Source organism: Pseudobacteroides sp. (genome assembly GCF_036567765.1).
In the GTDB taxonomy this organism is placed as follows: Bacteria; Bacillota; Clostridia; order Acetivibrionales; family DSM-2933; genus Pseudobacteroides.
The window spans coordinates 115,343-173,013 of the sequence record NZ_DATCTU010000112.1 but is presented as its reverse complement, the minus strand read 5'-3'; the positions used below and the strand labels follow the sequence as shown (position 1 = coordinate 173,013).

Sequence of the window (57,671 nt, the reverse complement as noted above, 5' to 3'; positions counted from 1 at the left end):
TAATAAAAACCACAGCAAAATAAAGCAAATCACCATTGACTTTGCGTTGGTTTTTTAAGACATAAAGTTATCTCGGAAAATCAAAATTGCTTGCGATTTTGCTACCTTGATTCTGTCGTGAGAGATTGTGGCGTAGAATGCACCATAACTTCCCATACTTCAAGAAAACATACAAATACAAGATTCCTTATATTTAGGCTATGTAAGACGCATTTCCGAAAGTAACATCTACAAATCCACTGTTAATCATTAACAGTAGAATAAATTGTATTGCTTAAATATGTCAGTTATATTGTAACATAAACCAATAAATTATTACAATAAATTTGTCCATCCAGTAACACAATACTAGAACATTTTAATTTGAGAAAACCGTAATTGTAGCAACACCGGCCTGTCCACCAACAGCTATGTTCCGGTTGCCTACAGTAAACTCTCTTTTAGGTAAAATTGTAGCAGCATCGCTATACTGTTTAACATAATCCATCAGAGACTTTATGTCACTGCTTGAAAACTTGCTTAATAATATGCTTTCAGTTTCTTTAATCTGAGTGCTCAGATCTTTTTTTAGATCAATACTGATTATTATTTCAGCTATCTCAAAATCTGTTCTAACAATGACTTCAGACTTATCGGGTATCTTATATCCCTTTACCTCAGTATAAGAAGTACTTGTGCTTGGACTTGTGCTGGTACTATCAGCTCCATTGGCTTTTTTGAACTCTTCAGGATTTTCCCTGTACTCTAAAGCACGCATTACCATTTCGCTAACCTCTGCTCTTGTTGCGGTTTGCATAGGCTTGAAAGTTCTCGCACCTTCTTTACCATATCCTCTGATGAGATACTCGTTAAATGCTGCATCTATCCATTTGGAATCAATGTTCTTAGCGTCACTAAAGACTGAAGTACCAGATGTTGACGGCTTAACATCCAAAAGCTTGCATATCATTTTTGCCATATCTTTTCTTTTCATGCCGCTTTTATAGTTATAGTTGTCACTGTTCTCAATTACTCCTAATTCCTTAGCTTTTGCCACATAATTGGCATACCACTCTCCTAAAGCAATATCTTCCTGATAACCTGCTGCAGCCAGTAATAGTTTTGTAAATTCAGCTACAGTAATTTGGCCTTGAGGTCTGAATGTTCCATCTTTGTAGCCATCAATCCCCTTCATTCCCACCAATTTTGACAAACTTTTTACATACCAGTGTGTGGACTTGACATCTTTAAACTTTTTGGTCGTATAAGTAACCAGTCTGTCAAGCTTTGCTTTCACTACTTCAATTGTCGGTGCCTGTCCATTCAAAATCGTGTCTAAAGAATCACCGACAGCGAAGACATTTAGAACACTGCTCATAAGTATGCACAGTGAAATAAAAATTGGTAACACCTTTCTCATTTTTTTAACCACTCCCTTTTTAAAATTTAGTATAGTTTTTATAAAGCATTAAGATTGATGGCATAAATTAACCTTCAATAGGATACCATAATAAATAATAAATGTAAATTTTTTATTTATTTTAAATTTTTTAAATTATCCTTAGAATTAAAAAACAAGTTATTTATACTAGGCATAAAGGAACTTCCTTTATGCAAATTGATAAATAACTTTACAAAATGAATACCACAAACTTATCGTAATCACTATATATATTATACAATATTTTTTTACTTTTGGTCATTATTCGATGGATTGGGAGAAGAATTTTCCGTAGTTGGAGATGAAGTAGCTGCACCTGCCGATACAACAGACTTTGGTTCTTCCTTAGGTGCAATATCCTCTTTTTTCAGCTCATAGTCTTCATCTTTAGTAAAAGGTTTTCCCCCATCATAACTAATAACTCCATCCTTAAGCTTTCCATTTAAAACGGTTCCTAAATCATCTCCGTTCATTTTCTGATTATCGAAGACAATATCTTCTCCATTAAGCGTATATTTACCTGTAAAAACCAAATCTGTATTAGTACCTTCACTAATAGTTGTAACAAATGATCCATCCGCTTTTAAAAGTATGGATGAATTATAGTTCGTATACATGCCTACGTGGGAAGGAACACTACTATTACTATTGCTTTTACTTTTATTATTGCTTTTTTCACTGCAGGAAACAAAAAGAAACATAATACATAACAAAGAAATTACCGGTAACAAAATCTTTCTAGCCACAATACCCCACCTTTTCATCTAATTAAATTAATATCTTTCTCTTCTCTAGTTTACCAGTAATTAATCGTCATGTCCATAACGTTATTCCGCTCAAAAAATAGAATTAAAAATAAACAATTCTATCACAACTGATAAAGTTCCACCTAAAACAGCAAATGAAAACCTGAAAAGTCCATTTTTATTATTATTGTAATCCTGATATTTATCTATTTTCATTAACAAAAGTGTTGTCTTTAAATAGTCAAAGAGATGTTTAAACCTTTGTTTGGTATTTTTTCTATACAATAAAATGATGATTGAAATAAATCCTCCAAAAATAAATGAATAAGCAATACACAAGACACTAAATTTCCAACCCATGAGAGCACCTATAGCACAAAAAAGCTTTATATCTCCAGCTCCTAACATACGTAATGCAAAAAAAATAAAAAGAACAATTAAGGGTATTATAGCTCCCGAAATTGAATCTTTAAATCCTTCAGCACCCCTCAAACAGGTATTTACAACAAACCCCAATGATACTGCCGGATAAGTTATAAGGTTTTTTATTTTGAATGACTTTATATCATTGAAAACAGCTAGGAGTAATAGAATAAAAAGTGCTGTAAATTTTATTGCCATTTATTTTTTCATCCCCTTTTGCTATTTGCGATAGACAAATGTAATTGATTTAACTCTTCCAACATTAAAAGTATTATCTTCTCAAAAAAAACTTTAAAAGGCCGTACAACTTGGGATACACCAGTATTAGTGAAATGTTATCCCTTTCTCCTGCCATTTTTACAAATGAAATAAGGTCTTTGGCAATATCATCGCTGTATCCCGGCTTTTGTCTTAACACCATTGCACCTTTTAAAAAATGAAAGTCATTCAATTTATCATAAAAACCATCACTACCAATTATAAATACATCCCCATCCCTAAAAGCATCCTTACTTGTAAAAGTATTTAGCTCCCTAAAAATGCCTATGCACTGGGTCAAAACATTCCTTTTGGGATGATTCCTAGCCTCATCACATGTCAGATTTCCCGCCGAAACCTGGGATGAAACCCATGTATGGTCCAGCGTCAACTGCTGTACCCTTTTGTTTATCCTATAAATTCTGCTGTCACCGATGTGCTTTATCACAAACTCGGAGTTATATATAAATAGCACTGTTAGGGTAGTACCTACATTCTCTGCTACTTTGGAAGAATAGCATAGTATGTCATTATTGACCCTGCAAAAAAGTTTGTGTAAAGAACCATCCAAACTATCAGGGAGCTTTCTGCCGCACTTGTCAAGTATATGAGGCAACTCTTCTTCCCACCACAAATCAAGAGCATCACAAGCCATTTTGCTTGCTACTTCGCCATAGGCATGTCCCCCCATTCCATCTGCTACTGCAAACAAACCATATGAAGCATCCTTATTTTTTCCAGTTCTTATTATTATGCTGTCCTGATTTACCTCTTTAACAGTTCCCTTATCGGTGGCAGCCGAAAAAAACAACTCCGGTCTTGACATAAGTAGTACTCCTATATAATATTTTTTATTTATACACAACTATACAGCACAAAATTCAAATTCCATGTTTGCAATTCTTATAACATCGTGATTTTTAATCTCAAATTCAAAATTGCTCTTTATTCTTTCAGAATTTACATATGTACCATTGCTGGAATTTAAATCCTTAATGTAATAACGCCCCTCCTTTTTTATTATTTCAGTGTGAACCTTACTGATGCTTGAGTTGTTTATTTCACAATCCACTTGGGATTTGAGTCTTCCTATAAGAAAACTGTCTTTATTTATTATTATCTTAATATTTTTTCCTTCATTTTTACCAATGAGATAAGGTAAACTTGGGCTTTCTTTAAGTAAAACGGTATCATCCTTACAATTATCACATAGTATTTCGGTACCAGGTTCGTTTATAGGGCTCCTCACACCCCCTTCAGGCCCTTTCAGGACATCAGGCTTTGCATCTGCCACCTTTTCCTTGCACCTATCATCAACGGATCTGCTTTCATTTTTATGTACAGGTATCATTTTATCCTTATCCAACAATTTTCTCATGATCAGAAAGTCAATGGCACCCACTACTATTCCAACACCCAGCACAAGACTGAAATCCTGTTTCACGCTTTTTAAAACGCCAATGACAGAAATTATGAGAACTAGTATACCTGCAGCTTGAAGCCCTATTGCTGCATATATTGAGTTCTTTGAGTATGCAAGTATTGTACCTGAACTACCCGTGCTTGAATTGTCCCTCATCGGAACAAATGTATTGTTTGATTTTCGAGGTATATTTATTACTGATTTCTGCTCTCTTACCTCTGCCTTTGGGGTTTTTAACTCTATTAAATTGTCCCTGCCCTTGCCCAAATCATTTTTTCCTGTATCAATGACATTATTTTGATTGTTCCTAAGCATGGTTTCCTGTATATAGTTTTTATTGGGATCATCCTTCGCATCATTCTTGTATCTGAATCCGCTTAAAATACGTATAAATTCCTGCATACTAAAGATATCTTCCCTTAATTGAACCCTAATTTTTTGGATAAATCCCAGATCCTCATTTTCATCAATCCTCACAACATCATCAATCAATTTCTTCACAAAATCAATAAATACATCCTTGAAGCTTACCTGAAAGCTAACAGGTATATAAATAAGTGATGCATCAAGATTTGCCGGATTTACATAAATCAAATCTCCGTCAATTGCAAAATTTTTATCATAAGCATAGTAATTTTTGCATTCGGATATGGTTTTGGAAATTGATATGAGAAGATCTAAAAACTCATTCTTTTTAAGGCTTTGTCTTTTAAGTAATTGATTTAAAGTGATTTTTGATGTTATATTGTAAAAAATCATATACTCGTTGTTTTTGACCCTTATCGATAACGGTATAATGTCTGCATTAGGGTTTTGTTCTATCATTTCAACCTGAAGCTTTTGCAGCTTATCCTCTTCCACATTTCTAAGAACCAGATAGCTTGCTGAAGAATCACTCTCAAATTCAAACCTGAAAAGATCTTTTATATAACTCATATACGACCCACCTTTTTTTATAATTCCTCCGGCAGCAGCATGTATCCCTTAAAATAAAGAAACAAGAAAACCTGCCAGTATGAAAGGGCTGAAGGGTACCAACGTCTTTTTGCCCAAACGCCTTAAGATCATAAGTATTATGCCTGTTAGAAATGTAAACAGAAATGCAATTACTATGGTGGTAAATAAATCCCCAGGTTCCAAAAAAAGTGCAGAACATATTATAAGTTTTACATCCCCTGCACCAATTCCGCCTTTTGAGGTTTTATAGATAATTCCGAAAATGCCTGCAGCGGATAAAACTGTTATGAGTATTCCAATGCATGTGTTTGTGTCATGTATAAACAGGTTAATAATTACCCCTATTATTATAAACCCGACAATAAGTTTATTGGGTATCTGCTGGCTGTTAAAGTCCTCCATTGCGGCGGCAAGCATCAACGCTGAAAACAAAGAAAATTTTAGGATTTCGTTGAAATCCGATGCCTTAAAATAGATGAATAGGTACATGGATACCATGAAAAATTGAATGAGATAGAAGCTCGCATCCTTTACGAACATGCCTTTGTAATCTTCCGCAATGTTACCTGTGAGTATCTTTCTGTTAGTATATATATTTACAAGATTTCCTGCAATTAAACCTGAAAGTATCATCACTATGTAACTCATAAAGTCCTCCCTAGGATTCCTTCGCTCTCTTTTCAATATATTCTTCAATGGTTAGTTTGACCCCACTGTTCTCTGAATTGAGTTGTGCTTCCAAGCGTGTTATCTCAGCAGTTTTTGTTCCCTTTGGTATTATAATTCTAAGGTTCCTGCTCTTTATGTCAAAATCAGTTTCGCTGCCGTTATGGTTTATCCTTACCTTGCCGTTATAACCTTGAACCAGCTTTATTTCAGATTTGATCTCCTTTTTAAGATTATTAATATCTTTGTATGAAGATAGAGTTATATCAATGCTTCTTATATCGGTTGCAGTGCCTGTGAAAGCATCGAATACATCCACCGCCCCGCCGGTTCTGCTAAGCACATTTGCACCGAACCTTCTTAAGATCTCATTTCCCCTGTCAAATGGGCTTAAGTCCCAAATGTTATCTTCTTTATCTATATTTCCCTGACTGTTATTTTCTATTTGTTCCAGCCTTTTTGAGTGTTTGCCGTCTCCATCCAACCATCCCACAATGAGTGCTTTTTGTTCAATTCTTAGCTCCGGAATTATAGGAAGCGGGGTTATGGGCCTTATTGTGTAGCTTACGACTAGTTTTATTGTTTTTTTGTCACTAAAAATAGATGTCCCTGAAAAGTCCAGCCCTTCATAACCGCCCATTATGTTAAGCCTTTTTAACGCCTGGTCTTCATCATATTTGTCAGTTGCTATATGCTTTCTCATCATGATTCTCACTATCAGCTCCGACAATTCCTCCCTGCCGCTTTCCAAAAGGCCGTGGGCAACCAGTGAAGCTAGGCTTGCAACCTCCTTTTTCACTCCCCCCTTCCATCCTTTAGGATGCCCCTTGATCTCATTGTAAATGGATTTTAGTTTTTCTATATCAGCCTTTCCACTGCTGTACACCCCTTTTATTTCGTCAAGATTCATGTCTTCGCTGCCCTTTTGCATGCTTCCTAGCTTACCGATCTTGTCATTAACGGAATTTACAGTCTCTAAAACAGTATCAATACGAGATACGGCGGAAGCTTCATTTTTAGTAAGGAGATCATGTGTACCGTCATTTAATGCCTGGAGCTTACTCACAGAATAGAGATAGCTGTATGATGAAATTTCTTTTGCAGACTCATCCAAGGCATGTTGAACCAGCGAATGGACATATGCAATTCTAATAAAATACGCAATTGTAAGAATAACAACTATTACAACAGGCAGTGCAAAAGCAGCTTCAATTGTAAGAGATCCCTTTTTACATTTAAGCTTCATCACAAAATACCTCTCAATATCCTTTATAGACCACATGAGATATCTTATACCTGTCTTTATAAGTTCTTGGCATAAACGCTGAAGTCATAAACAGGTATTTAACTGAAAAGACCGCTTCAACCCTTAAAAATGTGTTATAATCCGATAATCTGAATTCTTTTCCTGTCTCCTTTTCCATGTTCAACTGAACAAGATCCTGAATTCTCTTCAATTTTTTATCGGGGCTTACAAATAGGAGAAATAACCTTAAATAGCCTGTGTATCCCATCTTTAGGAGGTTACCTCTGATATTGACCTTTGCTGTGTAATCCTCAATGGAAAATGTCTTTTCTTTAAGGGATGAGCCTTTGGACTTACCTCCTAGATTATCTATAAATGAACCTAATTTTTCCTTTATCTTGTCTTTTCCTGAATTTTTTATACTATTAATTTTTTTTGATACTATTTCATCTATCTTATCCGAGAGATTATCGCCAGCAGCTTTAAATTTCTCAAGAAGTGTATTATTGATTCCGTCTAAAACCCTCTTTTTTAGGTTCGTCTTTGCGTTGGCTATTGCAGTCTTTATTTTCCCTATGGTTTGCTCTTGAGCCTCATCCAGCTTTTCCTTTAATTCTTTTTCCTTCTTCCCTAAAAAGTCTATCCCAATACCTTTTAATTCCTCAAAATATCTCTTTTCCTGCACTCTAAGGCCATCGATAAGTTCTCTGTAACCACACTTATTCAGCTCCCTTTCAGCCTCCGGAAAATATTTTTTTACTGAATCGTATATGGACTTATTAACATGCTCCATCAAGCCGTCAACAGCATCTTCATATTTTTCTGAAGCCTTATTGTTTAACGCTTCTAAAGAATCCTTCAACTCATCAAACTTAGCTTCTGTCTTTCCTATTTCCGTGTATATTGCATTTTCAAATGGCCTGAAGGCCGAATCCAGAACCTCCTCCACCTTTTGCTCGATTGAATTGCTTATGGATTCCGTCATTCCCCTCGTGACCTTTGAGACCTGGTCTGTTATTCCCTTTTCTATGGACTCTGCCACCTTATCGGATGTATAGTCTATAGCTTCATTAGCTTTATTTTTCACAAACTTTTTTGTTTCTTCAACCACCTTGTTTTTAAAGGCTCCTGCCATTTTATTTGTCAGTGCCCTAGCCGCTTCTTTGGCTCCTCCCTCAATGCTTAAAACCCAATCGGTGTTCAGCTTGAATATTGGCATATCATGCCCCTGAAGTATCATACTTACATCAATCATTGACTCTGCAAAGGACCAGGCAAGAAGTATTAGTGTCTGCACCAGAGGTACTCCAAATACCGTCCATCCTGCGATGGCTGCGGCAATTTCCAGCGCCATTGTTACCTTTTTGGGATCTGTATAAATGGAAACGGTATTTAAGGCCCACCTTACCAAAAGTATCTGCCCCTTTATCCAAAGGAGGTTCTGCTCTTGGGATCTGCTGCCATTGAGTATGTATTCCAATTCTGCCCTCTCAAAGAAAGTATCTTTCCTGGTAGACATTTTATAACCTGTTAAATCATATTGTATATCGCCATTTAAATCCAACTTTTCTGTAACAGCATTTTTAAACATGCCAAGGGAATATTCACCTACATAAAGTTCATCTCTTAAGTTCTTTAGACCTGAAGAAATAATTCCTGTAAGTCCCTTCAAAACCGATAGAGCTTCCTTGGATTTATTTACATTATTGTCTTTAAAATCAAGGTTCTTTTCAAAGCTGCTTATACCTTTATAATCAGGATTGAACAGATTACTTCCTGAGTTGGACTTGCCTCGGTCCTGTACCTTCTTTATATCTGTGCTTATTAAATCTTTTAATTCCTTTAAACTGTCCTTTATTTCCCCTTGGGAAGGAAGACCCTTTTCAGGGAACATATCCTTGGTTTTTTCATCCCCTTTTTTAATCTCCTCAATAAGCTTGTTGCCGTCTTTCTCAACATCCTCCCTCATTGCCTTTATAGCTGTCCTTGGATCATCTGCACTGCCTTCAGATTCCTCCGTCTTCTTAACATAATAGTTAACCCTTGGTATATCTTTCAGAAGCTTCCCTACTTTTTCATAAGAAAGTCCGCTTCTAACCTTGGATTCCAGATCTTCTGGAAGGCTGCTTACTACATCAAAAACGATACTATCAGGATGAATATCGGCAACAATTCTTTTTATTTCGGTATATGTACTGCGGCATTTCTCTATCTCCAGATTCCTATCATCAAGAACCTTTGTATCTAAAACCTGTTTTTTACTCTTCAAATCAGTCCTAATTGCTTCCCCAAAAGAGCTGGAATCCTCCTTAATAGCTACGCTCAGCTCATTTGCCATATTGACAACCTCTTTTGACTTTTCTTTAATATCGTCTATTGCATTTAGGGCATCATTAAAGGCCTTATTTCCAATGAGTTCAGTGTCTATGTACCTTATTAAGTCGTCTTTTATTTTGGATGCATCCCTCTTTAGTTGGGGAATTGTGAGATTTTCAAACTTCTCTATTTCTTTTGACAGACTTTCCACCGATTTGGCGTAAGCCTTTAGATTTTCCTCATGTTTTTTTACCGCTTTGGGATCGTCTGAACTATTTACCGGAGGAGTCATGCTTTCCAACTGTTTTTTCTTCTCCCAGAGAAGCTTTTGGGCTTTAATTCTATCAGACACGCTTTGAGTAAGGCTGTCCAGCTTTTTATCAATACTGCTGCTCTTGGCAAGAGAATTTATTTCCAGTGCCTTATCAGACAGTGTTTCAGTTCCCTCTCCTGCTTTATATAATTTTTCATCGATGTCCAGCTTTTTCTCAAGCATCCTTGTTTGTTCTCCAAGGTCCTTAAATGCCAAAAGCTTATCTAAAAACTGGTCTGCAATCTCTTTAGGGGCTCTGTATTTCATAAACTCCAGAATCTGCCTTTTAAATACTTCTCCCTCCGAAAGGTTATACAAAGGATTTACTTTAATTTCTTCAGCCTTGAAATCAAAAAAGTTCAACGGCTTGCTTTTGTCTTTTTCAAACAAACCCTTAACCTCAGAATAATATTTTTCAAAACCCTCTTTTTTCTCATTCACAACAGTGTAAAGGAGCCTCTCATCAAGATTTTTGCTTATTGCCTCCCTTATAGTAGCAGGATCATTATCTGCCATTGCAAATAATCCATATAGCTCTTTTAAGACATTATTATAATAAGTGAGCTGCGACATAGCAGCACAATCAATTGCAGTCTTGGTTTCGGCTTCAGCAACCCTCATTCTGCTGCCATCCACCAGGCTGCCTGATAAAGCCACAAGTGCCAGAAGCACAAAACATAAAAATATGGATATTGCCCCTTGAGTCTTTTTTAAAAAGTCCATAGGCCCTCACCTTATTCCAAAAAGCTTTTTAATTTGCCGGAAAGCTTGTCAAAAGTACCTGTAACTTTTTCCATGGCACCTTCAAGCTTTCCTCCTGTTTTCTGATCAATCTCTCTAACACTATCCATGACAAAATCCGTATTCCTTACAAACTCAACAGGATCGTCAACTACCGACTCCGAGCTTGCAGATATTTTAAACTTCACATCAATTCCAAATGCCCTAAACATATTGGAAATCGGAAGGCTATATTCCTCTTCAATACTCACTTTAAGCTTTTTGTAAATCACATAGTCTTCCAAATCGCATTTGACACTCATTCTGCTGTCGGTATATTTTAGTGTCAAAGTTTCCTTGCCCTTATCAGACCTATCCTTGGTAAAGAATGAATTCTTGGATATACTTTTTAAAACAAATGCATTAACTTTATCATACTTCTTCTGTTTATCACCCTTTGTAAAAAATTCTCCCACTCTCCAGTAGAGTGATGTACCGGCCAAATTCCTTTTATCTATAAACTCCATATACATGTCCTTTGACGGATTTGCCCAGGTGGCTGCACCCCGCTCCGATGCTGTATTAGCCAATGCTTTTATGTAAGACTGCTCGTACAGCATAAAACATATATAAACAAGTACAATAAGGCTGACAATTACAGCAGGAATTATCAGCGACGCTTCCACCGTCATACTCCCTTTATTGGGTCTAAAAAGCAGCCTTCGAAATAAAAACAACTTTACATCAATCCTTTGATAATGTATTTGCTTGCAATTTTCAGCTTTGATTGCTGTGGCGAGTTCTCTGGACATTGAAAAAAATAACTTCCGCTATAAATTTTGCTTACGTGTTCACTTAACAGGTGAACACCCGCTCAAAAGCGGAAGCAATTTTCATCAATGCCTTAAGCGGAGCTATGGTGTGGCTTTAATATTATAACTTGGTATTTCCGACCCTGATGGCTTGTTCAACGGTTCTTCACTGCCCTCAAAGAGTTTTCCTAATATTTGTTTAAGGAAACTGAATATGACTTCTCTGAAAATTATGGCGAGCCCAACCAAAACCGCTATTATAATAACTATTTCAACTGTTCCTAATCCGTCTTCTTCCTTTAAAAAGCTCTTAATAAGGGATCTCATATTTGCTTCACCTCCCTTCAAAACTTTGTTTTTACACACTACCTATAAGTCCTGCTATTGCCGGCGTAACGACGACAAGAACAACAGCAAAGAACATAAGCATCATTGGAAACAATGCCTTTGACGATGCCTCTTCACCCAGTCTTTTGGCAGCATGCTTCCTAAGCTCCCAGCATTCCTTTGACTGGTACTTCAATATATCAACCAGCTCCGAGTTTCCCTTTTTCAAATTTTGTGTAATAACAGCTACAAACTTAGTTACCTCAGGCAACCTGCACCTTTTGGCAAATTCCTCGTAGGCACCGATTTCCGATTTACCGTTTGAGATTTCCAGCATAACATTTCTAAGCTCCGAATAAAGGGGTGTGCTCTTTTTTGTATCTGTCACAATCCTTGTCCATGCACCTGAAACCGTCATACCTGCATTGATTAATAGTGTAAGGGTATTTAAAAAATCCGGAAAATCAATTTGCATGGAAAGTCTTCTTTTACTTACCTTGTTTTCAAGATCCTTGTCTAAGGCATATGCAACAACAGCCATAACAAGCAGCGAAAAAATTATAAGCTCCATATCCGTTTTGCCCATCGCTCCATTAATAAAAAGTAGAAACATAAGAAGCATGAGCTCAAAAGTTATCTTGTTTGCCCAGTGCACCCTTAGATAGTAGTGGGCATAAACACCTCCGTTAAGCTCCGCTGTTTTGTTTAAAAGGTTCCTGTCATACTTTGATGCGTACCTGTAATTGATTTTATCCATAACCCAAAAGCCTATGGGCATAATTTTTTTAATCTTAAACTCCTTTTCGTCCAAAGGTTCTATAAATTCATCATACTTGTTTCTTGACACCATATAAAGAAAAGCAAATAGAATAAGAGATGCTATAAAAATAATAATCATCCTTATGCCCCCTATATTTTTATATCCATAATTTTTTTTGAAATGAGATATCCGGATATTATAAAAACTATGGCCACAGTCATTACAACTCTTCCTAGCAGGGTTGTGAAAACAGGCCTCATATAATCTTTCTGTGTAGCTGATAGAAACAGTATCAAACCAATAGGCATTACTGATAATATTTTTTGTTCAAACTTTTTCTGTGCTAGTATTGTTGCAATTTCCTGCTTTACTTCAATCTTGTCGTTTATAACATTTGAGGTATTCCTTATTATTTCAATAACATTACCTCCTCTTTTATTGCATGTCTGAAGTATTGAAGCAAAACTCCTCACATCCTCAAGCCCTGATCTGTCGGCAAAATCCATCAATACATTTTCAATCTGCTCATTCATGTCAATCTTTCTTTGCATATACCGAATTTCTTTAATTATCAGAGTGTCCTCATGTGGGTATATTATGGAGAGCTCCTTTACCGACTCCTTGAATGCAGTTTCAAGTGCCTTGCCTGAAGCAAGGGAAGATGAAATTGAATAAAGCATATCTTTAAACTGGAGATTCAATTCGTTCTGACGTTTATCAATAATCTCTCTATTCCTGATCCTCGGGTATAGCAGGGAAAATGGAGTTATCAACAATGAAACCAAAATATTATGATAAAATATAAAACCTAGTCCAAACAAGAAAACAGCAGCCAATAAAATATAGAAGAGCCTTTCTCTTTTTGACATGTTATAAACACTGTAATCTATTGGACCATCTGGTTTTTCATTTAAATTTTCAATATACATAATACCTCCGTTTTGGTATTAAAAGCGATTAGCCTGCAAACTTTGAAACTGCATAAATATCATAAAACCATATTAAACCTCATCGTTTATACCTGCCGCTTTGAACTTTTGCTTATGTATCATGCTGTTGGCTGTTCTTTTAAGATGTCCGCAAATCCTATTGTTTTTCATCTCTCCTTCTTCCTCAAAAACATAAATTGGGTTTAATATTATTTCACCATCCTTATAACCGGCTACTTCAGAGATTTCCATTGTTCTCCTTGTCTTATCCCTGAGCCTGGACAGGTGAACTATTATATCAATTGCTGACGCGATCTGTTTTCTTATTGCTTCAAGTGGTATCTCTGCTCCGGTCAGCACCATGGTTTCAAGCCTTGACAGCATATCAACCGCAGAGTTGGCATGTCCTGTTGAAAGGGAGCCGTCATGGCCCGTATTCATAGCCTGCAGCATGTCCAAAGCTTCAGCTCCCCTGACCTCTCCAACTATTATCCTTTCAGGCCGCATCCTTAAGGAAGTTTTAATAAGATCCCTGATGGTTATGGCACCTTTGCCTTCAGTATTGGCATTCCTGGTTTCCATCCGGACTATGTTTTCAACACCTTTTATTTGAAGCTCTGCAGAATCTTCTATTGTTATAATTCTTTCATCTTTGGGAATAAAATTGGATAATGCATTGAGAAATGTGGTTTTACCTGATCCTGTACCGCCGCTTATAAATATATTATATTTGGCCTTTACCATACGTTCTAGAAGCTCCGCAGTTTCATCAGTCAAGGAACCCAAGTCTATAAGCTGCCGGGCAGTGATAGGTTTTTCCGGAAATTTACGGATTGTAATAATGGGGCCATTGAGTGCAATGGGAGATAAAACAACATTTATACGAGACCCGTCGTGAAGTCTTGCATCGACGATAGGTACAGCCTCATTAACTGTTCTGTCAACTGCCGAAACAATATTTCTTATTATATTCTCCAGCTTTTCGCTGTTTTCAAACCTGGTTTCAAGTTTTGAAACCTTTCCGCTGCGTTCTATAAATATATTATCGGGACCATTAACCATTATCTCTGTGATTGACTTGTCATCTATGAGGGGTTGAAGTACGTCAAGCCTTCTTATTGAATTGAATATATTTTGTACTATTTCTCTTTTTTCCATGGGTGATATATATACATCAGTTTCCTTTTGCAGCACTATCTCTTCTATCTTTTCTTCAATCTCTTCATCGCTTAGTTCTGTGTTCAGCGAGTTAAGTTTTAACCTTGCCAACTCCTTCAGCTCTGCTGTAAGTGCGAGCTTTTCCTCAAGGATCAAGGCCTCTCACCTCCGTATAAAAGGATAACCATCAATACCACTTTAATCCAAATTATATACAACATTTTTCCAAAACTTCATCAAGAGCATATCCATATTTACCGGTTAAATCTAAAACCAATCTGCCGTTTTGAATTGTAAAGAGGTTGGAAGTCTTAGGTAAGACAAAGTTAATACTTTTATCAATCCCACACAATATGCCTCTAAAAATTTCCACACCGTCATCACCATCATAAGCTTTATTAAGAATAAACTCAGTCTTGAACAAAATACTTTCCTTCCAGGCTTTATCTAAAATATCCAGCCCTCTAATGAAGTTCTGGAGTTTAATCATTGATAAACGGTTGGGGTTTAATACATAAAGAATTTTATCTGCCGCTTCAAGAACAGACATCATTCTTTTTTCTAAAAAGCAGGGCATATCAATGTATATGACTTCATATTGATTCATTTCTTTCATATGGGAAATAAGATTAATATACTCTGAAGGTTCAATATCCAAAAGCTCCAGATTGTTTACAGGAGGATTGAAATAATGAACTCCTGTTTCCTGGTCAACAGCCCTTATACCTTCAATTTTAAGCGAGAGGCTTTTATTTTTTGACTTTAAATAATAAAAGACATGGGAGAGGTTATATTGGCCTTTAACATCAAAAAACAGCGGCGTGGATGGAGATTCCTCAAGATTCATATAGAAGACCTTTTTGCCATGCTGCACAGACTTCACCGAACAACCATATGAAACAGTTGTCTTGCCGCTGCCCCCATTTGGCGAATAGACAGCAAAAACTTTTGCTTCCCTTCGTGCATTTGGAATTATTATTTCACTGCTTCTGTCGGAATAAAGGTTTATTATGTTTTTCACCAAATTCTCTCCAAGCTGGTATTTGTAGACAATCTCAAATCCTTTATAGTCAGTTTGGAGTCTTCCTGAAGACAGTATTCCAACAAGGGTAATACCGGTTTTGACTATATCCTCAAAATAGAGCTCTGGAGAGACCAACAAAATATCCGGCTTGTCAGAACAGTTATTTATAAAGCTACTTAAGCTTTGTTTGTCGGAAAAACTTAATATCTTGAACCTTTCCAAGTATTTTTCGGTCAGATATCCAACTACTCCATTCAAGTACTCTTCATCACTATCTGCTATTACCAGGTTAAGCTTCGTCATATTAACCACCACACAAAATATTTATTTTTAAGCTTTACTTGACCCTTTCAGAAGTGCATTATATAAAATGAAATATTGAATAAGTTTGTATATACTATATTCTATAAAAACCTTTGTATTCCTTCTAAACCTAAACAAAAAATTTAATAAAGATTATTGTCTGTTCTTAATATTTTCTTATAGATATTTTTCCCATGGAAGTACTAAGCTTTATTTTGCTCGTACTGTCTTCCGCTTCAGCATCTTTAAATTCATTAATTTCAACATCACCCACCGTTTCAAATTCCACCAGAGAGTTCCTTTCAACCTGCAGTTCAATATTCCCCAAGCTTGTTTCCATCTGCCCGAAGCCTGCATCACTAAAGTCCGCTTTAATATTGATATGCCCCTGACCCAGTTTAATATTGGATTCCTTTAGTATGTTTCCGCTATTAAGCCTGATGTTACCCATCTGTGCCAAAGCTTGTATGTTTCCTTCCAGGCCCGCCACTTCAACATTGGCCATATTAACTTCTGTCTTTAAGTTACATTTAATGTTATCATTAATTTTTATTACTCCGGTATCCAATTTCAAATATATATCTCCCATTGTTCTAGGAACATATATGTTAGCATCAATACTATTATCCACCGCATCCTTATCCTTGCCTTCATATTTTGAGCTGAATGAAATGATATTGCTACTGCTGTCTGAATTTATTTTAAAATGGCTTAACTTCTTTTCTAGCTTAGCTTTATCGCCAATGCCTCTTATTTTCCTCTTCACATCGAATTTAATCTCATCACTATCCCAACAATAAACATAAATATTGCCAAAATCGCAGTCAACTTTCAAGGTGCTGTTTTTTTCTATTTTATAAACTTTGCTGCTGTAGGATGAAACTTCCTTTTTAGGCCCCAAATCTAGGCCTTCTTCATTAGTACATGCTGCTAGCAAAACAAACAACGAAATATAAATTATTAAAATAAATATTCTCTTCATAGCTTTTCCTCCAAAGATAGTCTTCTCCAGTATTATTCAGGCAAAATTCAGTAAATATATATTAACCCATTATTTGGATATTATCAATTATTTCCATGACATAAAAAAACATGCCCTGATGGACATGTTTTCATCATAACTCTCTATATAAGTTATTCAATAATCATTATGTATCTAATTTATAAAATTTCTTGCAAAGATTATTAGTGTAAGACATCTGGTTTTTGGGAGAAAGCAAAGATAATTTCTGCTTAATCTTTTCTAACTTTTCTGAAGATATGGATCTTTCTTCAGTTTTTATCATCAAATTAAAGTGCAATGCTCTGGTAGTATAAATATCAACTTTCCGGTGAAGCTCTTCCCCTAAGAGCAGTTTAAATTCATCTAAAGAAAATGCTGCTTTAAGAGAATTACGAAGATCTTCGCAAAAGAGAGGATGTTTACCGCCAACAAGATCCACAAAGAAATCTATTGATTTTTCAGAACGCAGCCTGCAAAAGTCATAAATAAAAACTGGTTTATCCTGCTTTACAAATCTATTAATCTGCCTGAAAAAGTTTCTTAAGGCTTGAAGATCATTCAGATGATGTAAAGCATATACACACATTATTCCATCTAATTGTTTATCCTCTAGGCCTTGAAGCTCAGTAAAATCTTGCTTTATGAATTCAATATTGGATAAATTCATACTTTTTGCCCTACTCTTAGCCTTTTTTAGCATTTCTTCCGAAAGGTCAACCCCTGTAAAACGGATTTCCGGGTTCATTTCAGCTATTTGGCATAAAAGCTGCCCTGATCCACAGCCAAGGTCTAGCACATGTTTACAGCCTGAAATTGTTCTTGAGACCTGTGATATAACGAATAAATGTGATGCAGCCATTGCACCGTCAGGATTACCTTCAGCGTCAAACTCATATACATTTTCGGCCTCTGACATAATGGCTTTAGGCTCTGGTACTCTCTCAAAACAATGTTTACAAAAAACCTCTTGAAAAATCGCAATAAAAGTTTTAATTGCCATAATGATTTTCTCCAGATTTGTATTTTTTATAAGAGTAAACTGTTTTGTTTTATAACCTTTCTCATTACTAGCAATGTAGTAAGTGACATTTTAGTCATTAACCTAAATAAGTCCCTTTATGTAATTTGCAAAATGTGAAAAAACTATTCCAGGCTCTTCTAAATCCGGACACCACCTTTTAACCCATTCCAATGAAACAAAACCATCATAATTGTTTTCTTTTAATAGCATTAAAGCCTTATTAACCGGTATATCCCCATGTCCCATCATCTTATATTTCGTTTCTCCGCTAATAATAACAGAATCTTTTAAGTGTACGAACATTATATATTTCTTAAGCTTTTCATATGTAACATCCACCGGTTCATTCATATATCTGAACGGATGATGGATATCCCATAAAATTCCTACATTATTGCTTGCAACCATTTCTACCGCTTTTTGAACAAGAGATGAATCTGCAAAAATACCATTTGTTTCAAGAATAACAGTTACTCCCTTACCCTCTGCGTACTCAACGAGTTTTTTAAGATTTTCTATCGTAAAATCAAAATCAATATCCGATCCCGGCTTTGGATCCTTATCTCCTAAAACCCTGACATACCTGACTCCTAGCTGTGCTGCAAGATCAATATAATCTTTTCCTTCTTTAACATAGAATCCATTATCATTCTTATCAAAAAGATAACAGGATGAAGTCAGGCATGGTATTTCCAGATTCAGAGATTTTAATCTGACTTTTGTGGCTTCAATATTAGCCTCTGAAAAAATCTTGGCTTTAGGGGCATAAAGTTCATTTTCTATTCCACGGACTTCAACTCCATCAAAACCTAAATCCTTTGCTGTGGAAACCATTTCATCCCATGACCACTCCGGACACCCTAACGTTGAAAAAGAAATTTTCAAATTAGTCCCCCCTCTGTTTTATCGATATTGTAAAAATAATCTCATTATTTATTTAAATAATACCATCTTTTTAAACCTGTGTCATTAAAGATATTTTATTGCTCCAATATTTCCAAAAATGAAAACTCCAATTCATTTTTCATTTCATCAAAACTTTTATCAATAATCCCGACAAAGGCTTTTACCACTTCTTCATCAAACTGCCTTCCAGCCCCGTCAATCAATTGCCTCCTGGCTTCTTGAATACCTAACTTGGTTCTGTATAGCCTGTCGGAAGTCATTGCATCAAATGCATCCGCTACCGATAGAATCCTTGCAAAAAAAGGAATTTCTTCTCCCTTTAACCCGAGGGGATAACCCTTACCGTCTATTCTTTCGTGATGATACTTTACCAACGGAACCACTTCCTTAAACATGGAAACTGCTGATAAAATATGGGCACCTTTTAACGGGTGCTTTTTTATCTCCGCATACTCCTTCTCGTCAAGCTTATCGGTTTTAAGCAGAATATCATCAGTTGTTCCTATTTTCCCTATATCATGGAACACTCCCGCAATATTCAATATTTCCAGGTCAGCTCTGTCAAGATTAAAACACTCTCCTATTTTCCTTGCATAATAGCCTACCCTTTCGGAATGCCCCCTTGTATAGACATCCTTGGCATCTACCGCAAGCCGGAGCACCTCGATTGTATCCATATACCTCTCTTTGAGTTCATCATATGTCCTTAAAAGCTCTTCATTTTTAATATTTATAAGGGAATGCAGTAATGCGTTGTTTAGTGCGGCAGAAGCTTGGCTGGCAAATATTTCTAAAAGTTTCGCTCTTTCGTGATAATTATTACTTTCTATGTAAATGACACCCATGATATTATGATACTCATTAAGCAAAGGAAGTATAATTCCGTTATCCAGGCTTATGACCATTTTGTCCATCCTAGCCTGACCAATACTTTCCATTAGCTCAGGACTTAACCTTGATGTGAATTCCTCCACACCCCCAAGATACCTTCCAAATCCCCTTATTAATGTCTTGTGATCATTATTGTCGTTTATTAAATCATCAATTAAAATGAATCCGTCGGTGCTACTTGTAAATGCCATTATCTCCCTTAATATATCTTCAAGAATATTTCCTATAGGCTTTAAGTTGTATATCCTCGGAACAGCATCCAAAATTTTGTTAAGTCCGTCTTTAAATCTGTAAATAGTTGCTCTTTGTGCAATGGATTTAACCGCCGACTCTACCAAAAGAATCAATTGATCAAATCTATCATTCTTTTCACAGTACCCTTGTATATCCAGGGCTTTCAATGTCTCTACCGGTGGTGCCAGGTCCTTATGCCCTGTAAGAATAATTATGTATATATCGGTATTAAATTCCCTTATTTGCCTTACAACCTCATCCCCATGTATTGTATTCATAAGGAAATCCAATATAAGAATATCATATGTATCTTTGGCCAGAGTCTCAATAGCTATATGTGGATCAGTAAAACCAACAGTTTCATATCCGGCCTTGGTCAGAACTATTGACAACGAATCCACTATACCGATTTCATCATCTATGAGCATTACCTTGTATCCATTAGAAATTACATCTGCTCTTTTTCTCATTTTTTATCCTCCATGAAATTGACACAATTAAGTGCACCTGAACAAAATCATGAAATGATTTTGTTCACCTTAATGTTGTCGTGAGAAATTGTTGTGTAGAATACACCATAATTTCCTAGACATTAAAAGAAGCTGCTAATCTAATATAAGGATAATCCTACTAATATAGATCGGTATACAATATTGTTTTCATAATACCTTTTCTTTAATATAACAATTAACTTTCATTTTTGAAGTCCTAAATATTTAGTGCTTCCAGTTCTTTTTTATTTAAATACCTCCAGTTACCCTCTTTTAGATCCCCAAGGGTCAAAGACCCAATTGCAATCCTTTTAAGCTTTATTACCGGGTGCCCGATTGCATCACACATTTTTCTTACCTGCCTGTTTTTGCCCTCGTGAATTGCAATCTCTACCCAGCACTTATCACCTTCAATATCAAGTATTTTTATACCTGCTTTTGAAGTAATATAATCCTCTATCCTTAATCCGTTTTTAACCGCCCTTAGCTCTTCCTGATTAGGAACACCATGTATCAGGGCATTATACACTTTTTTTATTTCATGCTTTGGATGAGTCATTTTATATGTAAATTCACCATCGTTGGAAAGTATAATAAGGCCTGAAGTGTCATAATCTAACCTTCCCACGGGATATATCCTCTCACTTATTCCTTTTATCAGCTCAACCACGCTAGGCCTTCCAAATTGGTCTTTTGCTGTAGATATATAGCCCACAGGCTTATTTAGCATAACATAAATCTTCTTTTGGCTGCCTGAAATAATTTTCCCGTTTACCTCAATTGCTTCCTCGCCGGTAACCCTATGACCCATTTCGGTAACGGTAATTCCGTTTACCTTAACAAAACCATCTCTAATCAACTCTTCCGATTTTCTTCTAGATGCTATACCTACTTCTGCCAAATACTTTTGTAGTCTTATCTGCTCCATACTTACCACCTGTTCTTTTATTTTAAAACAGTTTGCCAGTGTATCGATATGATATCTTAACAAAGAGTTTTATTTATGTTATTATATTAATAAATTAAAATCAATAATAATCTAATATTTGGCGAAACTTTAGATTATATTTGGCTATAATAGCGAGGTTTTTAAATTTATGGATGTTTTGAACTACTGCCTTTCAAAAAAAGGTGCTTATGAGGATTTTCCCTTCGGACCTGAACCTGCAACTGTTAAAGTTGGATCTAAAATGTTCGCACTTATATCAAACCGTTCGGACAAAGTTATTGTATCGTTAAAATGCGACCCTTTTGTGGCACAAAGTCTTAGACAACAATATCCGGGTATAACCCCGGGTTATCATCTTAACAAACAACATTGGAACACTATTGTGTTAGATGGTGCTATACCGGAACACGAAATTATTTGGATGATCGACCACTCCTATGATTTAGTTTTCAAGTCTTTGACAAAGGCCGAAAAGGAAAGTATAAACATGTAAATTTTATTTTAATTATAATAAACCAGCACTAAAAACAGCGATATTACGCTCTTTAAGTGCTGGCGATTTTAATTCTACATTCATAGTATTTAATCATTTTTCTTCAGTATCGGTAATAATAGTTACTGTTCTCTGGGAATTATTATTGCTATTATTGTTTTCATCATTTTTTGTATTGTTTTTTGCATTCTTTCTATCATCCATCTTTTTCTTGATGGCATCAGTTGTCTTATTGACAATCTCAGGTATCATATCCAAGACCTTATCAAGTGATGAATTGGTATCAACAGGCAAAAGCTTTACCTGGTCATTACCCACTACCATAAAACCTATAGGTACTATGCTTACTCCCGCACCACTACCTCCTGCAAAAGGAAATTTGCTGGCCTTTTTTCCTTCAGAATCATCATCGTCATCTTTATTTGAATCAACTTCACAACAGTTATTATATTCCCCACCGCCTGCTGCAAACCCGAAAGTAACCTTTGATATTGGTATAATAACTGTTCCATCCGGTGCCTGAACCGCATCACCTACAATGGTATTGACATCTACCATTTCCTTAATGTTGCTCATCGCAGTATTCATAAGACCTTGTATTGGATGTTCTGCCAAACAAACCACCGCCTTCCAACAATTTTAATATAAGTAAAAATACCACTCCAATAATATGCCCCATTCTTATATTAAATATGCATAAAATATTAGCATCAAAAACTATGCGAGAAAAATTACTGTTAATTTTTATATATTTATTATGTATTGGAAAAGCCATTGACAAATTTGAATAAATTACACCTGTGACCATCCATGCCACGCCTGTCATAATTCCTGTAATCGATGCATCTCCAGCTCCAATGGTCATTTCTACGTTAAATTTCCTTAATTTTATTTTGGATTTCAATTTCTTTATTACATAATTAATTAATAAATTTAACTTATCGTATTTGTTCTTGAAATAGTCTATCCTTTCAAATATTTCGTTAATTCCCTTACCTAATCTGTCGTCATGTTTTACATCCTTAGAAACCTTTCGTTGTTCAACATCCTCATCGTTTTGTCTTTTCTTTTTTTTCTTTATTCTTTTCATCTTAAATCCGTTGTTTCTTATTCCCATAAGTGAAACTTCATACTTAAATTTTATTCCCTTTAAAGGGGAAAAGGAAATAAGGACATGGTCGTCCCATCCATTCCTCACATATTCCACTATTACTTCGGTATTTAGGAAGTATATTATTATTGAAATTATTATAAATATACATAAAAAAATAGCTAAGTAAAGCATAAATCACCTCACTTAGCTATTTTTCCCACAATTTCGCTTATTTATTACACTTATTAACAAATGTTCTACATATTACTCTCATCTGCTTCATCAATGCTCTGGACCTCATTTAACTCAAGCCTTGGTAAATCGGTTATTGACTTGAAGCCAAAGCTTCTTAGAAACTCCTCGGTGGTCTCGTACAATACAGGCTTACCTGGTGCATCAAGCCTCCCGGCTTCCTTTATCAGATTTTTATCTAAAAGCTTTGATATCGCACTATCGGAATTTACACCCCTTACCTGCTCAACCTTAGACCTTGTAACAGGCTGATTATAAGCAATTATAGAAAGTGCTTCAAAGGCCGCCGTGGATAGCCCTTGCTTTTGCCTTGGTTCAAAGAGCTTTTTGATAAAGTCATGATGCTCAAACCTTGTGCAAAGCTGGTACTTGCCATTTATTTCACGAAGCATTATTCCTCGCTTTGAACTTTGGTAATTTATTACCATATTACCTAAAATTGCCTTAACAGTCTTCTTGTCTAATTCAAGAACTTCCGATATTCTGTCTAATGTTAAGGGGTCACCTGCCGCAAAAAGCATTCCCTCAATAATAGCTTCTATATCCTTCTCTTCCATAAAGTCCTCCAGTAAACAAACTCGCAAAGTGATTTTGCAATATTGGTTGTTGTTGCGAGGCATTTAAAGCTCAGTCGTCACTCTCATCGTTTTGAATCAGTTCTTCTCCGCCGCCGCAGTGATATATCTCGATATCTGCAAACTGCTTTTGCTGCTCCAGTTTGACCTTTTTCAGCTTTGAAAGCTCCAAAATTGCAAGAAATCCAGTAACAACTTCAGTCCTTGACCTTTTATCCAGCGTAAAAATATCTGAAAAAATAAGCTTTGTTTTCCGGAATAAAAGCAGTAATACCTCTCTCATCTTGGATTTCAAGGATACCTTTTCATGCTGCATTATTGTGGCCATTTTTGTAACTGTATTGTTCATCTTCTTCCTGTTTTTTTCAAGAAGCCTTATATATACCCTTCTTATTTCTTCAGGTGACAGCTCTAGGACTTCCTCTTCCCTCTCAAACTCCATGACCTCAGGAAGCTTATAGTAGATCTTTTCCCACTGAGACTCATTGAGCCTTAACTGCAGCGAAAAGTCCTTATACTTTTTATATTCGATAAGCTTTAATACAAGCTCTTCCCTAGGGTCAATCTCTTCAGGAGCATTTTTCTCCTTTTTATCAGGAAGCAACAGCTTTGACTTTATATGAAGCAGGGTAGCTGCCATCACCAAAAACTCGCTGGCAATTTCCAAATCAAGCTCCTTCATGGCAAAAAGATATTCCATATACTGGTCAGTAATTTCATTAATTGGTATATCATAAATATTTATCTGGTTTTTTTCGATAAGATGGAATAGAAGGTCGAAAGGACCTTCAAAATTTTGAACCTTTATTTTACATGCATTCGTTAACGCACTCTCCACGAAAATCCAACTCCATATCTTATTCCCAGTCTATTTTTAGTGCATTCCTTACATCTTCCATTGTACTCCTAGCAATCTTCCTGGCATTTTCATTTCCTTGCAATACAACTTCTTTGATATAGTCTGGCTTATTTAATATTTCCTGTCTTCTTTCATATATAGGAGTCATGTAAGCCAGCATTTTTTCTGCAAGATTACGCTTACACTGAACGCAGCCGATTTTACCGCCTTTACAATTTTCTTCTATTTCCGATACCTCCACCTCATTAAATACCTTGTGGAAAGCGTATACGGCACATACGTCCGGATGCCCCGGATCGTCCTTCTTAATCCTTTGCGGATCGGTTATCATTGTCATTACCTTTTTCTTTATGTCATCGGGACTATCAGAAAGAGCTATTGTATTGTTGTAGCTTTTGCTCATCTTTCTACCGTCGAGTCCCGGTAAAACCTTTGCTTTTGTCAATAAAGGCTGGGGTTCAGGGAATACCTCCCTAAAAAGGAAATTAAACCTTCTTGCTATTTCCCTTGTCAATTCGAGATGAGGAAGCTGATCTTCACCAACAGGAACATAGTTTGCTTTATAAATGAGTATATCTGCTGCCTGCAGGCATGGATAGCCTAAAAAGCCATAGGTGGTAATGTTCTTGTCCTTCATCTGTGCGAGCTGATCCTTGTATGTGGGACACCTTAAAAGCCATGATAATGGAGTAACCATGGAAAAGAGCAAATGAAGCTCGGCATGCTCTACAACGCTTGACTGTAAAAATATATTGCATTTTTCCGGATCAAGTCCTGCACTTAAGAAATCTATAACAAGGTTATTAATATTGCTTTTAATATCGTCTGTATTTTCATATCCTGTAGTCAATGCATGCCAATCGGCTACAAAAAAATAGCAGTCATAATCATTCTGAAGCTTAACCCAATTTTCCAGGGCTCCGAAGTAGTTCCCCAGATGAAGAGCCCCCGTAGGTCTCATTCCGCTTAATATCTTACCTTTCTTCATCAATCCACACTCCGTTCAAATATGCTCTTTATATATTAGCATATTGTATATGTCATTTACAATTAAAAGTTCACTCTTGTAGTTTAGTTTTCATATAATAGGGAAATTATTAATATTATAGTTATCGCATAAAACAATCATAGATTAAAAACGATTATCTATTATTAACGCTTTTAAAATAGATGGTGATTAGTTGTTGATTTAAATATAGACATTTTTTTATCCAGCTGATAGAATAATTAGTATTATTTATAATAGAATTTCAAATAAAATTTCAAGACAAGGAGATTTTTAATGTTTGACAGAACTGTTCAGCAAATGATAATGAGCATACCGGGGATTCTTATAGCTTTAGTAACCAGCGGCTTTGCTCAAGCGTATATGGCAGATAAACTTGGTGACAGAACCCCGAGGTATGAAGGAAGGCTAACTATAAACCCTAAAGCACATGTTGATCCCATAGGCTTTATAATTTTTGTATTAATAGGATTTGGATGGTCTAAGCCTGTTAATATAAATCCCCGGAATTTCAAAAACATGAGAATTGACGATTCACTGGTTTCTGCTGCAGGATTTATCGGCAACCTGCTTATGGCAGTTCTTTTTGCACTTATAATAAAAGTTTTTCTAATATTCAATGTATTCAATGCTTTAGGTAACAATGTCGGACTTAATTTGATACAAATCTTAGATTATGGGATACAATATAATGTAGTATTTTTCATTTTAGGAATACTTCCAATTCCTCCATTTCCCGGTTCAAGGATACTTGAAAATCTTACGGATATTGAAAGATTTGAGATCTATGCAAACATTAAGAGATACAGTTTTATTATCTTTATGCTTCTTGTTGTAACTAACATATTAGGTAAAATCATATCGCCTCCAATCGTTTATATTTACAGTACAATACTTCAGATATTCAATATAAAATAAGAGGCGGATATATCGCCTCTTATTTTTTCTATATTTGTTATTATCAATTATTATTTCATGTTGTTCTTTACATTACTTGCCTTTTTCCATTTAGCCAACAAATCTACTAAATAATCGTTTTTAGCCTTCTCATCCAAATCAGGTCTAATATCTTCCTTAATATCACTTAATAGCAGCTGCTTTTCAGGAGTCTTCTCAATGACCTTTATAATGTGATACCCCCATACAGTCTTAACAAGCTCGCTTACTTCCCCTACCTTCATTGAAAAAGCCGAATCCTCAAATTCCTTGACCATTTCACCTCTGGAGAAGGTATACCCTTCCGGCATTTGTCTGGCACCGGGATCCTCTCCATGCTTATCCATGAGATCATCAAAATCCGCTCCATCCCTTATGCTCTTTAAAACTTCTTTTGCCTTCTTTTCTATCTCTTCCATTTTTTCTTTGGGGTAATCTTCACCTGTTGCCTGATCCCTGGTCATGAACAATATATGCTTTGCCTTTATAGTTTCGGGCTGAACAAACGATTTCTTATTATCTTCATAATACTTTTGAAGCTGCTCGTCTGATGATTTCACGTTCTCAACAAGTGCATTCAAATATTTGGAGCTTACGTAGTTAGATTTAACATATTGTACAAACTGGTAGAAGGACACCTTATCCTCAGACAAAACACCCCTGAATTTTTCTATGCCGCCATAGCCGCTTACCATCCTGTTGATGTATGTATTTATTTCCTCATAGTCACCTGCCTTAAGCTCAGACTGGCTTTTGGGCATATTTATCTTAATCAGGGCTTCTTCTACTATGTAATCGAATGCCTTCTGCTTTAAGTTTTTGAGCTCACTAGCCAAATTCTCTTTAGGTGTAGACTGTGTGACACTTTTACTCTGGCTGTTATAGAAAAAGTCATATTCGTTTTTATATAATGGCACCCCATTTACGGTTCCTATGACAGGGTTGTCCATTTTAGATATGGAAATAATGTTTTTTGCCGATATATATTCGATCTTTTTATCGAACATCTCCATAACATATCTTATTGGCACATAGGACTTGCCCATATATATGTATGACTCTAAAAGCGTGTCCAGGTTATCCATCTTAAAATTGTATTGTCCCGGCTGAATCTTTACAAGCTCTAGAGAACCGGTCTTTTTTATAAACTTTTCCGCACCTTTAAGGGTAGTTTTTTTAGTCCTGTCAATATTTACTGTCTTTGTCTTAACATCTGCTTTGTAATAAACATTCAAATAATAGGCCAGATCGGATATAGCTGCATAGTAGCGGCCATTTACTTGAATTGTCCTTATATTCAGCGGCTTGTTATCCATTACTACAGAAATATTTGTGATTGATCCTATTTCGTCAACAATGGGCTTCGGCGTAGGCGAAGGTTCAGGTGAAGTCTCTACATCCTTTACAGGTGTAACAACCACGGTATTTGTACTGTAGACCTCTTCCTGTACGGATTTATTGGTATCGTATACATCACCCGTAACGGTTTGCCCATTGGAATTCAAGACTGTGGGCTTTGGTTCTGCAGCACTGCTTCCATCCCCTGATGCACTCATATTAGAAGCCAGAGACAAACTGCAAATAGCTGCCAAAAGCAAACATGACACTTTTTTTCTAAACATAATTTACATCCCTTTCATTGTGCATTTGCACATAAGTTCATACTAAGGACCTTTTATTAATGGCACCTCTAGTCCAAATGTAAGATTTATAAGAACTTTTAAACTAGATCATCAGGAATTATATCATTTCTTACAATATCCTCATAATCCTCGCCTTTAACGATTAGTCTTGATTTACCTTCATGAACCAAAACAACCGGTGGACGAGGTATTCTGTTGTAATTGCTAGACATTGAATAGTTATATGCTCCTGTAGCCATTACAGCTATTATATCACCTGATTGAACTTTTGGGAAATTAATATCCTTTATAAGAATATCTCCAGACTCACAACATTTACCAGCTATAGTGATCAATCCATTCTTTGGTGCATCAAGTCTGTTGGCCAATACAGCATCATATGGTGACTGGTAAAGGGCATACCTTGGATTGTCCGCCATACCTCCGTCAACGGATACGTAGGTCCTGACATTCTTTATTTCTTTTACTGCACCAACCTTATAAAGCGTTATCCCTGCTGATGCAACTATTGATCTGCCCGGCTCCATAACAATATACGGCAATTTTATCCTCTTATCCTCGCAAATGCCTTTAACAACCTTTGAAACAGACTCTATATAATTGTCATACTCGATGGGATCGTGCTCAGGAATGTATTTTATACCGAACCCTCCACCAAGGTTAAGCTCTTCGATTTCGATTCCTGTCTCAGTTTTTATCTGGCTGATAAACTCAAGCATAACCTTTGCTGCAAGTTCAAATGGACCAAGATCAAATATCTGCGACCCTATGTGGCAGTGAACACCTACTACAGAAACGTTTTTAAGAGTTGATGCGTACTTTATTATTTCCAGGGCTTCACCATTTTCCAGTGCAACCCCAAATTTGGAATCAATCTGTCCGGTCTGAACAAAATCATGGGTATGAGCATCTATTCCAGGCTTTATTCTAAATGAAATACACGCCTTTTTCCCTTTTTCTCCGGCAATTCTGTCAATATTTTTTAGTTCTTCAAAGTTGTCTACAACTATTCTTTTTACGTTTTTATCAACGGCCAGCTCAATTTCCCCGACTGTCTTGTTGTTTCCGTGAAAATAAACCTTGTCCATAGGAAACCCGGCCTTATAAGCCGTATAAAGCTCTCCACCCGAAACAACGTCTATTCCAAGACCTTCGCTGTCAACTATCTTGTATATAGCCATTGCACTAAAAGCCTTACTTGCATAAAGAACCATTCCATTACCGTTATAATGCTTATCCATCGCATTTTTATAGATTCGGCAATTTTTCCTAATCAATCCTTCATCCATTACATACAAAGGAGTACCATACTTTTCTACTAATTCTACAGCATCGCAACCCCCGATTTCCAAATGATTTGCACTATTTGTTTTTAAAGCTTCAGATACAAACATATTTTCACCATCCATTAAATTTTAATTATAACTCTCTATTTATAAGCATTTCATCTTTATTAAAATGTTAGCATTTAAAAATGCAAGAGTCAATATATTATCCTTCATTTTGCCTATTTTATATCCTTGTTCATTCTTATAATTTCTTCGAAAAATTCATAAGGATTTTTATCATTTATTTCGATATTGAATTTGGAATGAAAGTATTTGTTCAGGTGGTAAGCAAACAGGCTTTTCTTACCTCCGAGCTCTTCTTTCCTCTCCATAAACTCCTTTAAAATTCCAAACTCATACTCACTTACTGGATAGATATTTGCTCCGCTATGATTTATGCTAAAATTGCAACCTGCCAGAATATCATTTGCAGTTAAAGGCCTCTCATTTTTTTTGTTTTTTATTACAATAGTATTTGCAGCAATATCACCGATTCTTTTATAATTCTTATTAAAAACCATAATAAAGGCTCCTGTTAAATAAAAAGAAGGTAAAAAATCAATAACCCTCAGTATGTTTCTCAGTGCTGAGTCAAAAAACGTTATCGCTTCTCCGGTCTCTTTGATAACCATAAGGTTGAGGAGCCTTTTGCCGGGTGACTGACCATTTAGAATCAACTCAAAGAAAATAAAATATCCATTATATATTGCAAATATCAATACAATACTAATTGCAATAATATACGAATCTATTTCTCCTCCTTCATAAATCGAAGTACCCGATGAATAAATTATAATAATGACAACGATTATGGCAAGACATTGTATTATAAAGTCTGTCAAAAATGCTAAAAGCCTGGAGCCTAAACCTGCCAACTCAAAATCAATAAAAACATTTTCCGGAGTGATTACATCTTTTATTCTTCGCATAAAAAGTTCCTTTCGACTGTAAGACACTTTATTCTTTATTAAAAGTGATAAATGCAAGACTATAACACTTTTAATTTTGATTGTAACTAAGCACTAATTCTGTTACAATTATTCCTGTCAGGAATATTATAAAACAAAATCAGGGTGTTTTCCATGAGAGAAGAAAAATTTATTAATGATAACTCATATATTTGGAGCAATTTAGAATCACTGCTTCATAAGCTTAAGGCAAGAAAGCTTAAGACTCTAAGTAAATCCGAGCTAGAAAGCTTCATAACGTCCTATAGGATTGTATGCAGCCATTTATCATATAGCCGGACTTTCTTTGGCGAATCCAAAACAACAGAATACTTAAACAGTCTTGCTTCGTCAGCCCACGGCCATATTTATTCAACCAGATCCTCAGGCTTTAAAAAAATATTTTCATTTTATATTAAAGGTTTTCCCGAGTTATTGAAGGATAACGCAGCATATATGATTTTATCAACAGCCTTATTCATGGCAGGAGTTATTTTCAGTTTCATTATGACTGTAATAAATTCCGATAATGCACCTGCTTTTATTCCTCCAGAGCTTATCGAAGGCGTGAAAACTCTCAATTCAGGCAGAGGATCATGGGATAGTGCAACACAATCCGCATCAATATTTACAAATAATATAGGTGTAGGCCTCAGGGCTTTTGCACTCGGAATAACACTGGGTCTGGGCACTACTTATATCCTTATTTTCAATGGATTTATTTTAGGCAGTGCAGCAGGACTTGCTTTAAATTACAATGTAACCTCCATATTCTGGTCATTGATTCTGCCCCATGGAGTACTTGAGCTTTTCTGTATATTCGTATGCGGTGCTGCTGGCCTTATAATAGGTAAATCAATAATCAATCCTGGGATATACTCACGAAAGGATTCCCTTATAAAAGGCGGCAAAACTGCCGTATATCTCACCTGCGGGACAATCCCGCTGTTTATTATAGCAGGAATTATCGAAGGCTATTTTACTCCGTCAAATGCTTCAGTAGAAGCCAAACTGGTATTTTCACTGGTTTCCTTTATACTAGTATGCCTTTATACGGCCTTGCCTTTTATAATAAGAAAAAAGCTATCTAAAGATAGTGCAGAGTAAATTGTTATATTTATTATCCCAATTGCATCATTGCTTTCATGTTTAAATATTTGTTCACTACCTCCATTGAAAGCTTATCCGGAGGTATATCTATGGAAGCAATTCCAGCACTTTTAAATATTCTTTGTATTTTTTCTCTTTCATCAATTTCCCTAACCGCTGCACACTTGTCATAAATATCAGTAACATTACCAATCTTATTTTCTGCCATTTCATAGACCCTCATGTCCTTTATGGTTATTACAAGGGGTATATGATTTCTACCTGTAGTCTTCAGGGCTTTAACTAAAGCCATTGCCTCCTGGGAGTTAAAGAGATCTGTAAAGATGCATAAAAGACTTCTTCTTCGCTGATGTTTGCCAAGGTGAAAAAGTGCATTATCATAATCTGCAGTGACAAAGTTTTCTTCTACATTGTACAGACTATCTGCGATTATGCCAAAATGTGTCATGCCTTTGCCTGACTTCACAAACCGCTTTACATCCTTATCGAATACCAGAAGTCCTATATTATCTCCCTTTTTACCGGCTATCTCCGCAAGCAAGAAGGCAGAATTTATTGCATAATCAAGTTTTTTGATATAGTTGATCTCAGTATTCATAACCCTGCTGGAATCAAGCATTATATATACCTGCTGGTTCCTTTCAGGTTCATAATTATTTACTATCAGCTTGCTTGACCTGGCTGTTGCAAGCCAGTTGACTTTTCTGTAGTCGTCACCCTCCGAATATTCCCTTAGACTTTCAAACTCGGTACCTATTCCATAGGTTTTCATTTTTTTATTGCCTATAAGCACAAGATTCTTTCTAAGGGATGCAAAACTGTACCTTTTTAAATCCTTAAGGTTTGGATAAACCTTAAGATTCTCTTTTGTGTCAAACCTCCTGTACTTCATGCAAAGCCTGAGTATGCCCCTATACCTTATATTTATATCCCCAAAGGTATACTCGCCGCGTTTTTGAGGAACAACAATATATGAACCGGAATTTTCATAATGAGGTATTGATTTAATATTAATAGTACCTCCAGCCACATCCATATAGCTTGGAACCTCGTCCCTCGCCTCAATATTGAGAATATGACTGCCATTGTTCCTTACGAGGATTTTGATAGTATTCTCCGACCCCATTGACAGCTTCCTGTCACACTCCCGTCTTATTTCAAGCAAATCTGCCCCTGGAGTTATTATAAAGTCAACAACAAGAAGACCTAACAATATAAGGTTATACAAAATAAAAATATATAATGATAATCCGAAGAAAGCACCTAAAACAATCGGTATTATCCCCAGAATTATAAAACCTGCAAAGGTTTTGCTAAAAGGCATGTTTATTCTCCTAACCAAAACATTTTCCTTGATTTATAATAGTCCTTATCTCGGAACTTCCACTTTACCTAAAATATTTTTTATAACATCATCGCTCTTCAATCCGTCTATACTGGCTTCAGGTTTTAAAATCACCCTGTGCCTCAAAACCGGCGTTGCTATGTCCTTTATGTCTTCCGGCATAATGAAATTACGCCCTTGCATGGCAGCCAGGGTTTTGGCAGCCAGTAAAATGGAAATGGATGCCCTTGGGCTTGCTCCAAGTATCAAACTTGGGGAGTTTCTGGTTGCCCTAACAATAGATGTTATATAGTTTATTATTCCATCATTGGCTTCAACCTTTAATATCTCTTCCCTGCACCTCTTGATGTCCTCAAAATTGCATACTGCATTTATATCGGCATCATCTATCTTTGAGCTTGTAAAGCCCATTTTAAACTTATCTAACATCATATTTTCAAATTTCTGAGGCATATAGTCAACTGTCAGCTTCATCATAAATCTGTCCAACTGGGCTTCCGGAAGAGGATATGTCCCTTCATACTCAACAGGGTTCTGAGTTGCCACTACAACAAAAGGATCACCCAGCCTATGGGTCTCTCCATCAATGGTTATAGCCCTTTCTTCCATTGATTCCAAGAGTGCTGCCTGAGTTTTGGGAGGTGTTCTGTTTATTTCATCCGCAAGGAATATATTGGTAAATAAAGGACCTTTTCTAAGGTAAAACTCTCCCGACTTGGCATCATATACTTTTGTACCGGTAATGTCAGCCGGCATAAGATCCGGTGTAAACTGAACCCTTTTAAAATCGGCCTTGATGGTTTTTGCTATGACCTTAGCAGCAAGGGTTTTAGCAAGTCCCGGCACCCCTTCAACCAGAATATGTCCCCCCGAAAGTATAACCACAACCATTTGCTCTATAAGGGCATACTGTCCCACCACAACCTTGGAAACCTCATCAATTATTTGTTTAGCCTTTATTTGCGTAAATCCCGTATTATCTTTATTACCAACATCAAAATACCCTTCCATTATTTTATCTCCTCTCTTATTTTCTCAATCCATTTTGCAAGAAATACAAACTCATCCATATTTCGATTATCCGACTCTATATATCTTTCACATTTGTTAAACCCTGTCTCAAGATCCAAACCACGAGTCCTTCCGTCAAATGCTGCTGCCTTGACAATCTCCGCACCATCCGGTACTGCATCCATACCCAGATATTTCGCAAGATCCAGTTTAAGTCTTTTAAACATCACTTCAAGGACATAGGAGTTGGCTTTAGAGACCTTGTAAATATTGGATAACGCGTGAATATTTTCATTTTCGGCCCTTTTAACGGTTTCGAATACAACAACAGGCTTTCCAAGTCTCTTTGACATTGAAAGGAATAGAACTCCAAAGCCCAATACAATCTGAATGAATACAAGCACTCCGCTAAAACCGATAAGATCTCTAACAGTAAGACCTTCCCCTATATTGTGGTAGTACTCGTTAAAATACACCACTCTATTGCCGATTTTATCTAAAATATCTATAAAGGAAACAGCACCGCTCTTATCCCTCAACCCCTCATTCACAAAGAATTCGGTGCTTTTGCAAGCATACATGGTGCCTTCGCCTACTTTGTATGTTGTCCATTCATTATATGATTGAACTTTTCCGCTGTAAATTGCACCCAGGTCTTCAAGAAGACCGCTGTTCTCTTCAAACTCATCATAAATAAGAACAAGGGTATTTCCTCTTTCAAACCATTTTTTCATGTACTTGATCTCTGTTTCCTCATGCAGGGTGTGATAATCAGGCTGTATAATCACCATAGTCACAGAATCAGGCATAAACCTAATTGTTTTCTTGTATCGTACTGCTTCGTATCCCATTTTTTCCGTCAGTAGATACAAAGCCTTTTCCCCCTCAGGATCTACGCTGTATGAAGTATATTTGCCATACTTCCTTCCATCCTTCATTCCTGCCGTAATGATTCCTACCAGCACCAAAAAAGCGGCTATCAATATGAAAATAATTATTTTTGAAATAATCTTCTTATTTCTCATGAATTTACCTCCCCTATTATAGAGGAATATTCGAGAAACCATTTATCAAATAATTCCTTGCTCAAATTCCTGTTACCATACCAGCATCTGTTAAAAACCCTGGTAAACTCCAGAGTTCTTTCTAAATGAATAAAATCTTTCATGGTTAACTCATTCATGTACTCCTTATTTGTCTTTGCCTTGTTTATCAATATGAGATTCTGTTCATTTAGTTTAAGGATAAGTGACAGGTACAAAAAACGTATTCCCTGCCTGAAATCACCGTTTTTATAAAACTCCATAGCCTGAAGTTTTACCTCCTCAGGATCCTTAAGCTGACTTAAAAGTTCGGAATCTTCCTCTTCCTTAAGCCTTTTGTTATTTCTCCTGTATTTCATTATCAAATAAACTATCGCTGCAACCATCAGAATCAAAAGAATAGAAACAAAAATATAGAATATAATCCCATGCCCGGAGAAATTAACCCGGGGCTTAATGGGCAAATCCCCTGTGGGAGGTTTCCATTGCCCTAATGCTCTTCTAATCCTATCTAGTATGTCCTCCACAATATCAGAAAACCTTTCCAATAGGGTTTTCTCCTTGTTTGACTCTTGAAACTCCTTTGATGAGAATATGTCGTTCAAATGGTCCTCAACCTGCTGCTCCCTTTCCTGTGTCATGGCAAAAGAAGAGCACGGTAATAATATGTTTAGTATTATCAAACATGTCGAGACTATAAAGAATATTCGAGCTATCTTTTTTCTTTTTTCTCTATCATTCATGAATATAATGTCATGCATTAATATGAATACCTCGGTTTTTATATTTTTACTTCATAGGTAATACTGTTACATTTTATACCTATTTATTATCTCCTGCCAATAATTTATCCACCTTTACTTCCAAATCGAATCCCTCATTATTTATCTTGCAGTTGATAAAAATTATAGTAGTAACAGTTGCTAAAAATGGGTAAAAAAGTGCATACCCCAACTGTATAAAAGAAGTGGCAGCAAGCTGTATCTGTCTGTATAATTCATTATCGGCAAAAGAAACAAGGACAGTGATCCCTACTGATATGGAAGGTATAAACACATATATAAGCCCTCCGGCTAACAAAGCAAAAAATGAATTCCAGAACATTTTCTTTGTTAATTCGGCACTTCTTGCTATCCCCTCTGTTGCTCCTTTATTTTCAACTGCTATGGCCTGAACACCTAGTCCGAATTTGATGTAAAATAGTCCTAAACCCAGCAAGATACCAAACACACAAGCTATCAACAATACAACACCTAGAAAAATCAGAATACCTACCATAATGCGACCTGCTCCTGCAAAAAATGACATCCCTGCTCCAAACATAAACAATCCGATAATAAGCAGCAAATAGAACACAAATACTATTCCCATAATTGCACCCGACATTATGAGGTAAAACAGAAGCCTGTATCCTAGTATTTTAAATATTTTCTTAAAACTATCCCTTATAACCTCTTTTAAAGCAACACACTTATCATTGACAACATCGTTATATACAACTTTAGTAATAGCTGCCTGCAGAACACCATTTATCGTGAGAAAATAGCATGCATAAACAAAAAACAATCCTATGCTGACAAGCATAAAAGCTATAACAAGCGAAAAACTTGGTTCACCTCCAGATGTCAACCTATTGAGGTCATTAGATATGTATCCTGATAAAAACACATATAAAAGGGCAAAAGGAACATACATAATAAGTGTCAAAACTGTAAGCTTTTTTGCGTTTCTTTTATATACTTCAATGGAATAATCAACTATATCTGCTGCCGACATTTTTTTCAGTCTGGTTTCAATATCTCTCATTTAAACCTCTTTTCATAGGAATAATATAAGTAAATGACACTATAAAACATTTTACTATTTTTTAGTTAGAGACTCAATACAAATAATAAAAATAACTTTAATATAAAAGGACTGCTCTTTTGAAGAGGCAGCCCTTACTTAAACTCAATTGATATATATTATTTACGCCCGATACCAAACCATCCGACAACCATCCTGAAAAAGAGACGGACAAATGATGCCTTTTTTACTTCAGTACTTGCCACTATATCTTCTTTTCCGATTACTTTACCGCCGGCCTCAAAGGTTATCTCTCCTATTTTTTGTCCTTGTTTGACCGGTGCTTCAATAGACTCAATCATCTTTACATTTTGCTTTATCTCATCTTTGTTTCCTTTTTTAACCATAAGACTTACATCTGCCTTTAAAATCCCTTTTACGCTGGTGTCTACTCCTTTTGTAACTTCTGCCGTACCCAATTCTTCGCCCTTATTTTTTAATTTGGCAACTTCATAATTTGCAAATCCATAATCCAGCAATTTTTTAGCCTCAGCAAATCTTGTGTTGGAATCAGGTTCACCTAAAACAACTGCAATGATCTCCATTTCGTTTCTTTTTGCCGATGCTGACAGGCAATATCCTGCTTTAGTTGTAAAGCCGGTTTTTAAGCCGTTTGCACCTTTATATGTGTTTATAAGTCTGTTGGTATTATCCAGATCAAATTGTCCATTTCTGAATTTATCCTGCCATATTGAAGTTATTTCAAGTATTTTCGGATGCTTTTCAATAAGCTCAGCAGACATTTTTGCGATATCGGAAGCAGAACTGTAGTGCCCATCATCCGTCAAACCGTTGCAATCCAAAAAGTGTGTATTTGTCATGCCTAATTTCTTAGCCTTCTGATTCATCTCATCGACGAATGCTTCCTCACTCCCGCTGATTTTTTCAGCCAGAGCAACCACTGCATCGTTGGCAGAGTGAATTGCAACTGCTTTCAACATTTCCATTACCGTAAACTCTTCTCCAGGCTTCAAATAAACCTGTGAACCACCCATATTATATGAATGCTCCGACACCGGCACCATATCTTCATAGGAAATCTTGCCCCCATCAATAGCCTCCATTATAAGAAGCATTGACATGACTTTTGTTATACTTGCAAGTGGAAGCTCCTCATGGCTGTTTTTCTCAAACATTATAGTTCCCGTAGCTGCATCAATGAGCATTGCTGCCTTAGCTTTCAATTCCAGTGCCTTGGTCACTTCTTCCTTCTTGGCGGTGGTAGTCGCTGCCTGACTTGTATTTTTTTGAGGTGCTGCAACCACTGGTATTATAGAAGTATTGGCAACCAGTGTTGCAATCAATATAAATATGACACTCACTTTTCTAATCACTAAAATCCCCCCGATTTTAATTTTTAAAGTAGGGCAGAATTATATTTTCTAATGTATTACTATGCTTTATGGATTTAATATATTCTGCTATAACTATTTTTCATTGAGAGCCAGAACTGATAGTATTTCAATGTTATTATAATTTCTGTTCCCGATAAGTTAAAGTGTAATTTGTAGATGGAGCACCATATAATGCAAAAAACTGCCACTATAAGGCAGTTTTTATAATTGAGAATAGCAAATGGAATATATTACACAAATCTTTTTACTCCCAATGAATCCATATAGGCAAGGATTAATGGCCTTGCAATTGGCTTATCATTTGAAAAGTTGATTGAGCTTTCTAATATCTCCACAGCTTTAGAAATACTGTCTTTATTATTTGTATAAAGCTTTGTCACTAAATCACCCTTATTTACTTTATCATATGTCTTTTTTTTAAGTATCAAACCAGCTGTGTAGTCTATTTGACTTTCCTTATTCTCCCTGCCGGCACCTAATATCATGGACACAATCCCTAATGAGTCTGTCTTGATACTCTCTATAAATCCATCACAAGGAGCCCTGTATTCATACACATACATACTTTCCCCAAAAATTTTATAACATTCTATAACCTCATGATTTCCATTTTGTCTCTTTATAAGCTCTGAAAATTTTCTTAAGGCACTTCCATCAAAAATGCATTGCTCTACCATTTCAATACATTTTTCATAGCTTCCCTTACCTGCACCCTCAAGCATTCTGGCTGCAAGTTCAATACACAATCTTTTAAGATCCTCCGGTCCTTTTCCCTTTAGTGTATCTATAGCTTCAATAACCTCCAGCGAGTTACCGACAGCATTTCCAAGAGGCATATTCATGTCGGTTATTAGTGCAGAAGTTCTCCTGCCCAGGCTTTCTCCTATCTCAATCATAGTCCTGGCCAGAGCAGCAGAATCCTCAAATGTCTTCATAAATGCACCGCTGCCAGTTTTAACATCCAAAACAATACTGTCCGCACCAGAAGCCAGTTTCTTACTCATAATGCTGCTTGCTATAAGTGAAGTATTATTTACAGTAGCAGTAACATCCCTTAAAGCATAAAGCTTCTTATCTGCAGGAGCCAGATTCCCTGTCTGGCATGCTATAGAGAGACCTATTTCCTTTACATTGGCCAAAAACTCGTCCATGCCAAGTGATGTTCTAAAGCCTGGAATTGATTCCAACTTATCAATGGTGCCTCCTGTATGTCCAAGCCCTCTGCCTGACATCTTGGCAACTGGAACCCCGCAGGCTGCGACAATAGGTGCCACCACAAGAGTTGTTTTGTCACCCACTCCTCCGGTGCTGTGTTTATCAACCTTGATACCAGGAATGCTTGAAAGATCAATCTTATCTCCCGAATCAGCCATTATTATTGTAAGGTCCGCCGTTTCCACCCTATTTAATCCCTTAATAAAAGCAGCCATCAAAAGAGCAGAGGCTTGATAATCAGGTATTTCTCCGCTACAGTATCCATCAATAAAATATTTCAACTCGTCAAAGGACAGCACATTACCATCTCTTTTTTTCTCTATAATATCGTACATCCGCATTTTAACCCCTCCTAAGAATATCCGGCAGGAAGCTTATACCTGGAATATCAGCTTTTAATTCCAGGTATTCTGATATAGTTGCAGCAATATCGGAAAAAGTGTTTCTTGTGCCAAGGTTCACATTGCTTCTAGCACCATTGCCGTATACCAGCAACGGAACATATTCCCTGGAGTGATCTGTACTTGGAGTTGTGGGATCACAGCCATGGTCTGCGGTTATAATAAGAATATCCTCCTCTTTCAATTGTCCCAATATCTCGGGAATTCTGCCATCGAATTCAACTAGTGCCTTTGCATAGCCCTCTGCATCATTACGATGTCCATAAACCATATCAAAGTCAACAAGGTTGGTAAAAATAATACCCTCAAAGTCCTCACTCATATATTGGAGGGTCCTATTGACTCCATCCATATTATCATGGGTATGTACGGCATGAGTAATCCCCTGGCCGCCGTATATATCCTCTATTTTACCTACCGCCTTAACTAAAAGTCCCTTTTCATAGGCATAATCAAGTACTGTTTTTCTTAATGGCTTTAGTGAAAAATCCCTTCTTTTGTCTGTCCGTTTAAAGCTTCCTATCTCGCCTGTAAAGGGCCTTGCTATTACTCTTCCTACTGCATGTTGGCCTGTCAGCAGATTTCTTGCTATGTTACATATTTCATAAAGTCTTTCAACAGGTATAACACCCTCATGAGCAGCAATTTGGAATACACTGTCAGCCGATGTATATACTATAGGAAAGCCGGTTTCAACATGCTTTTTTCCAAGCATGTCTATAATTTGGGTTCCCGATGCTGTGATATTTCCGATGGTTTTTAATCCAATCCTGTTTTCAAATTCATGGATTATTTCTTTAGGAAATCCGGAAGGATAGACCGGGAAAGCCTTATCTAAAATCACACCCGCAATTTCCCAATGTCCTGTAGTGGTATCCTTTCCCTTAGATTGTTCTGTCATTCGTCCAAAGCATCCCTTTGGAGAATCACATTTAACATATCCCTTTAAATTATCAATATTCCCAAGGCCAAGCTTTTCCAAGTTAGGCAGTCTCAAACCTCCAACGGCAGCTGAAATATTACCTAATGTATTGCTTCCGGTATCACCGTAAAAGGTTGCATCCGGCAGTTCACCCATCCCCACACTATCCATTACAACAAGCACAATTCTTCTCATGCTATTGCCTCCTTACTGAATAAATCAGGTATTTGACTAATCCCCATATTCATTAACATATTAATATGTTTAATAAAACAAAAGAACTATAAGAATATCTCTTACAGCTCATATCATACAACTATATTATACTATAAATATTAATCTGTGCCAAACGCTTAAGCCCTTGGATGAGTCTTTTTATAGACTTCCTTAATTTTGTTTTTAGCAATCTGGGCATATACTTGTGTTGATGAGATATCAGAATGTCCTAGCATCTCTTGTATTGACCTTAAGTCTGCACCATTTTCAAGTAAATGTGCTGCAAAGGAGTGACGTAAAGTATGAGGTGTTATATCCTTATTGATTTTCGCCTGATTTTTATACTGTTTTATTATTTTCCAAAATCCCTGTCTTGTAAGCCTTCCTCCGTTTATGTTGACGAACAGGGCTTTCTCATCCGGCTTTTGGATCAAGAGGTTTCTTGACTTGTTCAGATACTCTATTAATGCATTTACTGCTATAGAACCAATTGGTATTACTCTCTCCCTAAGTCCTTTATTGCACTTAATAAATCCTAGCTCCAGATTCACCTCTGACAGGTTTAAATTAATAAGCTCCGATACCCTTATACCTGTTGCATAAAGAAGCTCCAGCATTGCTTTATCCCTATATCCCTTTAGATCTACGCACTTTGGCTGATCGAGCAAAAGTTCAACTTCATGGGTTGAAAGAATCTGAGGAAGCTTTTTTTCCACTTTAGGGGAATCAAGGTCAACAGTCGGATCATTATCAATCAATGAGTTCTTATACATATATTGATACAGAGATCTTATTGATGCCAGATTCCTTGAAATAGTCGAAACTGCTCTTCCTTTCTTCTGCAAGTGCAAAAGATAGGTTATTACCGTAGTCTTATTGGTATTAGTTATGTTAAGCAAGTTGATTTCTTTCAAATAGGATATGTACTGCTCAATATCTCTTTTATAGGACTGCAGAGTGTTTAAAGACAGCCGCTTATCCTTCTCCAAAAACAGAATAAACTTTTGAATTATTCCTTCCATTAAAACTTCCCCTTCTCTTTTTAAATAATTTCTTTTATTAAAACTTAAAAGTTTTATTTTCAATAAAACCCTTAATATGGTATAAATTTTACAATATACCAACAACAATGCAAAAATTTATTGGCTTTAATAATATTAAATAGATTTTTATAAATATTCTACCATTTAGATTTTAATATATTTCGTAATATTTTTAAAGCAATATTTGTTAATAATCGAAAAAAATCCATCTTATTATTAATACTTTTTGATACATGCATTCCATGTTACCTAATTAATATTATTTAGTATAAACAACCTTTAGTATGATTATTGACAATTCGTATCCATTATAAACATCAATTTGAAAATATTGGTGAGATAACCCTAATTAAAACAGGTGAGATATAAACTTCCATAAATATACCTGCTATCATCACCATTGTTATAAATACTGTAGAAAAGCAATATGATATAAGGTTGCTCTTTAAACTTTCTTTTGAAATTCTCTTTATTGACTTATTCTTTATTATGCTAAGTGAAAATTTTATCCCATTAACCCCTAAAATAATTATGCATGGCAGTAATATTATTTCTTTGAGAAGCAATGAACTTATAATAAAAATAACACCTTTTATACCAAATGTCTGTATTAAGAGCCCTGAGCCAAAACCCGTTAGAAATCCCCTTATCCCAACGAATACAAAAATAAAAGGAATACCTATTATACACACGCCAAGCAACCAAATAACAACAATTTGCTTTATGTTTTCCATTAAAGAAACCTTGAATAACTCTGCATTATTTATGTCCTGTTTATCAAACAACTGCAGAAATCCTTGAAAATAGTTCTTTAGCTCTTCTCTTTGAATCACCGTCAATCCATTTACTGTAAAAGCACCTATTGTCACTCCAATTATAAAAGCAAGCAAAAGTAAAAAGTAAATGCTTGAGTTGGACTTTATGTGTTTTACAAAAGCACCTTTTGCATTAGAAAACAATTCTTCGCCTCCTTCTACAATTCCATGGCTTATTAACTCCTTATATTGAATTTTATGCAACAAAATTTCAAAAAATTACAATCCACATATAATGTAAACCTAATGTTTTTAAATATTTTTTATATATTTGATAAGCACATTTAATATAGAAAAGAGCTTCCGCCCACAACCCGGAAGCTCTTGCAATGTTCTTGCTAAATAGTTTTATATGTTAAAACTTAATGTCTCCTTTAATTATCTTATCCGCCATCAGAACACCCACAATTGTTTTTGCATCGGTAATCTCGTGGCTGAGTATCATGTCAACAAGCTTATTGATTTGATATTTTTCACATGCTACGAATTCATCCTCATCAGAATGTGCTTCCCCTTCTTTAAGCCCTCTTGCCACATATAAGTGGAGTACCTCGTTACTGAATCCCGGTGCACTGTGGATACTTATAAGGTGCTTTACTTCATCAGCTGCAAGGCCGGTTTCTTCGCTCAATTCCCTGACAGCACAGACCTTGGGATCTTCTCCGTGATCAAGTTTCCCGGCAGGCAATTCAAGGGTAGTTTTTTCAATAGGCTTCCTGTACTGCCTAACCATATATATTTCTCCGTTATCTGAAATGGGTATTACTACAGACGCCCCAGGATGCAAAACTACGTCCCTGGTTGCTTTTTTTCCATCAGGCAAAACTACCTCAAGAGTTTCAACATCAATAATACTTCCTTTATATGTATGTTCTCTTCCTATGGTTTTTTCCTCAAAATTCATAATCTCCACCTCATTAGTCTCGTTTATTTTGGTTCTTTTTAATTTCTCCGGTTGCCAGTTTGTCGCATCTGTTATTGTATTCATTATCGCTATGCCCTTTTACTTTAATCCATGTAATCTTATGAATGTAATTTAGCCTGTCCAATTCCTTCCACAACTCTATGTTCTTCACTTGTTCCTTGCTAGAGTTAACCCAGCCGTTCTTCTTCCAGATTATCAGCCATTTCTTTTCAAACCCATTGATAAGATATGCACTGTCACTGTAGAGTTCAACTTCACAAGGTTCTTTTAGCCTTTTTAAGGCTTCTATTGCAGCGGTCAGTTCCATTTTGTTGTTGGTGGTATCTTCTTCGTAGCCTGAAATCTCCATCTCCTTCTCGCCATACTTTAGTATAGCTCCCCAACCGCCGTTTCCAGGGTTACCTGAGCATGCACCATCTGTGTAAATAATAACCTTCTTCATTAAGACTCCTTATTTATATCTTTTGCATACTGCTTTCCAATTTCCCTTGCCCTTTTGGTACATTCATTCATAGCATCAATAATAGCATATCTGAATCCGTTTTTCTCCAAGGTACTTACCGCTTCAATGGTGGTGCCGGCTGGAGAGCACACCTGGTCTTTAAGCTCTCCAGGGTGTTTACCTGTTTCAAGTACCATCTTTGCTGAACCAAGCACTGCTTGTGAAGCCAGTTTGTATGCCAGATTTCTGGGAATGCCCGAAAGCACCGCTGCATCAGCCATAGCCTCAATAAACATGAAAACATATGCAGGACTGCTGCCGGTGAGGGCCGTCACCTCGCTCATAAGCTTTTCGTCCAGTACTTCCACTTTCCCCATTGTTTCAAACAAAGGAAGAACCAACCCCAAGTCATCCTTACTTATATTATTGTCAAATGAAACCAGTGTCATACCTTCCCCAACAAGGGCAGGAGTGTTGGGCATGGTTCTGATTACCTTTTTATCACTGCCTAATATCCCTTTATACAGGCTTATTGGCAAACCAACGGCCACTGAAACAAGTATTTTATCACTATTGAAGCTTTCCTTACAGGCATCCAGTACGATTTTAACCAGATTGGGTTTAACAGCCAAAATTATTAAATCCGACTTTTTAACAATCTCACCAGCAGATCCCAGCACATTTATGCCTGTCTCACTTTTTAACGTATTTACCTTATCGGTATCAACATCAAAAATATATATATTCCCAGGCTTAATAAGCCCCGACTTGGCAATGCTCTTTACCATTGCGGCACCCATATTTCCGGCACCAATAAATCCCAAGCTAATATCCATAAGTTCCTCCTTAAGTTATGCAGCTCAATTATACTTTATCTGTAAATGATTTAATTTCCTTTAATATAATATCACAATTCTACCTAAAATCCAGATGAAAAAATAAATATTATTAAAAAGATTATAATACCCATTGACATAATCGCTTACCTGTTTTATAATAAATTACGTCACTTGAAGGGGAGTAGCGCAATTGGTAGAGTAGCGGTCTCCAAAACCGTCGGCTGCAGGTTCGAGTCCTGTCTCCCCTGCCAAAAGTCCCAAGGGTTTTCACCCTCGGGACTTTTTTATTGTCTAGAAAATTACGGCGTACTTAATACCACAATTCTCCTACTTTTATCATCATTCATACCTATCAAAATACTATATCTGCAGTTTGAGTTTTTGCATCCCATTTAATACTGCAGCCAAGTTGGCTGAAAACAGCTCTAAGCGGAACACAGAGTGAATCCCCCAAATAACTTGGAAAATACGGAAGTTTTACAGACCTTCCGTTGACATCCATGATTAAATTGTTAGGCTTTATCTTTATAGTTGTCTGGTCTTTGGTAACAACAGCTTCTTTATTTAAGGAATCCCAATTAACTGTACATCCAACCAATTCTGAATAAAATCTGAGAGGTACTATAACATAATTGTGTTCAATTTGGGTAAACGGATAATAATTAGTCAAATTCATCTGCGGTACTAAAGTTTGAGTCCAGAGTGAATAGTTTTTAAAATTAATGGATATTACTTTGCCACAGTAGATAGAAGTTTCTGCGGATATATTTTTTTCCAACCCGTTTTCAAATACACCCTTTACAAGATAGGTATATTTTTGTCCGTGCTGAACTTTTGTATCAATATATTGTATTTCCGACAAGGGTTTATTGTTCAAAGGCTTTGAGTCCCATGTACCTGATGCACTTTTCCGGTATACATTATATCCTGCTATTCCCTCTTGAAAACTTTCATCCCATAAGAGACTTACTTTATCCATACCGCTATTAATACGGATATTTCTCAGACCATACACATCACCATTGGGCCATCCACCGCTTAAAGGTTCCCATATACTGTACCCCCAAAGCTTCCAACTGCCCTGTACAATTTCGGCATCACTTGAAATGTACAATATAATATCGCCTGTATACTCCTTACCCGTTTTTTCACATATTTCTTTAAATGTACCTGTTATTTTATATCCTGAGTCAATACCTTCCACAGTTCCTTCAATATAACCATTGTTATGATCATAGTAACCCCTAATATGATATCCAGCTCGAGCTAAGGTAAAATTCCAAAAATCAGCAAAGTATAGACGTGGAATAACATTCAAGGGATCTTCCACTGTTTTGTCCACAAAAGTTTTTGATACGCTGATTAATTCTTTATCATAAATAACAGAGTTTGGGTTACCATTAATAAAAATTCTAGCATTGTAAATACCTTTATTTGAAGGTACTATTACCTTCATCTCTCCTTCTGTTTTGTACCATAGAGACTTTGAAAATTCGCCAATGTTGATTGTTGCGGGCACATCCTTTGGTAAACCGGAATATTTTACTGTTATTTCTTCGCAGGGATTTAGTGTATGTTTATCTACTTTTAACTGAATATTATTATATGTTGTTATGTATAGTTCTTTTGGCATTGGCAGTTCTATCTGACTAGCTGAACTGGATATATGGTTAACCGGAAACATTGAGGTTACACAGACTGCAATAAGTATTGCTAACAATGATTTTATTTTCATAAGCCACACCCTTCTATATATTATTTAGATAAAAACCGCTTCAAGTTTAATGTGTTTATAAAATTCTCATAGCTGCTTATACCATATATTAGGTGTTTTGGCAACATTTTATACCTGCTAAAAAAATATGGTGCCTAGATATATGAAAAGCTATTAATCCATTACACTTTTCACAAATCGAGACACCATAGCTCACTATAATACTATTTTATTCCTAACAATTGTGTCAGTATTTTCCAAAATCCAAATCACTGAGTGTCAGAGTCTTTTTTCCCTTGCCCTTTATAGTCTTTGGAGAGTCATTTGCATTCCTTCTTGGCTGCACAGCTTCAGCTAAAGAACCGGAATTATGACTTCCCCTCAGCCTGAACCTTGCCATGTTGTCATTGAGAAGCTTTGCCTGCATCATTAGCTCTTCACTGGCAGCTGCACTTTCTTCCGCTGTAGCAGAATTTATTTGTATTACCTTTGAAACCTGTTCAATTCCAATGTTTATCTGTGTAATTCCGCTTGCCTGTTCATTGGAAGCAGTTGCAATATCCCCTACAAGACCTGCAACCTTTGTGGAGCTTTCAACTATGCTGACAAGAGAAGTTGCTGTTTCATTGGCAATCTTGGTTCCGCTTTCAACCTTTTTTATGCTGCTTTCTATGTACTCGGTTGTTTCATGAGCAGCATCTGCACTTCTTGCAGCCAGGTTTCTTACCTCTTCAGCAACTACAGCAAAACCTTTACCATGCTGTCCCGCTCTTGCCGCTTCAACAGCAGCATTTAATGCTAGAATATTGGTCTGGAATGCAATTTCATCAATAACCTTAATTATCTTTGATATATTTTCTGATGCATCATTTATCTCTTCCATGGCTTTTAACATATCACTCATTCTTTGATTTCCTTTTATCGCATTTTCTTTAGCTTCAAGGGCAAGTTGATTTGCAAGTGATGCATTTGTAGCATTCATCTTTGTTTGATGTGCAACCTGGGTTATGCTGGATGAAAGCTGCTCAGTCGAGCTGGCTTGTTCAGATGCTCCTTGCGACAGCTGCATACTTCCCTCTGACACATGTGTTGAGCCATTGGCCACCCTTTCAGATGCATTTCTTATATCGCCTATAAGCTTGTTCAATTCTCTTATTATTGAGTTTATAGAATCTGATATGTGCCTAAAATCACCATCATATTCTCTTACCTCATCTATATCCATATTTCCTTCAGATATTTGTTTTAACACATATGATATCTCGTCTACAATACCCTTCAGATTAAAAATTGTTGTGTTCACTGAATCTGAAAGTTTTGAATATTCACCCTTATATTCATTTTTCATCAACACACTTAAATTACCCTTTGCAACTTCACTCATAACGCCTGATATATCATTCATAGGCTCAACTATGGCATCAAGAGTGGAGTTTATACCTTCAACTATTTTTCTGAATTCTCCATGGTGCTTTTGACTATCAGCTCTAGTACTTAGCAAACCGGACATTGCTGCATCTGTCAGGGTTTTGGTGTCTAATACCATCTCATGCAATGTGTTTTTTAATTTGTCCATACTTTTTGCTAAGTTATCTTTATCAGACCTGACTATTATTTTAACATCCAAATTACCTTTGGCAATTTCCCAAGCCGCATCAGTCTTGAGCTTGATATCATTTGTCATTTCCATGAACGCTTTTTTAAGTCGCCCAACCTCGTCCTTTGAATCCAAATTAAAACTTATCTCCGTATCCCCCATGGAAATCCTTTCTGCTGCCTCAGTAAGTTCATTTATCGGTCTGGAAATCCTATTCACAAGTAAATATGTGAAAATAAGGATTCCTAGAAATATAAGAAAGTCTATTATGAGGATTGCGATTATATTTCTGTTTTTATCGCTTGAACTTATTTTTATTATTTCTTCGGTCCCGGAATCTATCATTTCTCCGATGAGGTTCATAGCCTCCCTGGCTATATTGAAATCATTATCGTTAGCCGGAGGTTTAACTTCCCCTGAGTTCATTGACACAATAGTAGCATCCTTCCAAGTATTGAAGTCCTTTGCATATTCATCAAAGTATTGATATATAAGTTTACCGTTTTTATCCTTATATGTACTCCAAAAACCATCATCCAGCGGGAATTTGCTTCTAGCATTCAAAACACGCTCTGAAGCTTCCTGCGTATTCTGTTCAAAGCTTTCTTTATTTTTTTCCTTATCCTTCATAGCTGAACTTTCATAAAAAAACATCTTCGAGGCAAGCATTGCCTGGTACATATCACGATCAGCATTTAAAACAAGTGATATGGCTTCATAGTTTTGTTTTTTTATTTTGTTATCCATATTGCGAAACATTGAATTAAGGCTCAGAGCTGCAAGCAGTGAAATAAAAATCATCGCCAATAATGGTACTGAAACTGTAAAAAACAATTTTGACCTTACAGAAAAATTCTTAAACATTATTTTCCTCCTCATTTTTTAGTTTTATTTGCAAATCATAGTTAGCTTCTAGTAATATATCGGCTATTTTTTTAAAATTCATAGAAATAAAAAACACTTTAAATCCCAAAATAGATTTAAAGTGTTTTTTATTTACTATATTAAAAATGCTAAATATACTAACAACTATTAATCAATAATCTGCAGAAGTCTTTGAGAAATGCCTTGAAACGACAATAACATCGCTCATATTAACAGCACCATCCAGATTCAAATCAGTGTTAATGTTATATAGTGCACTGCCGGATATTGAATTAAATGCTTTTGCAATCTCCAAAATATCCGACATATTTATAGAATTGTCCTGAACTCCATTTTTTATGATGTCACCGGCCCACATCATTATAGGAGTCTGAGAGTTACTAAGCTCAACATTTTTATTAATGACAACATTCTTTATTTCTCTATATAGATAGTTGGCTTTGCTTATCTTAACTATCTGAGAAGTCGCACTACTTGGAACTCCTGTTATCTCAAAATATCCGCTGCTGTCTGTTAGAGCGCTTTTCCCGGTATCTGCAATCTCAACTTTGAAACCTGACTTTAAAGCTGCTGCTGCAGATGCAGAAATCTGCAAATCAGGCAATATATAGCCTGAAACCTTATACCCTGTGCCTGAAGGTGTAGCAGAAGAGCTGGGCGTAGGTGTCCCTGATTTAGTAGGCGTTGGAGGTGCCTCATCCGGCCCTTTACCAAAGACTATTTCGTCGCCTAAGAACAACGGACACTTTTCCGTTATAACATATTCATCTCCAAGACCTTCCCTGCTATAATCATTTTTTGCATTCCAATTACCCTTGAAATTTTTATCCTGTGCTGCAACAAGGGCAAATTGTATTTCACGGGAAGCATATATTTGCCTTCCCTGCCAATCAAATTCAACATAATATGTACCCTTATCATCATGCTTAATAAGACCTGAATATTTTGCTTTTCCATCAAAGCACTTTTCATTTTCATCGTAATATACTTCCATATGAACATCGTCAATGGACTGACCTGCACTTAACAATTCGCTGATATTAAAATAATAGCGTACCTTCATACCAGTCTCGTAACGAGGAGGATATGCACTTTCATTATGGATACGAAGGGTAATTTGTGATCTTTCATTATTTTCCTGGCTGGTACTTACTTTAGCTTCCACAAAAAACTCCAATGGTCTGGTTTCTTTTGGCGGGAAATCCGGTACCGGTTTATGACCCTCTCCATAATAAGTATAAAGCCCTGCACAAGCACCCACAAAAGCAGCATTATAGTCGATAGCTACTTCGTTATAAATAAAATCAGATGTTATATCCTTATGGAAGTCTTTTGCATCTGGCCCTCCAACTAAAGCACCCCATAAAGTATGTACCTGGTCTTTAGGATTATCCATATTAAGCGTTTTAGAACCATGGGATGCACGATGATGCGGATGTGAGGCACTATTGGGTGCATAGCCAACAATATAGGCTCTATCCATTGGATTGTTTCCCATTATATATTCCATTTGATTCTTTGACCAATCAGTAAAAGCAGTGTTTCCAGTACATTTTCTATATACCATTGCACAAAGCTGGGCAGCTGTATTGTATCTGGCAGAACCGTATGGGTTTAACATACTGAATCCTGCAGGGGTTTTTGCAAGGAAGTTGGTGTCCTTGGGATTTTCGTGGCCAGCTCCGGACCAATATTCCAGATTCCATCTAAAAATATACCAATCTCTTTGGGTATTTGTTATCGGTGCAAGTTTTGCAAATACTCCGCCCCATACAGTATCCCAGCAGTGAACCCAAATGTTCTGCCAATCGTTGCCTGTATCAATGATAATTCTCTGCATGTAACCTGTATATTTTCCACTTGCATCAGTGGCTACAATATGATCTATGTATTCCTTTTTTCCTGTTGCTATATTAAGCCAGACTGCAGCCCAGGACATTTCGTCGTAATCATAGGATGACATGTAATATTCATCAGAATACCCTAGTCCTCTATATTTCCTTGCAAAATCATATAGTGCAATGGCCGTATCGAGACATTTCTTCGCATATTCCGGGTCCTCATCTTTAAAATTCAGATAGTTAATGGCAAGGGAAGCTGCTGCACCGGCACATTGGTCACTCGCAGGTTTCTCAGAAGTAGCAAAATATGCAGGTCTTTCAAAGTCCTTAATCATTTTTGAGTTTTGAAGTTCCGGCGGATTCCACCAGTCATGGTCTATATCACCTTCTCCTACCACATAACAGAAAGCGATAACATTACCGTCTTTGTCCCTGAATGTGGATCTAAGTAAATAATCGTTAAACCATCTGAGTATATCTTCAATATGTGCTTTTTCACCAATTTTTATATATGCGTCTCGAAACTCGTAATACCCCCAACCTACAGTTGAGGCTGCATAAGTTTGTGGAAGACCGAACTTAACGTGATCTCCAGCATCATGCATACCACCGCTCAAATCCAATGAGCCGTTCCCATCGGGATCGAGTATTGACCTATATTTGTCTATAAAGCTTTGAGACAAGTTTGTTCCCCTAAAACTTTCTGTCAAGGGAATCAACGGTAACTCCTTATCCTCCACATGACAATCTCCACGCCATTCGAGACGACCACCTGTTATACCTGGCCCACATTTATTTGCATCATAGAAATAAAGTGAAAGCTGAAGAGCCTTCGCAAAGTTGTACTCGGGTACAGCATTAGCCCTTAATGGAATGCAGATTACTGAACTTATCAAAAAACTGAGACTAAGAAGTGCAACTAAGCTTTTCTTTAAAAAAACTTTCTTCGCCATATAAATTTGCTCCCCCTAAAATTATTTAAATATTTGCAAAATATAATTTTACATACTTAATCTAATCATATGTTTATTAATCCTAAGAGTCAATTGCTGTGATTGGCTTTAATTAATAATAATTGTCCTAATTCTTACATTTATCTATAAAAATCACGACAACTAATAAAAAGAACTGAGAAGCATATAAGCCCTCAGTTCTTAGAATCTTGCACTATTTTGATCGTTATATCTTATTGAAAGCTATTATTTAAATCTATTCCTTCTTAAGAAAGTAGGAATATCAAGCTCATCACTCTGACTTGAATTGTTATAATTGCTAGCTGCAGGCTGTTGCTTTTCGTTTGCAGGCGGATTAGCCACATTTCTTTCCTGCTGTCTTTCTGAGCTTCTGTCAAAAGAAGGCTTTTCCATCTTTTTAACAATAGGCCCCTTGTCAAACCCTGTAGCAATCACAGTTATAAGAATCTCATCCTTCAGGTTTTCATCAATAACAGCACCGAATATAATATTAGCATCAGGGTCAGCAGACTGCTGAACCAACTCTGCTGCAGTATTTACTTCAAACAGCCCAAGATCGGCACCACCTGTAATATTAAGAAGAACCCCGCGTGCTCCATCTATGGATGTTTCCAACAGAGGACTATGAATGGCTTGCCTTGCTGCTTCCTCAGCCCTGTTTTCACCTGCTGCCCTACCGATACCCATATGTGCTATACCTGTGTTGAACATAATTGTCTTAACATCGGCAAAGTCAAGATTAACAAGACCCGGTACGGCAATAAGGTCGGATATACCCTGCACACCCTGTCTCAAAACATCATCAGCAATTCTGAATGCATCTACTATGGATGTCTTCTTCTCAGCTACCTGCAAAAGTCTGTCATTTGGAATGGTAACCAGAGTATCCACTGTAGATTTGAGGGTTTCAATCCCCCTTTCAGCATGCTGCATTCTTTTTCTTCCTTCAAACATAAAAGGCTTTGTAACAACACCAACTGTCAAAATTCCCATTTCCTTGGCAATCTGAGCTACCACAGGTGCCGCTCCTGTACCTGTTCCGCCACCCATACCGGCTGTAACGAATACCATATCCGCACCTTTTATAGCTTGAGCAATTTCATCCTTGCTCTCATTTGCTGCCTTTTCACCGATTTCAGGATTGGCACCTGCACCCAAGCCCTTTGTCAGTTTATCTCCAATCTGAATTTTTGTATTTGATTTTGACAAAAACAATGCCTGCTTGTCTGTATTAATTGAATAAAACTCAACCCCACGGAGTCCGGCAGTTATCATCCTGTTTACAGCATTATTTCCTCCACCACCTACTCCAATAACTTTTATCTGAGCAAATTGTTCGAGATCAATATCAAACTCCAGCAACTTTAAGTCCCCCTTCTTTTTTCATTGGTTAATAAATAAGAACTAGTAAGAAACAATAAACTTATCTATATCATTTAAATGTAATTTTTCGTCGATTAATATAAATCATGAAATCATACAAAATAATAATAACTCATTATTGGGCTTAACGCAATATAAGCATTTTTATTTTTATATTATATAACAATTTTTCTATAATGTATATCGTAAATAAGAACTCATTTGTTATAATATTCATGTAAAAAATTTTAAAATTCTTTTTATAACATTTTGTTCCTTTTTCTGGGGTTTCTGCTTATGGTGCTTTACCTCACTGCCATATGCATTTCCTTTGCTGTGGGAACCTACATATTTTACAATCCCTGCTGCAGTATAGTATTCAATCTTTGAAACGGTATCAGACTTTTGCGATGCAACTCTTGCCGGCAAACCGAAAACTTCATTAGCCAGCTCCCTTCCTCCGTCTACATAGGATATACCTCCACCAGTAAGAACAATTCCTGCAGGAAATTCTCCTTTAATCTGACGTTTTTCAAGCAATTCCTTGCACAAAGAGAATATCTCAAAAACTCTTGCTTCTATTATTTCTACTATTTCAGAAACCTTAACGTTTTTCTTTTTATTTTCATCAATATCTATAACAGTAACTTCCTGGTCATTTTTAATAAGAGAAATGAGGGCCAGCTCAAATTCCCTTTTTAACTTTTCAGCTTCGGAATATGGGATTTTAAGCCCGATTGCCACATCATTGGTAATATGATCCCCGCCAACCGTTATACATTCATTGAAAATCATGTTCTTGTTCTTAAAGACAGATATATCGGTAATCCCTCCTCCTATATCAATAAGAATAACTCCCATTTCCTTCTCATCCTGTGTGGGAGCTAATTGACTGGTTGCGAGAGCTTCTACAATAAGGCCGTCTGTCTTCAGGTTTGCCCTTTCCATACTCTTGACAATATTCTGGACAGAAGTTATTTTGCCTGTAATAATGTCAGCATCCACTTCAAGGGAGAGACCGGCCATTCCTACAGGATCGATAATCTCATCATAACCGTCAACAATAAACTGCTGGGGAATAATATCGATAATTTCTCTGTCATCAGAGATATTTATACTTCTTGCAGCATGAAGGACCTTGTCCACATCTTTACCAGTTATCTCACGGTTATCATTTGATATGGCAAGTCTTCCCCTGCTTTTAATTATTGAAGTATGTACACCGTTGATGCTTACATACGCAGAACTGATTTTAAGACCTGCTGCTGCTTCTGCCTTCTGAACTGCTGATCTGATACTGGAACATGTGCTTTCTATATCAACAATAACACCTTTTTTAACGCCATTACATTGCTCCATTCCGTGGCCAAAAACTTCCAATTCACCTGTTTTGCCAACCTGGCCAATAACAGTACTCACCTTCGAAGTGCCGATATCTATGCCAACGATAATGTTTCCCACTTATGAAAACCTCCTATAATAATAAAAAGAACAGTTATTTTAAAGCTGCACCTTATAATAATCTAGATACTAAATGGAAATGTCAAAGAAATAAAATTAATTCATTTTATATATTATCTTTTTTTGAATATTTATTCAATAGAATTCTGCGAATAATTGCAAAATTTAAAAATAATCTGTTACCAAATGCGAATATTGCTGCTAAGTAAATCTGAATGCCAAGCTGATCTCCAATATATGCCAATGCAGCTGCCAATAGTGCATTCATGAAGAAGCCCGAAAGAAAAACCTTCATGTCAAATTTGCCTTGCATAGATGCAGCAATCCCTCCAAATACAGAATCCAGTGCTGCTAATATAGCCACAGCAACATATGTCGAATACTGGTAAGGAATTTGAAACGGCACAAAAACTCCTATTATTATCCCTGCTAATATACCAATAAGTGGCAGCATATTTTTCCTCCTTGTTTTTTATTTCATCTTAAAATTATACTTCCGATCATCATTATATTCCAGATATCCTTTATCTGTTTTTTTAAGTTTGTTAAAATATATATCCCTTATAAAATCCAATCTGTAACCAATATCTTCAAGATCACCAAGGTCAGCTAAAATTCTGTTGTCAAGCTCTACTTTAATTCTGAAGGGATCACCTACATCAATTTTTGTAATAAGAGGATTCATCTTAACGTTATTATTTTCATCATACTTTGGTATTTCTTCCTGCAGTCTTTTTATATATTTAATGTAATCAGGATCCTCCGCCTTTAAGGCTTGTCCTAACTTATGGGCTTTAAATGCTACTCCTTCTACATAAATAACACTTTTAAACGGCTTATCCGACTCCTCAAGAACATGCCCATCTTCATCTATAAGCAAAAACAATCCATTTCGGCTTATATAAAACATGGGACATCTTTCTTCTATTTCTATTCTGACAGTATTAGGAAGGCAAAACATAACCTTTGCCTTCTTTGCATACGAGAAGCTTTTTATAATACTATTTTCTTCTTTTCCATATCTAAAGAAAAAATAATTCTTTAAACTGTTTCCGACCTTCTTAAAACCATTGCTTCCTACCTGAATTTTTGCAACAGATATAAGGGCTTCGGAATTTATAACGTGGTTTCCATAAACCTCTATTGCTGTTATATTGAATAAAGGAGATAAAGCGAACAGTACTAAAGATACTATAAAGAGAACAAAAAGAACAGTTCTTCTGATTGCCTTTATCCTTTTCTTGTTATTCTTTTTGATTTTCTTTTGTTTCTTATTATCAAGCCCACTGTCTTTTTTAATCCTTCGTAGTTTCAAAGTTCCTACCCCTTACTGCATAATTATATACTTTTAATAGAAATAGTATTCTCTAATATAATTATTCCTCATCAATCCTAACTACGGATGCTCCAACTCCTCTGAGCTTTCCTTCAATATCCTCATATCCTCTGTCTATATGCTTGAGACCATCCACCCTTGTTTCACCCTCTGCTACAAGACCTGCTAATACCAGTGCCGCACCGCCTCTTAAATCCTTTGAGGTTATATTGGCTCCTATAAGCCTTTTCACACCTTTTATAACTGCTATTCTTCCCTCTACCTTTATATTTGCCCCCATTCTGATAAGTTCCTCAACATGTTTATACCTGTTTTCGAAAACCGTTTCTACAATTATGCTTTCACCTCTAGCTATAGAAAGAAGAGAAACCATTTGTGCCTGCATATCGGTAGGAAATCCCGGGTAAGGCAATGTTCTTATTATGTCTATAGACCTTGGCCTGGTGGGCCCGCTGATTCTGATCAGATTTCTTTTTACATTTACACTGCAGCCACAATCCCTCAAGTTGGATATCATTGAGTTTATGTGCTCAGGAACCACGTTCTTTAAGACTATATCCCCGCCTGTTATTGCCGAAGCCACCATGTATGTACCTGCAACAATCCTATCGGGAATGACATTATGTACTATACTCCTCAGCTTGGTATTACTACCTGAAATGCGTATAACACTGGTTCCTGCACCCCAGATATTGACACCCAAGCCTATAAGGAAGTTTTGAAGATCAATTATTTCCGGCTCTTTTGCCGCATTTCTTATGCATGTTTCCCCTTCTGCAAATACAGCTGCAAGCATTATATTTTCTGTTGCTCCAACGCTTGGATAATCCAGGTGGATATCGCAGCCCTTTAGTCTTTCCGCTTCGCAATAAACAAAACCCTTTTGCATGAAATGTACTTTTGCACCCATCTTTTTTATGGCCTTCAGGTGAAGATCTATTGGCCTCGGGCCTATTTCACAACCACCTGGTTGTGTTGGTTTATGGGCATTTTCACAATAATGTTTCATTTCAATAATAACATCATCTATTTTATCACTGTATAAGATATCAATCAACTTAAAACCCATTTCCTTAATTAGCCAAGGCTTGAAGCTTTTTCTTTATGTGGATATTTCCCATGTTTCATATGATTTTGCATGTGTAAAAGCAAAAATGATAGGTTATGTTATATCCTACCATTTTTTATTTGATTAGATTATATGATTCTAAATTCTCATATGTTAATTTTTCTTGTTTATATAAAGTTATCTAGTTAACTCACTTGAATAATCAGCACTTGACTTTCCAAAGTTTTTCGAAACAATCAATACATCCAGCATATTTATCACTCCATCCTCATTCAAATCACAAGCTGAATTGAAAAGATCATCGGATATAACAGCATTAAAGCACTTTGCAATTTCATATACATCTCTTATATCTATTATATTATCCTGGGCACGAATATACTCATAGCTGTTGGATAATGGATCAACCCGTTTTATATAGCACTCGATATCACCTGCCCACATTACTAATTCCAGCAGGAAAATTTGCAACTGTTC

Annotated in this window: 53 protein-coding genes and 1 tRNA gene (1 of these 54 cut by a window edge); 4 read left to right on the top strand and 50 right to left on the bottom strand. The window is 36.3% G+C overall.

The window, feature by feature from the left end; genetic code table 11:
* Nucleotides 1-358: 358 nt before the first annotated feature.
* From VIO64_RS18550 to VIO64_RS18460, 19 genes are all read right to left on the bottom strand, one after another.
* Complete coding sequence (locus VIO64_RS18550; RefSeq protein WP_331921020.1) at nucleotides 359-1,399, bottom strand: S-layer homology domain-containing protein; 1,041 nt, start codon at nucleotides 1,397-1,399, stop codon at nucleotides 359-361.
* A gap of 269 nt (nucleotides 1,400-1,668) precedes the next feature.
* Nucleotides 1,669-2,166, bottom strand: coding sequence for a hypothetical protein (locus tag VIO64_RS18545; RefSeq protein WP_331921018.1), 498 nt, complete (start codon nucleotides 2,164-2,166; stop codon nucleotides 1,669-1,671).
* 90 nt (nucleotides 2,167-2,256) lie between these two features.
* Nucleotides 2,257-2,787 (bottom strand): A24 family peptidase, encoded by a 531-nt coding sequence (locus VIO64_RS18540; RefSeq protein ID WP_331921016.1) that lies wholly within the window; start codon nucleotides 2,785-2,787, stop codon nucleotides 2,257-2,259.
* 73 nt (nucleotides 2,788-2,860) lie between these two features.
* Entirely contained in the window at nucleotides 2,861-3,673 is an 813-nt protein-coding gene (locus tag VIO64_RS18535; RefSeq protein ID WP_331921014.1) for a PP2C family protein-serine/threonine phosphatase, read from the bottom strand.
* 39 nt (nucleotides 3,674-3,712) lie between these two features.
* Nucleotides 3,713-5,206, bottom strand: coding sequence for a DUF6382 domain-containing protein (locus tag VIO64_RS18530; protein WP_331921012.1), 1,494 nt, complete (start codon nucleotides 5,204-5,206; stop codon nucleotides 3,713-3,715).
* A gap of 48 nt (nucleotides 5,207-5,254) precedes the next feature.
* Nucleotides 5,255-5,875 (bottom strand): A24 family peptidase, encoded by a 621-nt coding sequence (locus VIO64_RS18525; protein ID WP_331921010.1) that lies wholly within the window; start codon nucleotides 5,873-5,875, stop codon nucleotides 5,255-5,257.
* A gap of 10 nt (nucleotides 5,876-5,885) precedes the next feature.
* Nucleotides 5,886-7,139 (bottom strand): TadE/TadG family type IV pilus assembly protein, encoded by a 1,254-nt coding sequence (locus tag VIO64_RS18520; protein ID WP_331921008.1) that lies wholly within the window; start codon nucleotides 7,137-7,139, stop codon nucleotides 5,886-5,888.
* A gap of 13 nt (nucleotides 7,140-7,152) precedes the next feature.
* Nucleotides 7,153-10,491, bottom strand: coding sequence for a DUF5702 domain-containing protein (locus VIO64_RS18515; protein WP_331921006.1), 3,339 nt, complete (start codon nucleotides 10,489-10,491; stop codon nucleotides 7,153-7,155).
* An 11-nt stretch (nucleotides 10,492-10,502) separates the two neighbouring features.
* The gene (locus VIO64_RS18510) at nucleotides 10,503-11,180 is read right to left on the bottom strand and encodes a hypothetical protein (protein WP_331921004.1); all 678 of its coding nucleotides are present in this window, start codon (nucleotides 11,178-11,180) and stop codon (nucleotides 10,503-10,505) included.
* A 222-nt stretch (nucleotides 11,181-11,402) separates the two neighbouring features.
* Nucleotides 11,403-11,627, bottom strand: coding sequence for a Flp1 family type IVb pilin (locus tag VIO64_RS18505; protein ID WP_331921002.1), 225 nt, complete (start codon nucleotides 11,625-11,627; stop codon nucleotides 11,403-11,405).
* 31 nt (nucleotides 11,628-11,658) lie between these two features.
* Nucleotides 11,659-12,525, bottom strand: a complete 867-nt coding sequence (locus VIO64_RS18500; protein WP_331921000.1) for a type II secretion system F family protein — start codon at nucleotides 12,523-12,525, stop codon at nucleotides 11,659-11,661.
* Between the two features lie 11 nt (nucleotides 12,526-12,536).
* A complete protein-coding gene (locus tag VIO64_RS18495; RefSeq protein WP_331920998.1) occupies nucleotides 12,537-13,316 on the bottom strand; it encodes a type II secretion system F family protein in 780 nt (259 codons plus the stop codon).
* A gap of 72 nt (nucleotides 13,317-13,388) precedes the next feature.
* On the bottom strand, nucleotides 13,389-14,630 hold the full coding sequence (locus VIO64_RS18490; protein WP_331920996.1) for a CpaF family protein: 1,242 nt from the start codon (nucleotides 14,628-14,630) through the stop codon (nucleotides 13,389-13,391).
* Between the two features lie 52 nt (nucleotides 14,631-14,682).
* Nucleotides 14,683-15,801: an AAA family ATPase gene (locus VIO64_RS18485; RefSeq protein ID WP_331920994.1), complete on the bottom strand. Its 1,119-nt coding sequence runs from the start codon at nucleotides 15,799-15,801 to the stop codon at nucleotides 14,683-14,685.
* Between the two features lie 166 nt (nucleotides 15,802-15,967).
* Complete coding sequence (locus tag VIO64_RS18480) at nucleotides 15,968-16,783, bottom strand: hypothetical protein (RefSeq protein WP_331920992.1); 816 nt, start codon at nucleotides 16,781-16,783, stop codon at nucleotides 15,968-15,970.
* A 166-nt stretch (nucleotides 16,784-16,949) separates the two neighbouring features.
* Nucleotides 16,950-17,804 carry a class I SAM-dependent methyltransferase gene (locus tag VIO64_RS18475; RefSeq protein WP_331920990.1) on the bottom strand — a complete coding sequence of 285 codons (855 nt, stop codon included), beginning with the start codon at nucleotides 17,802-17,804 and terminating at the stop codon, nucleotides 16,950-16,952.
* A 102-nt stretch (nucleotides 17,805-17,906) separates the two neighbouring features.
* On the bottom strand, nucleotides 17,907-18,710 hold the full coding sequence (locus tag VIO64_RS18470; RefSeq protein WP_331920988.1) for a sugar phosphate isomerase/epimerase family protein: 804 nt from the start codon (nucleotides 18,708-18,710) through the stop codon (nucleotides 17,907-17,909).
* Nucleotides 18,711-18,805: 95 nt separating this feature from the next.
* A complete protein-coding gene (locus tag VIO64_RS18465; protein ID WP_331920986.1) occupies nucleotides 18,806-20,326 on the bottom strand; it encodes an HD domain-containing response regulator in 1,521 nt (506 codons plus the stop codon).
* A gap of 238 nt (nucleotides 20,327-20,564) precedes the next feature.
* On the bottom strand, nucleotides 20,565-21,275 hold the full coding sequence (locus tag VIO64_RS18460) for a pseudouridine synthase (protein WP_331920984.1): 711 nt from the start codon (nucleotides 21,273-21,275) through the stop codon (nucleotides 20,565-20,567).
* A gap of 169 nt (nucleotides 21,276-21,444) precedes the next feature.
* Here VIO64_RS18460 and VIO64_RS18455 point away from each other — a divergent pair, with 169 nt between their 5' ends.
* On the top strand, nucleotides 21,445-21,789 hold the full coding sequence (locus VIO64_RS18455) for an MmcQ/YjbR family DNA-binding protein (RefSeq protein WP_331920982.1): 345 nt from the start codon (nucleotides 21,445-21,447) through the stop codon (nucleotides 21,787-21,789).
* A 93-nt stretch (nucleotides 21,790-21,882) separates the two neighbouring features.
* On the opposite strand, the gene ytfJ is transcribed toward VIO64_RS18455, so the two are convergent.
* From ytfJ to trpS, 5 genes are all read right to left on the bottom strand, one after another.
* Nucleotides 21,883-22,404: a GerW family sporulation protein gene (gene ytfJ / locus VIO64_RS18450; RefSeq protein ID WP_331920980.1), complete on the bottom strand. Its 522-nt coding sequence runs from the start codon at nucleotides 22,402-22,404 to the stop codon at nucleotides 21,883-21,885.
* Nucleotides 22,352-23,074 (bottom strand): DUF2953 domain-containing protein, encoded by a 723-nt coding sequence (locus VIO64_RS18445; protein ID WP_331920978.1) that lies wholly within the window; start codon nucleotides 23,072-23,074, stop codon nucleotides 22,352-22,354. Before VIO64_RS18445 ends, ytfJ begins: the two co-directional genes overlap by 53 nt.
* Nucleotides 23,075-23,139: 65 nt before the next feature.
* The gene (gene scpB / locus VIO64_RS18440) at nucleotides 23,140-23,691 is read right to left on the bottom strand and encodes an SMC-Scp complex subunit ScpB (protein WP_331920976.1); all 552 of its coding nucleotides are present in this window, start codon (nucleotides 23,689-23,691) and stop codon (nucleotides 23,140-23,142) included.
* Nucleotides 23,692-23,761: 70 nt separating this feature from the next.
* Entirely contained in the window at nucleotides 23,762-24,547 is a 786-nt protein-coding gene (locus VIO64_RS18435) for a segregation and condensation protein A (protein WP_331920974.1), read from the bottom strand.
* 19 nt (nucleotides 24,548-24,566) lie between these two features.
* Complete coding sequence (trpS, locus tag VIO64_RS18430) at nucleotides 24,567-25,556, bottom strand: tryptophan--tRNA ligase (RefSeq protein WP_331920972.1); 990 nt, start codon at nucleotides 25,554-25,556, stop codon at nucleotides 24,567-24,569.
* Nucleotides 25,557-25,850: 294 nt separating this feature from the next.
* Here trpS and VIO64_RS18425 point away from each other — a divergent pair, with 294 nt between their 5' ends.
* A complete protein-coding gene (locus VIO64_RS18425) occupies nucleotides 25,851-26,492 on the top strand; it encodes a site-2 protease family protein (protein ID WP_331920970.1) in 642 nt (213 codons plus the stop codon).
* Between the two features lie 50 nt (nucleotides 26,493-26,542).
* Here the strand turns inward: VIO64_RS18425 and VIO64_RS18420 are convergent, their stop codons facing one another.
* From VIO64_RS18420 to VIO64_RS18410, 3 genes are all read right to left on the bottom strand, one after another.
* Entirely contained in the window at nucleotides 26,543-28,132 is a 1,590-nt protein-coding gene (locus tag VIO64_RS18420) for a peptidylprolyl isomerase (RefSeq protein ID WP_331920968.1), read from the bottom strand.
* A 98-nt stretch (nucleotides 28,133-28,230) separates the two neighbouring features.
* Entirely contained in the window at nucleotides 28,231-29,547 is a 1,317-nt protein-coding gene (lysA, locus tag VIO64_RS18415) for a diaminopimelate decarboxylase (protein ID WP_331920966.1), read from the bottom strand.
* A gap of 113 nt (nucleotides 29,548-29,660) precedes the next feature.
* Nucleotides 29,661-30,410 carry an RDD family protein gene (locus tag VIO64_RS18410; protein WP_331920964.1) on the bottom strand — a complete coding sequence of 250 codons (750 nt, stop codon included), beginning with the start codon at nucleotides 30,408-30,410 and terminating at the stop codon, nucleotides 29,661-29,663.
* A gap of 153 nt (nucleotides 30,411-30,563) precedes the next feature.
* On the opposite strand from VIO64_RS18410, the gene VIO64_RS18405 reads away from it, so the two are divergent.
* On the top strand, nucleotides 30,564-31,535 hold the full coding sequence (locus tag VIO64_RS18405; protein WP_331920962.1) for a stage II sporulation protein M: 972 nt from the start codon (nucleotides 30,564-30,566) through the stop codon (nucleotides 31,533-31,535).
* A gap of 13 nt (nucleotides 31,536-31,548) precedes the next feature.
* Here the strand turns inward: VIO64_RS18405 and VIO64_RS18400 are convergent, their stop codons facing one another.
* The 13 genes from VIO64_RS18400 to proC form a co-directional block, all read right to left on the bottom strand.
* Nucleotides 31,549-32,862, bottom strand: coding sequence for a DUF58 domain-containing protein (locus tag VIO64_RS18400; protein ID WP_331920960.1), 1,314 nt, complete (start codon nucleotides 32,860-32,862; stop codon nucleotides 31,549-31,551).
* A gap of 45 nt (nucleotides 32,863-32,907) precedes the next feature.
* On the bottom strand, nucleotides 32,908-33,894 hold the full coding sequence (locus VIO64_RS18395) for a MoxR family ATPase (protein ID WP_331920958.1): 987 nt from the start codon (nucleotides 33,892-33,894) through the stop codon (nucleotides 32,908-32,910).
* Nucleotides 33,894-34,919 carry a DUF4350 domain-containing protein gene (locus VIO64_RS18390; protein WP_331920956.1) on the bottom strand — a complete coding sequence of 342 codons (1,026 nt, stop codon included), beginning with the start codon at nucleotides 34,917-34,919 and terminating at the stop codon, nucleotides 33,894-33,896. The genes VIO64_RS18395 and VIO64_RS18390 overlap by 1 nt, the downstream gene beginning before the upstream one ends.
* On the bottom strand, nucleotides 34,916-35,698 hold the full coding sequence (locus VIO64_RS18385; protein ID WP_331920954.1) for a hypothetical protein: 783 nt from the start codon (nucleotides 35,696-35,698) through the stop codon (nucleotides 34,916-34,918). The genes VIO64_RS18390 and VIO64_RS18385 overlap by 4 nt, the downstream gene beginning before the upstream one ends.
* Before the next feature lie 61 nt (nucleotides 35,699-35,759).
* Complete coding sequence (locus VIO64_RS18380; RefSeq protein WP_331920952.1) at nucleotides 35,760-36,743, bottom strand: hypothetical protein; 984 nt, start codon at nucleotides 36,741-36,743, stop codon at nucleotides 35,760-35,762.
* 158 nt (nucleotides 36,744-36,901) lie between these two features.
* Nucleotides 36,902-38,116, bottom strand: coding sequence for a D-alanyl-D-alanine carboxypeptidase family protein (locus VIO64_RS18375; protein ID WP_331920950.1), 1,215 nt, complete (start codon nucleotides 38,114-38,116; stop codon nucleotides 36,902-36,904).
* Nucleotides 38,117-38,367: 251 nt separating this feature from the next.
* Nucleotides 38,368-39,693 (bottom strand): pyrimidine-nucleoside phosphorylase, encoded by a 1,326-nt coding sequence (locus VIO64_RS18370; protein WP_331920948.1) that lies wholly within the window; start codon nucleotides 39,691-39,693, stop codon nucleotides 38,368-38,370.
* 1 nt (nucleotide 39,694) lies between these two features.
* Nucleotides 39,695-40,870 carry a phosphopentomutase gene (locus VIO64_RS18365; RefSeq protein ID WP_331920946.1) on the bottom strand — a complete coding sequence of 392 codons (1,176 nt, stop codon included), beginning with the start codon at nucleotides 40,868-40,870 and terminating at the stop codon, nucleotides 39,695-39,697.
* A gap of 158 nt (nucleotides 40,871-41,028) precedes the next feature.
* Complete coding sequence (gene xerD / locus VIO64_RS18360) at nucleotides 41,029-41,913, bottom strand: site-specific tyrosine recombinase XerD (RefSeq protein ID WP_331920944.1); 885 nt, start codon at nucleotides 41,911-41,913, stop codon at nucleotides 41,029-41,031.
* 338 nt (nucleotides 41,914-42,251) lie between these two features.
* The gene (spoIIM, locus tag VIO64_RS18355) at nucleotides 42,252-42,893 is read right to left on the bottom strand and encodes a stage II sporulation protein M (protein ID WP_331920942.1); all 642 of its coding nucleotides are present in this window, start codon (nucleotides 42,891-42,893) and stop codon (nucleotides 42,252-42,254) included.
* A gap of 211 nt (nucleotides 42,894-43,104) precedes the next feature.
* Nucleotides 43,105-43,653, bottom strand: a complete 549-nt coding sequence (locus VIO64_RS18350) for an NUDIX hydrolase (protein WP_331920940.1) — start codon at nucleotides 43,651-43,653, stop codon at nucleotides 43,105-43,107.
* 13 nt (nucleotides 43,654-43,666) lie between these two features.
* Entirely contained in the window at nucleotides 43,667-44,116 is a 450-nt protein-coding gene (gene rnhA / locus VIO64_RS18345) for a ribonuclease HI (RefSeq protein WP_331920938.1), read from the bottom strand.
* Complete coding sequence (gene proC, locus VIO64_RS18340) at nucleotides 44,116-44,952, bottom strand: pyrroline-5-carboxylate reductase (RefSeq protein WP_331920936.1); 837 nt, start codon at nucleotides 44,950-44,952, stop codon at nucleotides 44,116-44,118. The genes rnhA and proC overlap by 1 nt, the downstream gene beginning before the upstream one ends.
* 178 nt (nucleotides 44,953-45,130) lie before the next feature.
* Between proC and VIO64_RS18335 the strand changes: the two genes are divergently transcribed.
* Nucleotides 45,131-45,206, top strand: a tRNA-Trp gene (locus tag VIO64_RS18335).
* A gap of 101 nt (nucleotides 45,207-45,307) precedes the next feature.
* Here VIO64_RS18335 and VIO64_RS18330 read toward each other — a convergent pair.
* The 10 genes from VIO64_RS18330 to VIO64_RS18285 form a co-directional block, all read right to left on the bottom strand.
* Nucleotides 45,308-46,690, bottom strand: coding sequence for a copper amine oxidase N-terminal domain-containing protein (locus VIO64_RS18330; RefSeq protein WP_331920934.1), 1,383 nt, complete (start codon nucleotides 46,688-46,690; stop codon nucleotides 45,308-45,310).
* Between the two features lie 226 nt (nucleotides 46,691-46,916).
* Nucleotides 46,917-49,130, bottom strand: a complete 2,214-nt coding sequence (locus VIO64_RS18325) for a methyl-accepting chemotaxis protein (protein ID WP_331920932.1) — start codon at nucleotides 49,128-49,130, stop codon at nucleotides 46,917-46,919.
* Nucleotides 49,131-49,302: 172 nt separating this feature from the next.
* Nucleotides 49,303-51,945, bottom strand: a complete 2,643-nt coding sequence (locus VIO64_RS18320) for a glycoside hydrolase family 9 protein (protein ID WP_331920930.1) — start codon at nucleotides 51,943-51,945, stop codon at nucleotides 49,303-49,305.
* Between the two features lie 246 nt (nucleotides 51,946-52,191).
* Nucleotides 52,192-53,328 carry a cell division protein FtsZ gene (ftsZ, locus tag VIO64_RS18315; protein ID WP_331920928.1) on the bottom strand — a complete coding sequence of 379 codons (1,137 nt, stop codon included), beginning with the start codon at nucleotides 53,326-53,328 and terminating at the stop codon, nucleotides 52,192-52,194.
* Nucleotides 53,329-53,562: 234 nt separating this feature from the next.
* A complete protein-coding gene (ftsA, locus tag VIO64_RS18310; protein WP_331920926.1) occupies nucleotides 53,563-54,789 on the bottom strand; it encodes a cell division protein FtsA in 1,227 nt (408 codons plus the stop codon).
* 106 nt (nucleotides 54,790-54,895) lie between these two features.
* Nucleotides 54,896-55,243, bottom strand: a complete 348-nt coding sequence (locus VIO64_RS18305) for a small basic family protein (protein ID WP_331920924.1) — start codon at nucleotides 55,241-55,243, stop codon at nucleotides 54,896-54,898.
* 18 nt (nucleotides 55,244-55,261) lie between these two features.
* Nucleotides 55,262-56,104, bottom strand: a complete 843-nt coding sequence (locus tag VIO64_RS18300; protein ID WP_331920922.1) for a hypothetical protein — start codon at nucleotides 56,102-56,104, stop codon at nucleotides 55,262-55,264.
* A 61-nt stretch (nucleotides 56,105-56,165) separates the two neighbouring features.
* Nucleotides 56,166-57,182: a UDP-N-acetylglucosamine 1-carboxyvinyltransferase gene (gene murA, locus VIO64_RS18295; protein WP_331920920.1), complete on the bottom strand. Its 1,017-nt coding sequence runs from the start codon at nucleotides 57,180-57,182 to the stop codon at nucleotides 56,166-56,168.
* 189 nt (nucleotides 57,183-57,371) lie between these two features.
* A complete protein-coding gene (locus tag VIO64_RS18290; protein ID WP_331920918.1) occupies nucleotides 57,372-57,638 on the bottom strand; it encodes a dockerin type I domain-containing protein in 267 nt (88 codons plus the stop codon).
* On the bottom strand, nucleotides 57,625-57,671 hold the final stretch of the coding sequence (locus VIO64_RS18285; protein WP_331920916.1) for a fibronectin type III domain-containing protein. Its footprint extends 697 nt past the window's final position; only the last 47 of its 744 coding nucleotides appear in the window; its start codon lies beyond the right edge, outside the window — the gene reads right to left on this strand; it ends in the stop codon at nucleotides 57,625-57,627. The genes VIO64_RS18290 and VIO64_RS18285 overlap by 14 nt, the downstream gene beginning before the upstream one ends.

What these genes read in the sequence shown, in the direction of transcription:
- VIO64_RS18550 (WP_331921020.1), bottom strand. Translation starts at nt 1,399, where the DNA reads ATGAGAAAGGTGTTACCAATTTTTATTTCACTGTGCATACTTATGAGC.
- VIO64_RS18540 (WP_331921016.1), bottom strand. Translation starts at nt 2,787, where the DNA reads ATGGCAATAAAATTTACAGCACTTTTTATTCTATTACTCCTAGCTGTT.
- VIO64_RS18535 (WP_331921014.1), bottom strand. Translation starts at nt 3,673, where the DNA reads ATGTCAAGACCGGAGTTGTTTTTTTCGGCTGCCACCGATAAGGGAACT.
- VIO64_RS18530 (WP_331921012.1), bottom strand. Translation starts at nt 5,206, where the DNA reads ATGAGTTATATAAAAGATCTTTTCAGGTTTGAATTTGAGAGTGATTCT.
- VIO64_RS18525 (WP_331921010.1), bottom strand. Translation starts at nt 5,875, where the DNA reads ATGAGTTACATAGTGATGATACTTTCAGGTTTAATTGCAGGAAATCTT.
- VIO64_RS18520 (WP_331921008.1), bottom strand. Translation starts at nt 7,139, where the DNA reads ATGAAGCTTAAATGTAAAAAGGGATCTCTTACAATTGAAGCTGCTTTT.
- VIO64_RS18515 (WP_331921006.1), bottom strand. Translation starts at nt 10,491, where the DNA reads ATGGACTTTTTAAAAAAGACTCAAGGGGCAATATCCATATTTTTATGT.
- VIO64_RS18510 (WP_331921004.1), bottom strand. Translation starts at nt 11,180, where the DNA reads ATGACGGTGGAAGCGTCGCTGATAATTCCTGCTGTAATTGTCAGCCTT.
- VIO64_RS18505 (WP_331921002.1), bottom strand. Translation starts at nt 11,627, where the DNA reads ATGAGATCCCTTATTAAGAGCTTTTTAAAGGAAGAAGACGGATTAGGA.
- VIO64_RS18500 (WP_331921000.1), bottom strand. Translation starts at nt 12,525, where the DNA reads ATGATTATTATTTTTATAGCATCTCTTATTCTATTTGCTTTTCTTTAT.
- VIO64_RS18495 (WP_331920998.1), bottom strand. Translation starts at nt 13,316, where the DNA reads ATGTATATTGAAAATTTAAATGAAAAACCAGATGGTCCAATAGATTAC.
- VIO64_RS18485 (WP_331920994.1), bottom strand. Translation starts at nt 15,801, where the DNA reads ATGACGAAGCTTAACCTGGTAATAGCAGATAGTGATGAAGAGTACTTG.
- VIO64_RS18480 (WP_331920992.1), bottom strand. Translation starts at nt 16,783, where the DNA reads ATGAAGAGAATATTTATTTTAATAATTTATATTTCGTTGTTTGTTTTG.
- VIO64_RS18475 (WP_331920990.1), bottom strand. Translation starts at nt 17,804, where the DNA reads ATGGCAATTAAAACTTTTATTGCGATTTTTCAAGAGGTTTTTTGTAAA.
- VIO64_RS18465 (WP_331920986.1), bottom strand. Translation starts at nt 20,326, where the DNA reads ATGAGAAAAAGAGCAGATGTAATTTCTAATGGATACAAGGTAATGCTC.
- VIO64_RS18460 (WP_331920984.1), bottom strand. Translation starts at nt 21,275, where the DNA reads ATGGAGCAGATAAGACTACAAAAGTATTTGGCAGAAGTAGGTATAGCA.
- VIO64_RS18455 (WP_331920982.1), top strand. Translation starts at nt 21,445, where the DNA reads ATGGATGTTTTGAACTACTGCCTTTCAAAAAAAGGTGCTTATGAGGAT.
- VIO64_RS18445 (WP_331920978.1), bottom strand. Translation starts at nt 23,074, where the DNA reads ATGCTTTACTTAGCTATTTTTTTATGTATATTTATAATAATTTCAATA.
- scpB (WP_331920976.1), bottom strand. Translation starts at nt 23,691, where the DNA reads ATGGAAGAGAAGGATATAGAAGCTATTATTGAGGGAATGCTTTTTGCG.
- trpS (WP_331920972.1), bottom strand. Translation starts at nt 25,556, where the DNA reads ATGAAGAAAGGTAAGATATTAAGCGGAATGAGACCTACGGGGGCTCTT.
- VIO64_RS18425 (WP_331920970.1), top strand. Translation starts at nt 25,851, where the DNA reads ATGTTTGACAGAACTGTTCAGCAAATGATAATGAGCATACCGGGGATT.
- VIO64_RS18420 (WP_331920968.1), bottom strand. Translation starts at nt 28,132, where the DNA reads ATGTTTAGAAAAAAAGTGTCATGTTTGCTTTTGGCAGCTATTTGCAGT.
- lysA (WP_331920966.1), bottom strand. Translation starts at nt 29,547, where the DNA reads ATGTTTGTATCTGAAGCTTTAAAAACAAATAGTGCAAATCATTTGGAA.
- VIO64_RS18410 (WP_331920964.1), bottom strand. Translation starts at nt 30,410, where the DNA reads ATGCGAAGAATAAAAGATGTAATCACTCCGGAAAATGTTTTTATTGAT.
- VIO64_RS18405 (WP_331920962.1), top strand. Translation starts at nt 30,564, where the DNA reads ATGAGAGAAGAAAAATTTATTAATGATAACTCATATATTTGGAGCAAT.
- VIO64_RS18400 (WP_331920960.1), bottom strand. Translation starts at nt 32,862, where the DNA reads ATGCCTTTTAGCAAAACCTTTGCAGGTTTTATAATTCTGGGGATAATA.
- VIO64_RS18395 (WP_331920958.1), bottom strand. Translation starts at nt 33,894, where the DNA reads ATGGAAGGGTATTTTGATGTTGGTAATAAAGATAATACGGGATTTACG.
- VIO64_RS18390 (WP_331920956.1), bottom strand. Translation starts at nt 34,919, where the DNA reads ATGAGAAATAAGAAGATTATTTCAAAAATAATTATTTTCATATTGATA.
- VIO64_RS18385 (WP_331920954.1), bottom strand. Translation starts at nt 35,698, where the DNA reads ATGCATGACATTATATTCATGAATGATAGAGAAAAAAGAAAAAAGATA.
- VIO64_RS18380 (WP_331920952.1), bottom strand. Translation starts at nt 36,743, where the DNA reads ATGAGAGATATTGAAACCAGACTGAAAAAAATGTCGGCAGCAGATATA.
- VIO64_RS18370 (WP_331920948.1), bottom strand. Translation starts at nt 39,693, where the DNA reads ATGCGGATGTACGATATTATAGAGAAAAAAAGAGATGGTAATGTGCTG.
- VIO64_RS18365 (WP_331920946.1), bottom strand. Translation starts at nt 40,870, where the DNA reads ATGAGAAGAATTGTGCTTGTTGTAATGGATAGTGTGGGGATGGGTGAA.
- xerD (WP_331920944.1), bottom strand. Translation starts at nt 41,913, where the DNA reads ATGGAAGGAATAATTCAAAAGTTTATTCTGTTTTTGGAGAAGGATAAG.
- VIO64_RS18350 (WP_331920940.1), bottom strand. Translation starts at nt 43,653, where the DNA reads ATGAATTTTGAGGAAAAAACCATAGGAAGAGAACATACATATAAAGGA.
- rnhA (WP_331920938.1), bottom strand. Translation starts at nt 44,116, where the DNA reads ATGAAGAAGGTTATTATTTACACAGATGGTGCATGCTCAGGTAACCCT.
- proC (WP_331920936.1), bottom strand. Translation starts at nt 44,952, where the DNA reads ATGGATATTAGCTTGGGATTTATTGGTGCCGGAAATATGGGTGCCGCA.
- VIO64_RS18330 (WP_331920934.1), bottom strand. Translation starts at nt 46,690, where the DNA reads ATGAAAATAAAATCATTGTTAGCAATACTTATTGCAGTCTGTGTAACC.
- VIO64_RS18325 (WP_331920932.1), bottom strand. Translation starts at nt 49,130, where the DNA reads ATGTTTAAGAATTTTTCTGTAAGGTCAAAATTGTTTTTTACAGTTTCA.
- VIO64_RS18320 (WP_331920930.1), bottom strand. Translation starts at nt 51,945, where the DNA reads ATGGCGAAGAAAGTTTTTTTAAAGAAAAGCTTAGTTGCACTTCTTAGT.
- VIO64_RS18305 (WP_331920924.1), bottom strand. Translation starts at nt 55,243, where the DNA reads ATGCTGCCACTTATTGGTATATTAGCAGGGATAATAATAGGAGTTTTT.
- VIO64_RS18290 (WP_331920918.1), bottom strand. Translation starts at nt 57,638, where the DNA reads ATGTGGGCAGGTGATATCGAGTGCTATATAAAACGGGTTGATCCATTA.